The 57671-nt window shown below is 34.8% G+C and carries 46 protein-coding genes, 2 tRNA genes and 3 rRNA genes (2 of these 51 cut by a window edge); 24 read left to right on the top strand and 27 right to left on the bottom strand.

What is annotated here, in order from left to right; genetic code table 11:
- The 4 genes from priA to nadC all read right to left on the bottom strand — a co-directional run.
- On the bottom strand, positions 1–1702 hold the 5' portion of the coding sequence (priA, locus tag ACRASX_RS14265) for a replication restart helicase PriA (RefSeq protein WP_432221711.1). It extends 749 nt beyond the left edge of the window; the window shows 1702 of its 2451 coding nt (coding positions 1–1702); the start codon lies at positions 1700–1702; its stop codon lies off the left edge, out of view.
- A 250-nt stretch (positions 1703–1952) separates the two neighbouring features.
- A complete protein-coding gene (locus ACRASX_RS14270; protein ID WP_432221712.1) occupies positions 1953–2384 on the bottom strand; it encodes a DUF2147 domain-containing protein in 432 nt (143 codons plus the stop codon).
- 94 nt (positions 2385–2478) lie between these two features.
- Positions 2479–3405, bottom strand: coding sequence for a YihY/virulence factor BrkB family protein (locus ACRASX_RS14275; protein ID WP_432221713.1), 927 nt, complete (start codon positions 3403–3405; stop codon positions 2479–2481).
- Positions 3406–3427: 22 nt separating this feature from the next.
- Positions 3428–4285, bottom strand: a complete 858-nt coding sequence (nadC, locus tag ACRASX_RS14280; RefSeq protein WP_066306923.1) for a carboxylating nicotinate-nucleotide diphosphorylase — start codon at positions 4283–4285, stop codon at positions 3428–3430.
- A gap of 358 nt (positions 4286–4643) precedes the next feature.
- Here nadC and ACRASX_RS14285 point away from each other — a divergent pair, with 358 nt between their 5' ends.
- The 8 genes from ACRASX_RS14285 (at position 4644) to ACRASX_RS14320 (ending at position 15386) form a co-directional block, all read left to right on the top strand.
- On the top strand, positions 4644–5045 hold the full coding sequence (locus tag ACRASX_RS14285) for a DUF6660 family protein (protein WP_432221714.1): 402 nt from the start codon (positions 4644–4646) through the stop codon (positions 5043–5045).
- Positions 5046–5133: 88 nt separating this feature from the next.
- Entirely contained in the window at positions 5134–9453 is a 4320-nt protein-coding gene (locus tag ACRASX_RS14290) for a CusA/CzcA family heavy metal efflux RND transporter (protein WP_432221715.1), read from the top strand.
- A 4-nt stretch (positions 9454–9457) separates the two neighbouring features.
- Positions 9458–10663: an efflux RND transporter periplasmic adaptor subunit gene (locus ACRASX_RS14295; protein WP_432221716.1), complete on the top strand. Its 1206-nt coding sequence runs from the start codon at positions 9458–9460 to the stop codon at positions 10661–10663.
- Between the two features lie 10 nt (positions 10664–10673).
- Positions 10674–11291, top strand: a complete 618-nt coding sequence (locus tag ACRASX_RS14300; RefSeq protein ID WP_066306927.1) for a class I SAM-dependent methyltransferase — start codon at positions 10674–10676, stop codon at positions 11289–11291.
- Complete coding sequence (locus tag ACRASX_RS14305) at positions 11288–13261, top strand: heavy metal translocating P-type ATPase (RefSeq protein ID WP_082706561.1); 1974 nt, start codon at positions 11288–11290, stop codon at positions 13259–13261. The genes ACRASX_RS14300 and ACRASX_RS14305 overlap by 4 nt, the downstream gene beginning before the upstream one ends.
- A 46-nt stretch (positions 13262–13307) precedes the next feature.
- Positions 13308–13700: an OsmC family protein gene (locus ACRASX_RS14310; protein ID WP_066306928.1), complete on the top strand. Its 393-nt coding sequence runs from the start codon at positions 13308–13310 to the stop codon at positions 13698–13700.
- A gap of 1 nt (position 13701) precedes the next feature.
- Entirely contained in the window at positions 13702–13986 is a 285-nt protein-coding gene (locus ACRASX_RS14315) for a GNAT family N-acetyltransferase (protein WP_066306932.1), read from the top strand.
- A 689-nt stretch (positions 13987–14675) separates the two neighbouring features.
- Positions 14676–15386 (top strand): ISAon1 family transposase, encoded by a 711-nt coding sequence (locus tag ACRASX_RS14320; RefSeq protein ID WP_066306934.1) that lies wholly within the window; start codon positions 14676–14678, stop codon positions 15384–15386.
- Positions 15387–15511: 125 nt separating this feature from the next.
- On the opposite strand, the gene rrf is transcribed toward ACRASX_RS14320, so the two are convergent.
- From rrf to ACRASX_RS14350, 6 genes are all read right to left on the bottom strand, one after another.
- Positions 15512–15621 (bottom strand): 5S ribosomal RNA (gene rrf, locus ACRASX_RS14325).
- 152 nt (positions 15622–15773) lie between these two features.
- Positions 15774–18659, bottom strand: a 23S ribosomal RNA gene (locus tag ACRASX_RS14330).
- A 157-nt stretch (positions 18660–18816) separates the two neighbouring features.
- Positions 18817–18890 (bottom strand) — tRNA-Ala (locus ACRASX_RS14335).
- 88 nt (positions 18891–18978) lie between these two features.
- Positions 18979–19052, bottom strand: a tRNA-Ile gene (locus ACRASX_RS14340).
- Positions 19053–19268: 216 nt separating this feature from the next.
- Positions 19269–20784 (bottom strand): 16S ribosomal RNA (locus ACRASX_RS14345).
- Together the 16S, 23S and 5S rRNA genes with 2 tRNA genes alongside form the textbook arrangement of a ribosomal RNA operon.
- A gap of 1023 nt (positions 20785–21807) precedes the next feature.
- Complete coding sequence (locus ACRASX_RS14350) at positions 21808–22494, bottom strand: DUF4294 domain-containing protein (RefSeq protein WP_432221717.1); 687 nt, start codon at positions 22492–22494, stop codon at positions 21808–21810.
- Between the two features lie 83 nt (positions 22495–22577).
- Here ACRASX_RS14350 and ACRASX_RS14355 point away from each other — a divergent pair, with 83 nt between their 5' ends.
- Positions 22578–23666, top strand: a complete 1089-nt coding sequence (locus ACRASX_RS14355; RefSeq protein ID WP_066306306.1) for a M42 family metallopeptidase — start codon at positions 22578–22580, stop codon at positions 23664–23666.
- A 61-nt stretch (positions 23667–23727) separates the two neighbouring features.
- Here the strand turns inward: ACRASX_RS14355 and ACRASX_RS14360 are convergent, their stop codons facing one another.
- The 4 genes from ACRASX_RS14360 to hutH all read right to left on the bottom strand — a co-directional run bounded on the left by ACRASX_RS14360 (position 23728) and on the right by hutH (position 28267).
- Entirely contained in the window at positions 23728–24582 is an 855-nt protein-coding gene (locus tag ACRASX_RS14360) for an EamA family transporter (RefSeq protein ID WP_432221718.1), read from the bottom strand.
- A gap of 111 nt (positions 24583–24693) precedes the next feature.
- Positions 24694–26028, bottom strand: a complete 1335-nt coding sequence (locus ACRASX_RS14365) for an inorganic phosphate transporter (RefSeq protein WP_432221719.1) — start codon at positions 26026–26028, stop codon at positions 24694–24696.
- 31 nt (positions 26029–26059) lie between these two features.
- Positions 26060–26704: a DUF47 domain-containing protein gene (locus tag ACRASX_RS14370; RefSeq protein WP_432221720.1), complete on the bottom strand. Its 645-nt coding sequence runs from the start codon at positions 26702–26704 to the stop codon at positions 26060–26062.
- A 48-nt stretch (positions 26705–26752) separates the two neighbouring features.
- Entirely contained in the window at positions 26753–28267 is a 1515-nt protein-coding gene (gene hutH, locus ACRASX_RS14375; RefSeq protein WP_432221722.1) for a histidine ammonia-lyase, read from the bottom strand.
- Between the two features lie 610 nt (positions 28268–28877).
- On the opposite strand from hutH, the gene thrA reads away from it, so the two are divergent.
- The 3 genes from thrA to thrC all read left to right on the top strand — a co-directional run bounded on the left by thrA (position 28878) and on the right by thrC (position 33690).
- Positions 28878–31325 (top strand): bifunctional aspartate kinase/homoserine dehydrogenase I, encoded by a 2448-nt coding sequence (gene thrA / locus ACRASX_RS14380; RefSeq protein ID WP_432221723.1) that lies wholly within the window; start codon positions 28878–28880, stop codon positions 31323–31325.
- Between the two features lie 77 nt (positions 31326–31402).
- Positions 31403–32326, top strand: a complete 924-nt coding sequence (locus ACRASX_RS14385; protein WP_432221724.1) for a homoserine kinase — start codon at positions 31403–31405, stop codon at positions 32324–32326.
- Between the two features lie 68 nt (positions 32327–32394).
- Positions 32395–33690, top strand: coding sequence for a threonine synthase (gene thrC / locus ACRASX_RS14390; protein ID WP_432221725.1), 1296 nt, complete (start codon positions 32395–32397; stop codon positions 33688–33690).
- A gap of 187 nt (positions 33691–33877) precedes the next feature.
- On the opposite strand, the gene ACRASX_RS14395 is transcribed toward thrC, so the two are convergent.
- From ACRASX_RS14395 to ACRASX_RS14410, 4 genes are all read right to left on the bottom strand, one after another.
- Positions 33878–34447: a DUF6642 family protein gene (locus tag ACRASX_RS14395; protein WP_432221726.1), complete on the bottom strand. Its 570-nt coding sequence runs from the start codon at positions 34445–34447 to the stop codon at positions 33878–33880.
- Positions 34448–34888: 441 nt separating this feature from the next.
- Complete coding sequence (locus ACRASX_RS14400) at positions 34889–35176, bottom strand: LamG-like jellyroll fold domain-containing protein (protein WP_082706545.1); 288 nt, start codon at positions 35174–35176, stop codon at positions 34889–34891.
- Between the two features lie 512 nt (positions 35177–35688).
- Positions 35689–36729, bottom strand: coding sequence for a PLP-dependent cysteine synthase family protein (locus ACRASX_RS14405; protein ID WP_066306285.1), 1041 nt, complete (start codon positions 36727–36729; stop codon positions 35689–35691).
- 69 nt (positions 36730–36798) lie between these two features.
- Positions 36799–38859: a S9 family peptidase gene (locus ACRASX_RS14410; RefSeq protein ID WP_432221727.1), complete on the bottom strand. Its 2061-nt coding sequence runs from the start codon at positions 38857–38859 to the stop codon at positions 36799–36801.
- Between the two features lie 141 nt (positions 38860–39000).
- Between ACRASX_RS14410 and ACRASX_RS14415 the strand changes: the two genes are divergently transcribed.
- Positions 39001–39321 carry a YbaB/EbfC family nucleoid-associated protein gene (locus ACRASX_RS14415; protein ID WP_066306279.1) on the top strand — a complete coding sequence of 107 codons (321 nt, stop codon included), beginning with the start codon at positions 39001–39003 and terminating at the stop codon, positions 39319–39321.
- Positions 39322–39412: 91 nt separating this feature from the next.
- Positions 39413–39553 (top strand): SsrA-binding protein, encoded by a 141-nt coding sequence (locus tag ACRASX_RS14420; protein WP_066306272.1) that lies wholly within the window; start codon positions 39413–39415, stop codon positions 39551–39553.
- A gap of 81 nt (positions 39554–39634) precedes the next feature.
- Here the strand turns inward: ACRASX_RS14420 and ACRASX_RS14425 are convergent, their stop codons facing one another.
- The 3 genes from ACRASX_RS14425 to ACRASX_RS14435 form a co-directional block, all read right to left on the bottom strand.
- Positions 39635–41125, bottom strand: a complete 1491-nt coding sequence (locus ACRASX_RS14425) for a malate:quinone oxidoreductase (RefSeq protein WP_432221728.1) — start codon at positions 41123–41125, stop codon at positions 39635–39637.
- Between the two features lie 110 nt (positions 41126–41235).
- Complete coding sequence (ruvX, locus tag ACRASX_RS14430; RefSeq protein WP_432221729.1) at positions 41236–41652, bottom strand: Holliday junction resolvase RuvX; 417 nt, start codon at positions 41650–41652, stop codon at positions 41236–41238.
- 118 nt (positions 41653–41770) lie between these two features.
- Positions 41771–42406: a PAS domain-containing protein gene (locus ACRASX_RS14435; protein ID WP_066306261.1), complete on the bottom strand. Its 636-nt coding sequence runs from the start codon at positions 42404–42406 to the stop codon at positions 41771–41773.
- A gap of 218 nt (positions 42407–42624) precedes the next feature.
- On the opposite strand from ACRASX_RS14435, the gene ACRASX_RS14440 reads away from it, so the two are divergent.
- The 3 genes from ACRASX_RS14440 to ACRASX_RS14450 all read left to right on the top strand — a co-directional run bounded on the left by ACRASX_RS14440 (position 42625) and on the right by ACRASX_RS14450 (position 46579).
- A complete protein-coding gene (locus ACRASX_RS14440) occupies positions 42625–43440 on the top strand; it encodes a 2,3,4,5-tetrahydropyridine-2,6-dicarboxylate N-succinyltransferase (protein WP_432221730.1) in 816 nt (271 codons plus the stop codon).
- A 141-nt stretch (positions 43441–43581) separates the two neighbouring features.
- Positions 43582–45456, top strand: a complete 1875-nt coding sequence (locus tag ACRASX_RS14445) for an LTA synthase family protein (RefSeq protein ID WP_066306257.1) — start codon at positions 43582–43584, stop codon at positions 45454–45456.
- Positions 45457–45505: 49 nt separating this feature from the next.
- Entirely contained in the window at positions 45506–46579 is a 1074-nt protein-coding gene (locus tag ACRASX_RS14450; RefSeq protein WP_432221731.1) for a glycosyltransferase family 9 protein, read from the top strand.
- 143 nt (positions 46580–46722) lie between these two features.
- Here ACRASX_RS14450 and ACRASX_RS14455 read toward each other — a convergent pair whose 3' ends face one another.
- Together ACRASX_RS14455 and ACRASX_RS14460 are read right to left on the bottom strand one after the other, a co-directional pair.
- Positions 46723–47496, bottom strand: coding sequence for a Kdo domain containing protein (locus tag ACRASX_RS14455; RefSeq protein WP_432221732.1), 774 nt, complete (start codon positions 47494–47496; stop codon positions 46723–46725).
- A gap of 12 nt (positions 47497–47508) precedes the next feature.
- On the bottom strand, positions 47509–48291 hold the full coding sequence (locus tag ACRASX_RS14460; protein ID WP_432221733.1) for a DUF5672 family protein: 783 nt from the start codon (positions 48289–48291) through the stop codon (positions 47509–47511).
- A gap of 155 nt (positions 48292–48446) precedes the next feature.
- On the opposite strand from ACRASX_RS14460, the gene ACRASX_RS14465 reads away from it, so the two are divergent.
- On the top strand, positions 48447–49505 hold the full coding sequence (locus ACRASX_RS14465) for a glycosyltransferase family 4 protein (RefSeq protein WP_432221734.1): 1059 nt from the start codon (positions 48447–48449) through the stop codon (positions 49503–49505).
- Between the two features lie 461 nt (positions 49506–49966).
- Positions 49967–50527, top strand: a complete 561-nt coding sequence (locus tag ACRASX_RS14470) for an L-threonylcarbamoyladenylate synthase (RefSeq protein ID WP_432221735.1) — start codon at positions 49967–49969, stop codon at positions 50525–50527.
- Between the two features lie 50 nt (positions 50528–50577).
- Here ACRASX_RS14470 and ACRASX_RS14475 read toward each other — a convergent pair whose 3' ends face one another.
- Positions 50578–51702, bottom strand: coding sequence for a cysteine desulfurase family protein (locus ACRASX_RS14475; protein WP_432221736.1), 1125 nt, complete (start codon positions 51700–51702; stop codon positions 50578–50580).
- Between the two features lie 179 nt (positions 51703–51881).
- Between ACRASX_RS14475 and ACRASX_RS14480 the strand changes: the two genes are divergently transcribed.
- A complete protein-coding gene (locus ACRASX_RS14480) occupies positions 51882–52844 on the top strand; it encodes a hypothetical protein (protein ID WP_432221737.1) in 963 nt (320 codons plus the stop codon).
- A gap of 144 nt (positions 52845–52988) precedes the next feature.
- On the opposite strand, the gene ACRASX_RS14485 is transcribed toward ACRASX_RS14480, so the two are convergent.
- Both ACRASX_RS14485 and ACRASX_RS14490 read right to left on the bottom strand, forming a co-directional pair.
- Entirely contained in the window at positions 52989–53546 is a 558-nt protein-coding gene (locus tag ACRASX_RS14485; protein ID WP_432221738.1) for a Smr/MutS family protein, read from the bottom strand.
- Positions 53536–53721 carry a hypothetical protein gene (locus ACRASX_RS14490; protein ID WP_432221739.1) on the bottom strand — a complete coding sequence of 62 codons (186 nt, stop codon included), beginning with the start codon at positions 53719–53721 and terminating at the stop codon, positions 53536–53538. Before ACRASX_RS14490 ends, ACRASX_RS14485 begins: the two co-directional genes overlap by 11 nt.
- 104 nt (positions 53722–53825) lie before the next feature.
- Between ACRASX_RS14490 and ACRASX_RS14495 the strand changes: the two genes are divergently transcribed.
- The 3 genes from ACRASX_RS14495 (at position 53826) to cysM (ending at position 55948) form a co-directional block, all read left to right on the top strand.
- Complete coding sequence (locus ACRASX_RS14495) at positions 53826–54116, top strand: DUF2752 domain-containing protein (protein ID WP_082706543.1); 291 nt, start codon at positions 53826–53828, stop codon at positions 54114–54116.
- A 150-nt stretch (positions 54117–54266) separates the two neighbouring features.
- Positions 54267–55058: a serine O-acetyltransferase gene (locus ACRASX_RS14500; protein ID WP_066306329.1), complete on the top strand. Its 792-nt coding sequence runs from the start codon at positions 54267–54269 to the stop codon at positions 55056–55058.
- Between the two features lie 2 nt (positions 55059–55060).
- A complete protein-coding gene (cysM, locus tag ACRASX_RS14505) occupies positions 55061–55948 on the top strand; it encodes a cysteine synthase CysM (protein ID WP_432221740.1) in 888 nt (295 codons plus the stop codon).
- Positions 55949–56168: 220 nt separating this feature from the next.
- Here cysM and ACRASX_RS14510 read toward each other — a convergent pair whose 3' ends face one another.
- Positions 56169–57212, bottom strand: a complete 1044-nt coding sequence (locus tag ACRASX_RS14510; protein ID WP_432221741.1) for a sensor histidine kinase — start codon at positions 57210–57212, stop codon at positions 56169–56171.
- Between the two features lie 157 nt (positions 57213–57369).
- Here ACRASX_RS14510 and rlmD point away from each other — a divergent pair, with 157 nt between their 5' ends.
- On the top strand, positions 57370–57671 hold the 5' portion of the coding sequence (rlmD, locus tag ACRASX_RS14515; RefSeq protein ID WP_432221742.1) for a 23S rRNA (uracil(1939)-C(5))-methyltransferase RlmD. 1111 nt of this gene lie beyond the right edge of the window; only the first 302 of its 1413 coding nucleotides appear in the window; it begins with the start codon at positions 57370–57372; its stop codon lies beyond the right edge, outside the window.

A 57671-nucleotide genomic window follows, 5' to 3' on the forward strand; every position in this document is an offset into this window, starting at 1 on the left:
TAGAACAACTGTGACAATGCGTGGGCTTTGCCATGCTGTAACCACAATAATGGCAGCGCAGCTGATTTTTATGTTTGTGAAAAGTCAAGCTCACGTCGCATTGCGGACATTCAGGAACGTGACCACACGTTATACATTCGATTATCGGTGAAAATCCACGACGATTTTGAAATAAAATTACTTGTTCGCCCAAAGACAATGCGTCGGTAATTTGCTCAATCAGAACATCGCTAAAATGTGCTGTCATTTTTTTTCGAAAATACTTATCTTTTAAATCGACCAAAGTGATTTCTGGCATTCGAACATTATTGTACCGTTCTGCTAAAGTCACCAATCCAAATTTATCCGATTGTGTGTTGTAGTACGTTTCTAGACTTGGAGTTGCTGATCCTAAAAGCACTTTGGCTTCATGCAAATTAGCCAAAACTATAGCTGCATCTCGCGCGTGATAACGTGGTGCTGGATCTGCTTGCTTGAACGTTTGCTCGTGTTCTTCATCTACAATTATCAATCCCAAACTAAAAAAAGGCAAAAACAAAGCCGATCGTGCACCTATTATAATTTGCGCTTTCTCTGCATTATTTAAGGTTTGTTTCCAAACTTCAACACGTTCGTTATTATTGTATTTGGAATGAAAAACGGCTACTTTATCTCCAAAATGAGCTTGCAATCGAGAGACCAATTGAGTAGTTAGTGCAATTTCGGGTAATAAATACAGTACTTGCTTTCCTGTCGCTAAATAGTCTTCAATTAACTTAATGTAAATTTCTGTTTTTCCGCTAGAAGTCACTCCATGCAATAAACAAACTGCTTTTTCTACAAAACTATTTTTAATTGATGTAAATGCGATTTGCTGTGGTTCACTTAGTAGCAATTCTTTTTCATTAATCGCTCCAGAAAAATTAACGCGATCGTGCTGAATGTAATACTCTTCAAAAATCTGTTTTTCAATCAATGCTTTTACAACTGCTGATGAAGATTGCGACGTTTCTACTAATTTTTTAACTGTAATTGGTTTTTTCTCTGATGCACTCAGCTGAAAATAAGCCAAGACGATTTCCTTCTGCTTCGCTGCATTTTTAAGCACATCAAGTAAAGTAGTTAAGCCATCATTAGATTCGAACTGCGAATGCAACTTTACATAGCGAACCAATTTTGGCTTATATGATTCTTGAATTTCTTGTTGCAAAACCACAATATTACTATCAATAAGTTTTTGAAGAATTGGGAAAACATTCTTTTTATTGACGATTGCAATAACATCACTCACCTTAAGAACGCTTTGTTGCTGCAATGCTTCGTAAATCAAATATTCGTCATCATTTAAATCAGAAATAGTAATGCTAGTATTGGGCTGAGTGGTAATTACAGTCTCGCTTTCCAAAAGCAATGCACTCGGGAAAGCGCCTCTGTAAACATCTCCAATTCCACACATATAATACGAAGCGATCCAAAGCCAATGTTTCAATTGTACTTCAGTTGCAATAGGTTTTTCATCCAAAATTTGGTGAATTTCTTTGGCTTCATATAATGTAGGTTGGTTTTGATGCGTTTCAAGAACCAATGCGGTGTACATTTTACTTTTACCGAAGGGCACAGCCACCCGCATTCCTTTCTGAATAAAATGATATTCAGCTTCAGAAACACGATATGTAAAAGTTTTAGCTAAAGAAAGCGGCAAAATGACTTCGACAAAAAACATAGTGTAGAAATATTATTGTAGTTCAGTAAATAAGTAAGCTAAATTAGTACAATTTAGTTAGTAAACGATACCAGTAATTTAGATAGGTAACTTGTAAAATATACTTTATTATAAACCTTATCCAGTAAATCATTAGACTAGATTAAGCAATATTTACAATTATAAAAACTATAAAAACATAAAAGTCATCGGTGAGATGACTTATGTTTAATTTTGATACTTCTTCTAAAAATAAAATTTACGTCTTAATTTAATTTTTAACTCTTACCCAATACTGAGTACGACCCATTAAAGCAAAACCTACGTAACCACGAACTTTCAATTTATCTGGAGATTCAAGCGTAATGTAACATTTGTATTCTTTTCCAGTAGTTGGGTCTAAAATTGTTCCTGAACTGTATTCGTTTCCATCTTTTTTCAAGTTATTAATAATAACCATCCCTAAAATTGGTTTGTTTTTATTTGCACCTTTACATTGGGTACACGCCTCTTTTTGGCGATCTTCTCGCATTATTTCGACCACTTTACCATATACTTTTCCCGATTTTTCGTACACTTCAACAATCGATTTTGCAACACCTGTTTCATCGTCAATGGTCTTCCATTTTCCTAAAACTGATTGACTTTGCATACTTGTTACAGCAATAAAAAACAATCCTAAAGTTAACATCCAGTTTTTCATAATTAGTCTCTTTTTTAAGTTTAAAATCTATAGTGCAATCATCATACCTAAAATATATTTAGGTAAAAATGAAGCTTTAAAATCTTAAATAAAATTAAATAGTGGTTTTTTTTTGTTTCAAATTTCTGATGGTTGCATTGAGTTCAAAACCCAAAAGCAAGATCATACAGTTAATCCAAATATAAAACATTAGAATTAATAATGTCCCGATTGAGCCGTAAAGTTCATTGTATTTTGAGAATTTTATAACCCAAATTCCGAAAAAGTATGAAGATATAACAATTAAAATGGTGGTAAAAACAGAACCAATGCTGAAAAAAGGCACTTTATTGTATTGTTTTGTCCCATAACGCAATAATATAGAGGTTGTTAGCAAAATCATTAGAACAACAAAAGCATATCGGCCAAATATAATGAGTGGAATCGTGTCACTTAAAATATCCTGAACTATTGTTTTCTGGATAATAACCTCAAATACTACAATTGTCGCTACAGTTACTAGCAATAATAATGACAAGGTTAAGGAGATTGCTAACGCAACTAAGTACTGATTAAAAAAACCCCGTTTATCGAATACATGCTTTGAAGATTGGAAACCACCTAAAGTGCCGCTGACTCCGTTGGCCATTAAAAAAATAGATAGTAAAAAACCTGTAGATAGCAATCCAGAATGACTATTATTTAAAATATCGTTGATGATTTTTTCGACTGCATCAAAGGTATTTGGAGGTACGCCTTGTTGCACAAAACGCAAAAAATCTTCCTGAAAACCTTCAATCGGTATGTACGGAATTAAGTTTAAAATAAATAATGCGAAAGGAAAAAGTGCCATGAAAAAGCTAAAAGCAACCGCACTTGCGTGATAAGAAAATGCCCCCTCGAGAATCCCTTTAGTATACATCTGGATTAAATCGTAGAGCGATAATCCGTTAAGCCAAGGCAACTTTACTTTCTTTAAAAATCGAACCAACGTACCAAGCAATGGTACTTTTTCGAGACGATTTTCAATTGTTTCAGACATATATTGTTGTTTACGAAACCTTTTAAACTGCTTTTAAACTCAAGTCCATATTATAGACGGAATGCGTCAGAGCACCTGAAGAAATATAATCAACGCCACACAAGGCATATTCTCTAATAGTTTTTTCATTGATATTACCAGATGATTCTGTTTGACATCGGTTACCAATCAAGGCAACAGCAGTTTTGGTATCCTCGTAATTAAAGTTATCAATTAAAATACGGTGCACTCCGTCACTTTGTAATATTTCTCTAATTTCGTCTAGAGTTCGTGCTTCAACGATTATCTTTAAATCTAAATTATTATCTTTTAAGTAGTCTACAGTCTTAGCAATTGCTAATGTAATTCCTCCCGCAAAATCAATATGATTGTCTTTCAACATAATCATATCATAAAGTGCAAAACGATGATTTTCTCCACCTCCTATTTTTACAGCCCATTTTTCACAAACTCTAAAATTTGGAGTAGTTTTGCGAGTATCTAAAATTTTTGCTTTCGTTCCCTTAACTAATTCTGAATACTGATTTGTTTTTGTTGCTATTGCAGACATTCTTTGCATTGAATTTAAAACAACACGTTCTGCTTTTAATATCGATTGTGAACTTCCTTCGACTTCAAAAACAATATCTCCGTAATTAACTGTGGTACCATCTGTAATAAAAGTGATAATTTTTAAATTGGAATCAACATATTTAAAAATCATTTTCGCAAATTCAACTCCAGCAATAATACCTTGATCTTTAACCAATAAATGTGCTTTTCCCTTTGCCGAAACAGGAATGCAAGCCAATGAACTATAATCTCCTGGGCCGACATCTTCTCGTATTGCATTAAAAACAAGGTTATCTAATTCAGATTGAAATTGTGCGTCGCTAATCATTTTATTGAGTTATTTAGTACTGCTAAAGTAGCACATATTTAAGCTAATTGAAAATTTTCTAACTGTGATTGATATAATATAAGGATAATTTATAAGTTTTTTCGTTAAATAAAAACTATAAATTACTAGTTTACAATAATAAAAGTGTAAATTAGTAAAGGATATTCTGATAAATTAAATTGCAAATAAGTATATAAACAGATTTAATAAATACTACACTAAGTTAAACGTGCTCCAAATAATTTGAAGCACGTTTTTTATTGAAATAAAACTTTAAGAAGTTAGAAATACAGAAAAAACAGTAAACCTTTTTTTTATAAAAAATAGTTCTCATCAGAATTTTAAAAGGATTTGAAGAATGAAAATTTGCAGTATAAGAAAAGGCTGTTGCTTTTTATTCAAAAAAAAATTAGTTACTTTTACATTTGTGAAAATTAAAACAATCATATTATCAATCTATTTAATCTTACTATCGTGTTTGCCTTGCGCTGATACTAAAGTAAATGAGTTTCATATTGATAGTATTTCTACTAGTATTGCAAACAATTCACATTCGCACACAAATGAAAAACATACGGATTTATGTCCGCCTTTTTGCTCTTGCAATTGTTGCGCGGCTCAAGTTTTGAGCTTTAATCCTGCTGTAGTTTTTATTTTTATAAAAGAAAATCAGCTTATTCTTTCTCCTGTTCCAACTTACAGTTCGACATTCCAGTCTAATTTCTTTGGAAGTATTTGGCAACCGCCGCAAATAGTATAATGAATCTCTTTTAATAGAGAACGAAAAATGGTAAATACACCAAAGTATGGCAAAATAATGCCTAATTTTTTCATTCAGTACTACTAAAATGTTAGACAAAATCATTCAGTTTAGTATAAAGAACAAGTTCATTATACTACTTTTTACCCTAATTTTAATTGGTTGGGGAGCATATTCATTAAAACATTTACCACTCGACGCCTTACCTGATGTAACCAATAATCAGGTACAAATTATTACAACTGCTCCTACTTTGGCCAGTCAAGAAGTAGAGCAACTCATTACCTATCCTTTAGAACAAGCTTTTAAAACAATTCCGAAAGTAGTTGAATTGCGCAGTATTTCTCGTTTCGGTCTGTCTGTAGTTACAGTAGTTTTTGAAGATGATGCCGATACATACTGGGCAAGAGAACAGGTTTTTCAACGTCTAAAAGAAGCCGAAGAAAATATTCCTGATTACGTGGATTCGCCCTCATTAGCTCCTATTACGACCGGACTTGGAGAAATATACCAATACGATGTTTATGCAAAAGAGGGATACGAAGATAAATATGATGCCACCAGTTTACGCACCATTCAGGATTGGATTATTGTCCCGCAATTACAAGGGGTTAAAGGCATAGCGGAGGTAAGTACTTGGGGCGGAAGCGTCAAACAATATGAAATTGCGGTCGACCCAAATCGCCTAAATAGCGCTAACGTTACAATTACCGAAATTTTTGATGCGCTACAAAAAAACAACCAAAACACCGGTGGAGCTTACATCGAAAAAGATGAATATGCATTTTTAATTCGTGGAGTCGGTATGGCAACAAACCTCACGGATATTGGCAATATTGTGGTCAAAAATCGCAATGGAACTCCAATATTAATTCGAAATATCGCTACGGTTCAATACGGAACTGCAATTCGATTTGGAGCAACAACAAAAGATGGTAAAGGCGAAATCGTGGGTGGTTTAGCGCTTATGCTAAAAGGCGAAAATTCTAAAGCTGTTGTAGAACGAGTGAAATCCAAAATGGCTGAAATTAACAAAATGCTTCCAGAAGGAGTTACAGCCGAAGCTTTTATTGACCGAAGTAAACTAGTCGATAATGCAATTGGCACCATTTCTAAAAACTTAATTGAAGGAGCTTTAATTGTTATTTTTGTACTGATTTTATTTTTAGGAAATCTTCGAGCTGGACTAATAGTTGCCTCTGTGATTCCGTTGGCCATGTTGTTTGCAGTTATACTAATGAATGCTTTTGGCGTAAGCGGAAATTTAATGAGTTTGGGTGCTATTGATTTTGGAATCATCGTGGATGGAGCTGTAATTATAGTAGAAGCTTCGATGCATCATTTGTATCATAAAAAGCGCAAGCGAGTTCTTAATCAAGAGGAAATGGATGTTGAAATTTATCAATCGGCATCTAAAATTAGAAACAGTGCTGCCTTTGGAGAAATCATTATTTTAATAGTGTATTTGCCAATTTTAACGCTAGTAGGAACCGAAGGAAAAATGTTCCGTCCAATGGCGATGACCGTTGCCTTTGCTGTTATAGGTGCTTTTATATTATCGCTGACGTACGTGCCAATGATGAGTGCTTTATTTCTATCTAAAAATACGGAGCAAAAACCTAATTTTAGTGATCGAATGATGACTTGGTTAGAAAATATATACGAACCCATTTTAAAAAGCGCCTTGCAAATTAAAAAAATTGTACTGGGAATTGCAGTAGCACTTTTTGCTTTTGCTCTAATTCTTTTTAGTCGAATGGGTGGAGAATTCATTCCGACAATTGAAGAAGGTGACTTAGCTATAAATGCTACTATTATGACGGGGAGTTCCCTTTCGCAAATGATCAAAACAACGACGAAGTACGAACAAATGTTAAAAGCAAAATTTCCTGAAATAGAAACTATTGTCTCCAAGATTGGTAGCGGAGAAATTCCGACCGATCCAATGCCTATAGAAAGCGCCGATTTAATTATTGTTTTGAAAGATAAAAAAGACTGGGTAACTGCTGATAATTGGCAGGATTTATCGTATTTGATGAAGGAAGAAATGGAGAAAATTCCAGGTGCAAACATCGAAGTTTCCCAACCGATACAAATGCGCTTCAATGAATTGATGACAGGAAGTCGAAGTGATATTGCGATAAAAATATTTGGAGAAAATTTAGAAACGCTAGATCTTAAAGCCAAAGAATTAATTCAAAAAATTAAATCTGTAGAAGGTATTGGCGATCTAAAAGCTGATAAAATAACCGGATTGCCACAAATTACCATTAAATACGATTACGATAAAATAGCTTTATATGGCTTGAATATAGCTGATTTAAATCAAATTATTCGGTCCTCTTTCGCTGGTGAAAAAGCAGGTAAAATTTATGAAGAGAACAAACGTTTCGATTTAGTCGTGCGCATGACCAATGAAAACAGAAATGATATTTCTGATGTGAGCAATTTATTTATTCCGTTGCCAAACGGACAACAAGTTCCCTTATCGCAGGTCGCTACTGTAGATTATGAAAATGGACCAGTACAAGTAAGCCGAGAAAATGGTGAACGACGTATTACAATTGGTCTAAATGTTCGCGGTCGAGATGTAAAAAGTGTAGTCGAAGAAATTCAGCAAAAACTAGACAAAGACTTTAAACTTCCTGCAGGCTATTATGTAAGTTATGGAGGCCAGTTTGAAAATTTAGTGGAGGCCAATAAACGACTTTCAATTGCAGTGCCATTAGCTTTAGCTTTTATTTTAGTTTTACTTTATTTTACGTTTAAAAGCGGAAAGCAAGCGATTCTTATTTTTACTGCGATTCCACTTTCCGCTATTGGAGGTGTTTTTGCCTTGTATTTAAGAGGAATGCCATTTAGTATCTCCGCAGGAATTGGTTTTATAGCCTTATTTGGTATCGCCGTTTTAAACGGAATTGTACTCATCTCCTACTTCAATCAATTGAAAGAAGAAGGAATTACATCACCGTTAGAACGAGTTTTAATAGGAACCAAAACCAGATTACGTCCAGTCTTAATGACTGCTGCAGTAGCATCACTCGGGTTCTTACCGATGGCACTTTCTACCAGTGGCGGCGCAGAAGTACAAAAACCTTTGGCAACCGTAGTTATTGGTGGCTTGATGACCGCTACTCTCTTAACTTTAATCATACTACCTATTCTTTATTTATTTTCAGAAAAAAAAATAAAAATGAAAATTAATCCTACTCTAAAAACAACATTAATCGTTTGTTTTATACTGTTTAACACGTCTGCTTTTGCTCAAGATGCCATTGTTGTTAGTTTGAGCGAAGCAGTAACTTTGGCAAAATCCAATAACAGCAGTCTTAAAATTGCTACTAAAGAAGTTGAAAAACAAACGCTGCTAAAAAAGACTGCTTTTCAAGCAGATCCTTTACAGATTGAATATCAAGGCGGACAAATAAATGGTGAACTTTACGATAACAATTTCTCAGTGCAACAATATTTCCCTATTGGAAAAAGCACTAGTACCAATCGCAAACTACAGCAAGCACTAGTGAAGCTAGCTGAAAACCGAAAAGCGTTAACTTCTTATGAAATAGAAAAAGCAGTAACCTTGGCTTACTATCAATACTTGTATGGCGTGGCATTGGAACAGCTGAATTCTGAATTAGAAATTATTTACAGTGCATTTTTAAAAAATGCAGAGTTGCGTTATAAAACAGGAGAAAGTGGGCAAATTGAAGTCATTAGCGCAAAAGCAAAGTGTATGGAAATTTCGACAGAGAAAGTACAAATTCAATATGATTTGGCTATTTATCAAAAGCAGCTCCAATATTTCATCCAAACGGAACAAACTGTTATTCCTGATAAAAAAACTCCTTTGGAATTTCAGGGAAATATGGGTCTGGAAGAAGCTCCTATTCAAAAACTATTAGAGAATTATTACCAGCAGCAAGTGACTGTTTATGAAAAAGAAGTAGAAAGTTTGCAAGCACAACGCGCACCAAAATTAGGTTTAGGTTATTTTGCACAAAGTCTGGATCAGCGTTATTACTACCAAGGTTTTACAGCAGGATTACAAATCCCACTTTTGGGACAAAATTTTTCGACTAAAGCAAAAGCAGCACAAATACAAGTCGAGCAAACTAAAATGGAATATAATAATTCGAAATGGCAACTAAAATTATACATGGAGGAATTGAAAAGTGAATTTGAAAAGCAACAAAGTGGCTTAGTTTATTATCAAAATGAAGGATTAAAATATGCGGAGTCAATTATAAAAACAGCGCAAGTAAGTTACTTCAGTGGCGATATGAATTACTGGATGTACATTGGTTATTTGAATCAAGCGATTGATATAAAAAAACAATATACGACCTCTTTACAAGCCTACAATCAAAGCGCTATTACTTTACAATTTCCATCAATTCAAAAAAACTAATAGAATGAAAAATATATTTCCAATAGTATCAATAAAACTTTCAACAGTTGTTATAGTTCTTCTTTTGACTTTATGTCAGATTTCGTGTAAACAAAAGGAGGAAGAAAATCATGCAGAAGATAATCACGAAGACGAAAAACCAAAGACTGAAGTTTCGCTAACTGAAGATCAATACAAAACGGTAGGAATTGCAACTGCTCTGGTCGAAGAAAGGAACTTAAAATCGATTATAAAGGCGACAGGAACAACTACAGTTCCTCCTCAAAACTCAGCAAATGTAGCAACTTTAATGAGCGGAGTAGTTAAAGATATTTACGTTCTAGAAGGCACTTTCGTAAAAAAAGGAACCGTTTTGGCTACCCTAAAAAATTTAGAAATTACCGAAATTCAGCAAGAGTATCAGTCAGCTTTGGCAAGTATCGAATATTTGCAATTAGAGTTCGATCGCCAAAAGATTTTAACTGATCAAAATATTACAGCACGCAAAGTTTTTCAAGAGGTAAAATCAAAACTGAAAATGGAAGAAGTGAGAGCGCAAGCCGCAAAAACTAAATTAGAAACCTTGCACGTCAGTCCAAACTCTAAAAGTGGTACCATTCCAATTATAAGTCCTATAAACGGTTATGTTGGCGAAATTAGTATCCGAAAAGGTGGATTTGCAGCAACCGGAATTACGTTGTTCGAAGTTGTTGATAACAGCCAAATGCACTTGGATTTGGATGTATATGAAAAAGATTTGTATAGCATTTCTATTGGTCAAGAAGTCGATTTTATACTGACGAATCAATCTAATAAATCAATAAAAGGAAAGATTTTCGGAATTAATAAATCGTTTTCCAACAGTAGTAAAACGGTTGCAGTACACGCTAAAATTGATCCGAAGGATTCTAAAGATCTCATTTCCGGAATGTACGTTTCCGCAAATATCGATATCGACCGAGCCAAAGTAAAAGCTTTGCCTAAAGAAGCTGTTATTCGCAATGGGGACAATTACTATGTTTTTATGAAAGAAATTGAAAACCATACCATTACAAAAGACGAACACAATGAAGTTCATTTTAAATTGATAGAGGTAATTGTTGGCACTACTGATATGGGGTATACCGAAATTAAATTTGTAACTTCAATTCCTGAAGATGCAGAAATTGTAACTAAAGGCGCTTTCTATCTGCAATCAGCTTTGATTGGCGGTGGCGAGCATTCACATTAAAAAATAAATAATGGATATTAAACAACATTGGGATAACGTGTTTACAACAAAAACTCCTTCAGAAGTAAGTTGGACACAAGAAGCTCCCAGCACAGCTATTGCCTATTTGGAAAATTTGCAATTACCTAAAAATGCTGCTATTATAGAAATTGGAGGCGGAGAAAGTAATTTTTGTGAAATTTTACTAGATAAAGGATACGAAAATATTTGGATATTAGACATTTCTGAAGTTGCACTTCAAAAAGTAAAAAACCGTTTGGGCGAAAGAGCAAATCGTATTCACTGGGTTACCTCAGACATCATTGAATTTAAAACCAATATAAAATTTGACTTTTGGTACGATAGAGCTGTTTTTCACTTTTTAACTTCTTCAGAAGAGATAAATACGTATGTCAATTTAGTAGCAGATTCTATGGCTGATAAAGGGAATTTTTTACTAGGAACTTTTTCAGAAAATGGCCCGCTTAAGTGCAGCGGTTTAGCCATTACTCAGTATTCTGAAACTAAAATGAAATCATTATTTATAGAAAACTTTGAACCAGTACACTGTTTTAAAGAGCAGCATCAAACTCCATTCGAAACGATCCAAGAATTTCAATTTTGCGGATTTAAAAAATTAAATAAATGAACGGATACAAATCAAATAATCGCAAAGTAATAAAGTCTTGTTGCGCTACAGATGAGCATGAAAGTCACGGAAGTGATGATCACGACGAACACAATCACGATTTAGGTGATCAAACAAGAATGCGACTGTTTTTACCAGCTATTATATCTTTTTTACTATTATTGATTGCAATCTTAATCGATAATTTTTTTCCACAAGATTGGTTCTATGGATGGATTCGAATAGTATGGTATGTAGCGGCATATCTACCTGTTGGATTTCCTGTCATTAAGGAAGCTTGGGAAAGCATTTTAAAAGGTGACGTTTTTTCTGAATTTCTATTAATGGTTATTGCGACCTTAGGCGCTTTTGCGATAGGAGAATATCCTGAAGGTGTTGCCGTAATGTTATTTTACGCCGTAGGTGAAATTTTTCAAACACTAGCGGTAACTCGTGCGAAAACAAATATAAAAATACTACTTGACCAACGTCCTGATGAAGTAACTGTTTTGGAAGACAATAAACTCAAAGTCGTTAAAGCAGTCGCCGTAACTATCGGTTCTATTGTACAATTAAAAGCAGGAGAAAAACTAGGCTTGGATGGTGAATTATTGTCTGAAACAGGATCTTTTAATACCGCTGCTTTGACTGGAGAAAGCACACCTGATACCAAAACGAAAGGCGATTACGTTCTTGCGGGTATGATTAATCTAAATAAGGTCGTTCAAGTAAAGGTAACAGCTTTGTATTCAGACAGTAAATTATCGAAGATTTTAGAAATGGTACAAGATGCTACAACTAAAAAAGCACCAACAGAATTGTTCATTCGCAAATTTGCTAAAATATACACTCCAATTGTAACACTTTTGGCGGTGTTGATTTGTGTGCTTCCATACTTTTTTGTCGAAAACTATATTTTTAGAGATTGGTTGTATCGAGCTTTAGTTTTCTTAGTGATTTCTTGTCCGTGCGCATTGGTAATCTCAATTCCATTGGGTTATTTTGGAGGTATTGGTGCTGCTAGTAAGAACGGCATTCTTTTTAAAGGTTCAACTTTTTTAGATACGATGGCAAGTATTCAAGCAGTAGTAATGGACAAAACAGGAACACTAACGAAAGGTGTTTTTAAAGTGCAAAAAGTAATAGCAGAGAATGTTTCAGAAAAAGAATTAGTACAATATGTAGCTGCGTTAGAAACATACTCTACTCATCCTGTAGGAACAGCGATTATTGAATATGCAAATGGTGCGGAGAGAGACAGTACTGTGAGAGATGTTGAAGAAATTGCAGGACATGGTTTAAAAGGAAATGTGGATGGAAAAATTATTCTAGCAGGAAACAGCAGGTTAATGCAGAAGTTTAATATTGCTTATGATGAATCTATTAATAAAAATCCTTTTACAATTATAATTATTGCCATAGAAAACCAATATGCAGGATATTTTCTAATTGCCGATGAAATCAAAGAAGATGCAAAATCAACCATCAAGCATTTACAAAACTTAAACATTAAAACGGTTATGCTTTCCGGTGACAAGCAATCGGTGGTTACTGCTGTAGCAAAGGAATTAAATATTTCTGAAGCTTACGGTGACCTATTGCCCGAAAATAAGGTCGAAAAAGTTACTGAACTAAAAAACCAAAACTTAAAAATTGCTTTTGTCGGCGATGGAGTAAATGATGCTCCTGTAATCGCATTGGCTGATGCTGGAATAGCAATGGGTGGATTGGGAAGTGACGCGACCATAGAAACAGCTGATATCGTAATCCAGAACGACCAACCTTATAAAATTTTTACCGCAATCCAGATTGGAAAAAAGACAAAGCAAATAGTGTGGCAAAATATTGGTTTGGCATTCGTTGTTAAAGCAATTGTACTGATTTTAGGAGCGGGAGGCTTAGCTACAATGTGGGAAGCCGTATTTGCCGATGTAGGTGTCGCTTTATTAGCTATTTTAAATGCAGTTCGTATTCAACGTATGAAATTTTAAGTTAAGAGAAATAAACAATTAATAAAAATAATTTAAGCAGACAATTATGGAAATTATAACAGCTCATAATGATAACTCAAAGTATAAAACAACGATTCGCTCCACAAGCGGAAACATAGTAATAGCTGACGAACCTACAGAATTAGGTGGTGCTAATCTAGGATTTTCTCCAGTAGAACTATTAGCAGCTGCACTAATTTCCTGTACAGCAATTACTTTAAGAATGTATGCTGATCGAAAAGAATGGAACTTAATTGATATAATAGTAGAGGCAACTAGTGAAGTGAGAGAAGATGGCAGTACTTTGTTTAAATTGAATATTAAACTTTTTGGAGAAATTGACTCCAAACAGAAAGAGCGTTTACTAGATATAGCTAAGAAATGCCCGATTCATAAAACACTCTTACATACAATGGAAATAGACACTAAACTTGAATAACATGGAATTCATACAAAACAACAATGGGCGAAGGGGAAACTTCGTTGCCATCGAACAAGGCAAACAAGCAGGAATAATAACATACATATGGAAAGGAGACGATGAGATCATTATCGAGCATACTGAAGTTAACGACGAATTTAAAGGTAAAGGAATAGCAAAAAAGCTGGTTATGGCTGCAGTTAATTATCCACGTACAAATAACATTTTTATCATTCAAGTTTGTCCGTTTGTTAAAGCAATGTTTGATAAAACAGAAGCAATTCGTGATGTTTTAGCGTCCTAGTTTTACATAGAATGACTTTGGATCAATACATAATGTTGTGGGGAAATCTTAAAATCTAGATATTTGTGATTCCAAATTATACCAAATATAAAATTCCTATAGCGAACTAATCAAGTTATTATTACCTGAAATCATTGTTGAATATTTTGAATTGACTTCTTATAAAAGGGAAGAAGAGATACTTCATCTGTATTTGAAAGAGATCAATTCAATTCCTAAAGAATACAGAGATTTTAAGTTAAGTTCTAAATGATTCTACGAAGAGATAACTGTTTAAGATTTTCCCATTCGTGGACATCAAGTATATCTTGATATTAAAGAGATCAATAGATTTCAGTCCAAATAATTGTAACGCTATCGCCTGTTTCTAAGATGTTTCTGGAAGAAATCTGCAATATCAGTACAAAGATTATTTAAGTGATTTTAAAGCTTGGGAACAAAAGTCGCATACAAAACAATGGTTTGTTTTTCCTAAAAACATTGGAAAACGCTTGTCAATAGATGAAATGTCTCCCTCTAATGCCGAACTCTATGCTATTTTAACCAACAAAGCTGGTAAAGGTAGAAAGGGAACCTTTGTATTTATAATTGCGGGAACTAAAGCAGAAACAGTAATTACTATACTAGAAAAAATAACATCAAAGTTACGAAATTGAGTTGCCGAAATAACACTCGATCTGGCGGCTAATATGGGGCTTATTGCTAAGAAATGCTTTTCGAATGCAGTAAGAGTTACCGACCGATTCCATGTTCAAAAACTAGCGCTCGAAGCTTTGCAACAAATCAGGACTAAATATAGGTGCCAAGCAATTGACATGGAGAATGATGCTATTGAAAAAGCTAAATCCACAAAAACGAAATTCGAATCTAAGATATTATCGAACGGTGATACTAGTAAGCAACTATTATCTAGAAGTAGGTATATTTTATATAACAACAAATCAAAATGGTCTAACAACCAAACCGAAAGAGCTAAATTATTATTCGTATTATATCCTAACATTGAAAAAGGATATCAGCTTGCTCAAGACTTAAGGAATGTTTTTGAAAATACTACCGATAAAATTTATGGTTTATCCAAATTAGCAAAATGGCGTGAAAAGGTAGCTCAAGCTGAATTTAAATCATTTAATACCAGATCTAGATCAATACAGAGTCACTATCAAACAATCGTAAACTATTTTGACAACAGAAGCAGAAATGCTTCATCAGAATCTTTCAATGCCAAAATAAAAGCTGTTAGATCTCAATTTAGAGGAGTGAGGAATGTTGAATTTTTCTTGTTTAGATTATCTAGCATTTTGCTTAATCCCCAACTTTTGCGTTTGATGGTACATAATGCCTTAAATTGGGTCAATAGATATTGTTGTGATCCAATATTTATGCCTAATTTTTGCTAATCCCCAGGTTTTCGTTATGAACCAAAAAAACTAAGTAGCAACGTATTAAGAAAACACAAATTGTTTAAACAAAACTAAATTTAAAACGAAAAAACCCTAATTCGTTAGAATTAGGGTTTTAAAAAGAAAGGCGACGACATACTCTCCCACATAACTGCAGTACCATCTGCGCAGGCGGGCTTAACTACTCTGTTCGGGAAGGGAAGAGGTGAGCCCCGCCGCAATAACCACCTTAAGGAGTTATAATTGCTTTGGGCAATAACTTAATTATTAATTATCAATTATAAATTGTTAATTATCAATTAAACAATATCTTAACATACTGAGATAAAGAAACGTAAATAGTATTAGAAAGGTTCCTCCCCCGACTTGCATCGGGGGAAAAGTGTACATAAGCTTACGGATTATTAGTACTACTCGACTATGACATTACTGCCTTTACATCTATAGCCTATCAACGTGGTCATCTCCCACGATCCTTAAAAGAAATCTCATCTTGTGGTGGGTTTCGCGCTTATATGCTTTCAGCGCTTATCCCTTCCAAACGTAGCTACTCTGCGATGCTCCTGGCGGAACAACAGATACACTAGAGGTTTGTCCAATTCGGTCCTCTCGTACTAGAATCAGATCCACTCAAATTTCTTGCGCCCACAGTAGATAGAGACCGAACTGTCTCACGACGTTCTGAACCCAGCTCGCGTGCCACTTTAATGGGCGAACAGCCCAACCCTTGGGACCTTCTCCAGCCCCAGGATGTGACGAGCCGACATCGAGGTGCCAAACCCCCCCGTCGATATGAGCTCTTGGGGGAGATCAGCCTGTTATCCCCGGCGTACCTTTTATCCTTTGAGCGATGGCCCTTCCATGCGGAACCACCGGATCACTATGCTCTACTTTCGTACCTGATCGACCTGTATGTCTCTCAGTCAAGCTCCCTTATGCCATTGCACTCTACGCACGGTTACCAAGCGTACTGAGGGAACCTTTAGAAGCCTCCGTTACTCTTTTGGAGGCGACCACCCCAGTCAAACTACCCACCAAGCAATGTCCCCCGTATTACGGGGTTAGGCCTCAGACAAACAAAGGGTTGTATTTCAACAATGACTCCACAACGCCTAGCGACGCCACTTCACAGTCTCCAACCTATCCTACACATCATTTGTCCAAGGTCAATACTAAGCTATAGTAAAGGTGCACAGGGTCTTTTCGTCCCACTGCGGGTAAACGGCATCTTCACCGTTACTACAATTTCACCGAGCTCATGGCTGAGACAGTGTCCAGATCGTTACACCATTCGTGCAGGTCGGAACTTACCCGACAAGGAATTTCGCTACCTTAGGACCGTTATAGTTACGGCCGCCGTTTACTGGGGCTTCATTTCAATGCTTCTTCTTGCGAATAACATCTCCACTTAACCTTCCAGCACCGGGCAGGTGTCAGGCCCTATACTTCATCTTACGATTTTGCAGAGCCCTGTGTTTTTGATAAACAGTCGCCTGGACCTCTTCACTGCGGCCAGCATTGCTGCTGGCGACCTTTCTCCCGAAGTTACAGGTCTATTTTGCCTAATTCCTTAGCCATGAATCTCTCGAGCACCTTAGGATTCTCTCCTCGACTACCTGTGTCGGTTTGCGGTACGGGTACTAATTACCTGAAGTTTAGAGGTTTTTCTTGGAAGCCCTTAGGCGCACTATCTATTTGTCCGAAGACTCCTAGTACTATCGTATTTCCCCAAGCCGCGTGGATTTGCCTGCGCAGCTTATAGGTAGGTACTTCAACGAACTATTCCGTCAGTTCGCGGCGCTTTCATCACTCCGTCACCCCATCACAGTAATCAGTAGTACGGGAATATTAACCCGTTGGCCATCGACTGTCCCTTTCGGGTTCGCCTTAGGTCCCGACTAACCCACAGCTGATTAGCATAGCTGTGGAAACCTTAGTCTTTCGGTGTGCGGGTTTCTCGCCCGCATTATCGTTACTTATGCCTACATTTTCTTTTCTAACCAGTCCAGCATGCCTAACGACACACCTTCAACCCTGTTAGAATGCTCCCCTACCACTTACAATAAATTGTAAATCCATAGCTTCGGTAATATACTTATGCCCGATTATTATCCATGCTCGTCCGCTCGACTAGTGAGCTGTTACGCACTCTTTAAATGAATGGCTGCTTCCAAGCCAACATCCTAGCTGTCTGGGCAGACGAACCTCGTTCTTTCAACTTAGTATATATTTGGGGACCTTAGCTGATGGTCTGGGTTCTTTCCCTCTCGGACTTGGACCTTAGCACCCAAGCCCTCACTGTTATGAAACATTATATAGCATTCGGAGTTTGTCAGGAATTGGTAGGCGGTGAAGCCCCCGCATCCAATCAGTAGCTCTACCTCTATATAACTTTACGCATAACGCTGCACCTAAATGCATTTCGGGGAGTACGAGCTATTTCCGAGTTTGATTGGCCTTTCACCCCTACCCACAGATCATCCCAAGACTTTTCAACGTCAACGGGTTCGGTCCTCCACTGTGTGTTACCACAGCTTCAACCTGTCCATGGGTAGATCACACGGTTTCGCGTCTAACACTACTGACTAAAGCGCCCTATTCAGACTCGCTTTCGCTACGGATCCGTGGCTTAACCACTTAACCTTGCCAGCAACGTTAACTCGTAGGCTCATTATGCAAAAGGCACGCCGTCACCCCACGAAAGGGCTCCGACCGCTTGTAAGCGTATGGTTTCAGGATCTATTTCACTCCGTTATTCACGGTTCTTTTCACCTTTCCCTCACGGTACTGGTTCACTATCGGTCTCTCAGGAGTATTTAGCCTTAGCGGATGGTCCCGCCAAATTCAGACAGGATTTCTCGTGTCCCGCCCTACTCAGGATACCACTATCCTTTACATTCATTACCTATACGGGACTATCACCCTCTATGGTTCTACTTTCCAGTAGATTCTAATTCTTCATGCAAGAAATATCGTGGTCCTACAACCCCAATATTGCCGTAACAACATTGGTTTGGGCTAATCCGCGTTCGCTCGCCACTACTTACGGAATCACTTTTGTTTTCTTCTCCTCCGCCTACTTAGATGTTTCAGTTCAGCGGGTTTGCCCACCTATCGGTGTACTATGTCTTCAACATAGTGGGTTGCCCCATTCAGGTATCTACGGATCAATTCGTGTGTGCCAATCCCCGTAGCTTTTCGCAGCTTATCACGCCTTTCATCGCCTCTGAGAGCCAAGGCATCCCCCATACGCCCTTATTTTGCTTATTGTACTACTCTTTAAGTCTAAAGAAATAAGTACTAAGTATTAAGTTTACACTAAATACATAAAACTTACTCATTCATAACTAAAAAGTGTTCTTTCTACTTATTTTTTTACTATTTTCTTATCTCAATATGTCAATGAACTTTTTTCCTTACGGAACTGTGGAGAATAACGGAGTCGAACCGTTGACCTCCTGCGTGCAAGGCAGGCGCTCTAGCCAGCTGAGCTAATCCCCCAATTTAATTATGAATTGTGAATTATGAATTATGAATACCATTCATAACTCCTCAACTCTAGAATTTCTTCTTCTTTTTAAGTAATTAGTTGTCTCGGACAGACTCGAACTGTCGACCCCTACATTATCAGTGTAGTACTCTAACCAGCTGAGCTACGAGACAATATGATCTTTTGATTTAAGTGATTTGACTCCCTTTGCTCTAGATCCTAAAATCCAGGGCTGAAAACCAGCATTAAACAATCATAAATCTGTACCTTTTACTTAATTGTATTATTTGAACTAACAGCAGAGTAATAAAATAAATCCTTCTTGAAACCAATAAAAATCTTCGTCTTTTTCCCAAGAGTGCAATAAATTGCTAACACTTAGGCTCTAGAAAGGAGGTGTTCCAGCCGCACCTTCCGGTACGGCTACCTTGTTACGACTTAGCCCTAGTTACCAGTTTTACCCTAGGCAGCTCCTTGCGGTCACCGACTTCAGGCACCCCCAGCTTCCATGGCTTGACGGGCGGTGTGTACAAGGCCCGGGAACGTATTCACCGGATCATGGCTGATATCCGATTACTAGCGATTCCAGCTTCACGGAGTCGAGTTGCAGACTCCGATCCGAACTGTGACCGGTTTTATAGATTCGCTCCTGGTCACCCAGTGGCTGCTCTCTGTACCGGCCATTGTAGCACGTGTGTAGCCCAAGGCGTAAGGGCCGTGATGATTTGACGTCATCCCCACCTTCCTCACAGTTTGCACTGGCAGTCTTGTTAGAGTTCCCGACATGACTCGCTGGCAACTAACAACAGGGGTTGCGCTCGTTATAGGACTTAACCTGACACCTCACGGCACGAGCTGACGACAACCATGCAGCACCTTGTAAATTGTCTTGCGAAAGATCTGTTTCCAAACCGGTCAATCTACATTTAAGCCTTGGTAAGGTTCCTCGCGTATCATCGAATTAAACCACATGCTCCACCGCTTGTGCGGGCCCCCGTCAATTCCTTTGAGTTTCAAACTTGCGTTCGTACTCCCCAGGTGGGATACTTATCACTTTCGCTTAGCCACTGAGATTGCTCCCAACAGCTAGTATCCATCGTTTACGGCGTGGACTACCAGGGTATCTAATCCTGTTCGCTACCCACGCTTTCGTCCATCAGCGTCAATATATTAGTAGTAACCTGCCTTCGCAATTGGTATTCCATGTAATCTCTAAGCATTTCACCGCTACACTACATATTCTAGTTACTTCCTAATAATTCAAGTCTAGCAGTATCAATGGCCGTTCCACCGTTGAGCGATGGGCTTTCACCACTGACTTACTAAACCGCCTACGGACCCTTTAAACCCAATGATTCCGGATAACGCTTGGATCCTCCGTATTACCGCGGCTGCTGGCACGGAGTTAGCCGATCCTTATTCTTACAGTACCGTCAAGACTCTACACGTAGAGTTGTTTCTTCCTGTATAAAAGCAGTTTACAATCCATAGGACCGTCATCCTGCACGCGGCATGGCTGGATCAGGCTTGCGCCCATTGTCCAATATTCCTCACTGCTGCCTCCCGTAGGAGTCTGGTCCGTGTCTCAGTACCAGTGTGGGGGATCTCCCTCTCAGGACCCCTACCCATCGTAGCCTTGGTATGCCGTTACCATACCAACTAGCTAATGGGACGCATGCTCATCTTTTACCGATAAATCTTTAATTACATCTTGATGCCAAGTCGTAATACTATAAGGTATTAATCCAAATTTCTCTGGGCTATCCCTTTGTAAAAGGTAGATTGCATACGCGTTACGCACCCGTGCGCCGGTCTCTAAGTAGCAAGCTACCTATACCCCTCGACTTGCATGTGTTAAGCCTGCCGCTAGCGTTCATCCTGAGCCAGGATCAAACTCTTCATCGTATATTGTGCGAGATAGATAAATCTATCTCTATTTATTTTTGACTCCGAATTATCTAGTGGTTATTCTCAAAATCTTTCGATTCTATTACTCTTATTCTTTGTTTTGAAATCTCTCTCAAAACGGCTGTCAATTCAATATGTCTAGGAACGTATTCTTCTGTATTTTAAAACCTCAATTCTCACTTGTTTAAGTGTCTCTCAAGGCGGCTGCAAAAGTACAAACTCTTTTCTAATCTCACAAGAAAAAAATGAAATTTATTTTGAGCCTTTTTACAAACTCTAAAACCATTCTTCCTTGTCAGTATCTCAAATAACTTGCGCCTTTAGCGGGGTGCAAATGTAAAACGTTTTTTCTTAGTACACAAACTTTATTTTGATATTATTTTTGAAGAAAATCTCCGCTGTAATATCTCAATTCGTAGTCAGTAAAAAGTAGAACGTGTCGTTGTTGCGGGTGCAAAAATAGTCACTTTATTTACATAAACAACCCTTTTTATTGCATTATTTCAATCTTTTTTTTAATAAATTCTTAACTCTTTGGAAACCTTAAACTTGTGAACACTTTACACTCTGGTGTTTTTAGCCCTTTACATCGCTTGCGATCGTTTCCTTAGGATTTACATGGGTTATTTGCTTCTGGACGCCTTACTCCCCTTGATATTAGTAGCTTTTTGAGACATTAAATTCAATAACAGCTATTACCTTTTTTAAAACTTCACTGTTTTTATTGGGTTTTGAGAGGTTTCTTTGTCACTTTATAATAATACTAGGACTTCGAATTCGATTCAGTTAATCTTACTGCTGTATTTACTCCTTATATATAGGTCGCAGAAACTTGCTTGGTCTGAAACACAAAATTTAAACAGAATAGCTAAATCCTAGCCCTGGCAGCAGCGGCATCCTTCTATTGCTTTCTTTAAGCAATAGAAGATACAGCGAATGACAGGAAATAGCTCCCGAAACTAAAAAATATTCCTAAACCTATATATAAAGGAACGTGTTGAATGTATCAAAACTTAAATTTCAGTCTTTTTGGATGGTTCTTTGTGCTGCGAGCTCTTGCCAGTGTTTACTTAGATCTTCATAATTCACTGGTTTCGCTTCTTTTTGCTTGACTAACCTACCCGATTCGAATGCTCGATCTAGAATGGTTTCGATCAAATAATCTTCATTAACCTCATACGGCCTGTACTCTTCTTTTAAACTGATGTCAAATACGTTGGCTGTGCCGTTCGCCCAAAAGGCTTTCCAACCGCTTTTTAGGTTTTTAACCAACTCGTAAGTTGTATTACCCGTTTGTCTGTGGATCAATTTTACTAAAATCTGACCTTGTTTGCGCGATAGTTTTTTAAGCTTGGCTTCAAATCCATTAGTAAGATAGTGTTCGACAATTTTGAAATACTTTTTTTTCTCTTTATTTGTTGACAAACGTTCCATGCCTTTGTTAAGCGCGGTCAATCTTTCTGCAGCAAGTTTGGCGTACGGGTAAGTTTTGTACACTCGATTTTGAAGAATCAAAAACTGTTTGTGCGTTTCAGCATCTAACTTTTCTTTGGTAATGATAATTTCGGGTAATTCGATAGTATCATTAAGTATCGAATCTTTTTCGGTTAACACATAACCCATCTGTGAATTTGCATTTGGAGTTCCTTGCGCGTGACCAATTATCGAAATAAAAAGCAAACAAAATAAATGATAGGTAAACTTCATTGAGTTATTAATTAAAATGTAAAATTATGCATTATCTATGCAACTGTGATACCAAATTTATAATTTAGCAAAAAAATATTTTTATGAGTACAAAATCAATTTTAAATAATGATTCAATGGCTTTTTTAGAAAGCTACCTTAATAATGCTTCACCAACGGGTTACGAAAGTAGCGGACAAAAAATTTGGATGGATTATCTGAAACCGTATGTGGATACTTTTATAACGGATACTTATGGAACTGCGGTTGGAATTATAAATCCAGATGCACCTTACCGAGTTGTTATTGAAGGACACTCAGATGAGATTTCTTGGTATGTGAACTATATTAATGAAGAAGGTTTAATTTATGTGATTAGAAATGGTGGTTCTGACCATCAAATTGCACCTTCAAAACGTGTCAACATTCATACTAAAAAAGGAATTGTAAAAGGTGTTTTTGGATGGCCTGCCATTCATACAAGAAATAGAGCAAAAGAAGAGCCTGCAAAAGTGGACAACTTGTTTATTGATATAGGTTGTTCTACCAAAGAGGAAGTTGAAAATTTGGGCGTTCATGTAGGTTGTGTAATTACATATCCTGATGAATTTATGATTTTGAACGAAAATAAATTTGTTTGTCGTGCAATTGACAATCGAATGGGTGGCTTTATGATTGCTGAAGTAGCACGTTTATTACACGAGAATAAAATCAAGTTACCTTTTGGTTTATACATCACCAATTCTGTACAAGAAGAAGTAGGTTTGCGCGGTGCCGAAATGATCACGAAAACAATCAAACCGAATGTTGCTATTGTAACCGATGTTTGCCATGATTCTACCACACCAATGATTGATAAAAAAATTGAGGGAGAAACAAAAATTGGCGCTGGACCTGTGATAACTTATGCTCCTGCTGTACAAAATAATTTGAGAGAATTAATTTTAGATACGGCTGTTGCGAATAATATTCCGTTTCAACGTTTGGCTTCTTCAAGAGTTACAGGAACTGACACTGATGCTTTTGCTTACAGCAATGGTGGAGTTGCTTCTGCTCTAATTTCTCTTCCGCTTCGCTATATGCATACCACTGTAGAAATGGTGCACAGAGAAGATGTAGAAAATGTAATTAAATTGATTTATGAATCTTTATTGAAAATTGAAAACAATGCTACGTTTTCCTATTTTGAGTAAGGTTTAGAATTGAAACTATATTTAAAATGCGAATTTGAAAGTTTCAAATTCGCATTTTTTTTTATTTGAACTGAGCGAACACAATTAGTACAATTGAAATGAGGGCCAATAGTAATCCAACGTAATTCAGTTTAGATAACTTTTCTTTAAAGGCAATTACGCCAGCCAAACTTCCTAAAATAATCACACCCATATTCATTCCTGCAAAAACAGTAGATGGATTTTCTGAAAAAGCATGATGCGCTTTTAAATAAAATAAGATGTTTCCGAAGTTAAACAATCCTACCAAAAATCCGAAAAGTAAATTTTTAAAATTAAAAACTTCTTTTTTAATCAGTTGCTGATACAAAACCACAATTGCCATAATTAAGAAAGCAATCGCAAAAACCATAAACAAAGATGTGGTATACGGAACAACAGTATAAATGGCTATCTTTTTAAACAGTATATCTATTACTCCAAATCCTAGAAAAACAAGAAGTGGATATTTCCAACTGGATTGGCTCGACTCTTTTGTTTTAGAAAGAATACAGAATAGTGCTGAAAATCCGAAAAGAATTCCGATTATTTTGGACGTCGTAAATTCTTCTTTAAATATAAACCAAGCTGCCAAAATGGGAATGAAAAGCGATAACCGTTGTGCAGCATCGGTTTTTACAATTCCGATATTTTTAATAGACGCAATCAAAAACATAAAAACTACTGGCAATAAAACACCCAAACTTCCGTAAACCACAAAAGGAGCATTCTCATCAATAGCACTTAATCTCGGTTCGAAAGCAAACAAGCAAAACAACATTGCAAAAAAGTAATTGAACAGTACTATTTGAAAATTATTGTTTTCGTATTTACGGCTTGTTTTAAAAATAATCCCGACCGAAACACTGCAAATTATACTCAATATTAAATACAACATAACTTTTATTTTAAATGAAATATAAAACTTAAAGATGAATTGATTATCAACTTCAATCAAAAAAGCCACTCAAATAAATGAATGGCTTTGTTCTGATTTGACTGTTATATATTAGATAAAAATCCTTAAAACATAATAAAATAAAGCAGCCAATAAAGCAGAGATTGGGATCGTTAAAATCCAGGCCCAAACCAAACTTACCGTTACTCCCCAGCGGACTGCTGAAACTCGTTTTGTTAATCCAACACCAATAATAGAACCCGTAATAGTATGTGTTGTACTTACTGGAATTCTTAAATGTTCTGTGAAATATAAAGTTAAAGCTCCTGCAGTTTCGGCCGCAACACCTTCAAAAGAAGTTACTTTAGTAATTTTAGAGCCCATAGTTTTTACAATTTTCCATCCTCCACTTAAGGTCCCCGCTGCAATAGCAGAATAACATGCTAATGGAATCCATTCTGGCATAACGCCTGCTACATCTCCATCTGGCAAAGATACTTGCAGCCAAGTTGGCATCGATTCTATACTTAATCCTTCGCTATTAGCATATACAATTACAGCCGCTGCAATAATTCCCATTACTTTTTGCGAATCATTACCACCGTGTCCTAAACTAAAGGCTGCTGAAGACAACAATTGCATTCTTTTTAGCATTACTTCTGACTGGTGGTGCGTTAAGCTACTGAAAACCAAACAAAACAAACTTACTGCTAGAATAATAAATCCAACCAAAAGCCACTTTATATTGTGTGGATCAAAAGCTACATTCCAGAAATGAGATTCAAATCTCGATTCTCCAACGTCGTTAATTAGCATTTTACTAATAAACCAAACTGTTCCAATCATTAAAGCTACTGTAAACAACTTAGGATAAATACTTTTTCTAGCTGAATTTAACAACCAGATAGAAATTAAATATGACGCTAAAGCCCCTAAAAATGGTGCTAAAAAGATAAACGCGATAATAATAAATACACCGGTTGGCATTACTCCTGGTTTACCTGGATCGTACCAATTGACAATATTATACCAATGTCTTGTTATTGTTTCTCCACCTTCGATTACGGTATAATCGTCAAAACCATGTAAAAATATAGCGTGCGCAATTGCTGCACCAGCGAAACCACCAATTAAGGTATGAGACGAACTAGAAGGAATTCCTAACCACCAGGTTAATAAATTCCAACAAATTGCTGCAACAACACCTGCCAAAATTACGGCTAAGTTTATGTCAATGGTATGTGCTGTTTTTGCCACGGTGTCTGCTACTCCAAAACCAAAAACCCAGTAGGCTAAAAAGTTAAAAAAAGCAGCCCAAACTACGGCTTGAAATGGAGTAAGTACTTTGGTAGCAACAACTGTCGCTATCGCATTTGCTGCATCATGAAAACCATTGATGTAGTCAAAAACTAGTGCTAATACTATGATTATAAGTAGTAAAGTCATACGTTATTACTTCAGGAGAATAAAATTAAATTTAAGAATGCTTCACTGCAATCGACTCTAAAACACTAGCAACACTTTTGCATTTGTCAGTTGCCGATTCTAAAACAGATAAAACTTCTTTGTACTTAATAATGTTTTTAACGTCTGTTTCGTTTTCAAAAATCTCAAAAACCGCTTTGTTATAAACGTTGTCTGATTTATTCTCTAATTTGCTGATTCTTGCACACGCTGACTTAATTTTATCCGCATTTTTAAAATCACGCAATTCTTTTACCGCAGTTTGTATATTTTGACATGCTTCTAAATTAATCTCTGTCATTTTACGGATTGATTTAGTGATCTTGTCCACCTGATACAAGCGCATAATACTAGATGCACCGTGCAATCTATCTGCAACGTTGTCAATTGACGTTACCAAAGAGTGAATGTCTTCTCTATCAAAAGGAGTGATAAAATTTCTACTTAATTCCAAATTGGTTTGACGGGTAATATCTTCGCCTTTTTGCTCGAATCCATCAATTTTCTTAAAAAGAATTTCTCTTTCTTTTAAAGGAAGGTTTACCGCCTCGTGCAAGTTAGAAGCTAATTCTACTAAATTACTTGAAGCGTCTTCAAAAAGCGGAAAGAATTTTTTATCCTTAGGTACTAAAAATTGGAAAATACTATTTATTGACATTTTATTATTTTTAAGGATACAAAATTACGTCAATTATTTTTTGTAATGTTAAGCTAATGTTAACAAATCACTTTCGATCTGTAGACTATCCAAAAATAAAATCGTTTTCTCAATATCGTAATGCAAAATTCGGTCTTCGGTCACTAAAGGAACTTCTACACGATAACTACTTAAGAACATTTCAATAAAATCGCTCGATTTTAATGGACTCCTATAATGTACTGCCTGGCTTGCATTCATTAATTCGATTGCTAAAATACGTTCTAAATTATCTAGAATTCGCAAGGCCTTCGTTGCACCGTTAGCGCCCATACTCACATGATCTTCTTGTCCGTTACTCGAAACAATACTATCAACGCTTGCTGGAGTAGCCAACTGCTTGTTTTGACTTGCAATACTTGCAGCAGTATATTGTGGAATCATAAATCCCGAATTTAGACCAGGATTATCTACTAAAAAAGCAGGAAGATTACGCAATCCCGAAATTAATTGATAGGTTCTTCGCTCAGAAATACTTCCTAATTCTGCCAAGGCAATTCCGATAAAATCTAAAGCCAAAGCCAAAGGTTGTCCGTGAAAATTTCCACCAGAAATAATTTCGTCACTATCTACAAAAACATTTGGATTGTCTGTTACCGAATTAACTTCTGTTTTAAAGACTTTTTGCACGTATTCGATCGCGTCCTTTGAAGCTCCATGCACTTGAGGCATACATCTAAAGGAGTAAGGATCCTGAACGTGAGATTTATTCTGAGCAATTATCTCACTTCCATCTAAGAATTCTTTGATGCGATTTGCCGTTTGAATTTGTCCTTTATGCGGTCTAATAAAATGAATCAGCTCATTAAAAGGCTCTATTCTGCCATCAAACCCTTCCAAAGATATTGCACCGATTAAATCGGCTAAATACGATAATTTGTATGCTTTTAAGATAATATGAGTTCCATAAGCACTCATGAACTGGGTACCATTCAACAAAGCTAATCCTTCTTTAGATTTTAAGATAACAGGATCCCATTTGAATTTTTCCAAAACTTCAGCCGATGAAACTTTCTTTCCTTCGTAGCAAACTTCACCTAATCCTAATAAAGGCAAAGATAAATGCGCCAAGGGAGCCAAATCGCCAGAAGCACCTAAAGAACCTTGCGTATATATTATTGGTAGAACATCATTGTTGAAAAAATCTACTAAGCGCTGAACAGTTTCCAACTGTATGCCTGAGTAACCGTAACTTAAAGATTGAATTTTAAGAAGCAACATTAATTTCACAATATGCGATGGCACTTCGTCGCCAGTACCACAAGCATGAGATTTAACTAGATTTTCTTGCAGTTTAGATAGATTTTCATTTGAAATTTTTACATTACAAAGCGATCCAAAACCAGTATTTATGCCATAAATGGGACCAGAATGTGACGCCATCTTTTTATCTAAATAATCTCTGCATTTCAAAATGTTAACTTTTGCTTCATCTGAAAGCTCGATTTTCTTCTGTTCCATTACAATTTCTTGAATGATTTCAAAAGTAAGCAGCTCGTTTGTTATGTAATGGATATTGTTCATTAGTTTTTTATTTTCGAGGCCAAAATTCAACAAATCCACATTGAAAAGCAATGAATTTTACGATTATTTCAAAATTCAACTAAAAATGACAGTTCGACTTTAGGATAGAAAATTTCGGTAGCTTTTTTTAAATTACTTACAATTGGATACAAAAAACAATCAAATTTTATTTTTTTAAGAAACAAATAAAGAAAAACATACAATTACACTGTTTTAAACGAGATAAAAAATTGAAATTTAGGAAAATATTAAATATTAAATATACGAATATGATACTTTAACTCTACATAATTTAACAAAAGCTCAGTATTAATTTCCTGACAAAGAAAAAATTATAAAATTCACAAAAAAGCTTGTCTTACTTTTTGTTCCCTACAAAAAGAGCTACTTTTGAAATATCAAAATGAAAAATAATAGCACCACATATCATTCTACACTTGCAATTCCGTCTGGAGTTGTAACTGCTATTATTACAACATCTACTACTACAACTACTACCCTTTAGGGGTATACATTTTTACATATAATCCTGTTGTTGCTCTTTTTTCGAAAAAGAAGAAAGTCATTGGATACGTATAAACATTCGCATTTATAAAATAAAAAACACACAATGAAAGTATTAAAATTTGGTGGATCATCAGTTGCCAATGCCCAAAATATAAAATTAGTTCTTGATATTATTAACAATAAATCAGAAAAAGAAAAATTAGTCGTTGTTGTTTCTGCCTTAAGCAAAGTAACGGATATGCTACAATTGGCAGCGGCAAAAGCGGCGGCAAATGACGAAAGCTTTAAAGAAATTATTGCCGAAATTGAAAAGAAACACCTTGATACTCTAAAAGAATTTATTCCGGTAAGTGAGCAAAGCAGCTTGTTGAGTCATATAAAACGAATAATTAATCACTTAGAAACCTTACTAGATGGTTGTTTTCTACTGGGAGAATTATCACCCAGAACGGCTGATACAATTTTAAGTTTTGGCGAACTACTCTCTTCATTTGTAATTTCTGAAGCTTTAAAGAAAACGAACCCTAATAGCGGTTACAAAGACAGCCGTGAATTAATAAAAACCAACAATCATTTTGGAAAAGCAGCCGTAAACTTTGAGATAACGAACCAATTAATCAATGACTATTTTAGTGTTAATTCGAATCAAGTCGTTGTAATTCCGGGGTTTATCGGGTCAACTGATGACGGCATTGTAACTACCTTAGGACGCGGCGGTTCAGATTACAGTGCTGCTATTTTAGCCAATGCTCTCGATGCAAAAGAATTACAAATCTGGACTGACGTCAACGGAATGTTTACAGCGAACCCTAAAATTGTAAAACAAGCGCAATCCATTGCAACGATCTCATATCAAGAAGCGATGGAATTATCGCATTTTGGTGCAAAAGTTTTGTATCCACCCACAATTCAACCGGTTTTACGAAAAAACATTCCAATAATCATTAAAAACACCTTCGATCCAGAGGCCGAAGGAACTTACATTTCAAACAGTAATATTCCGCATGACAATCCTGTAAAAGGAATTAGCTATATTGATAAAATTACTTTAATTACTTTAGAAGGTCCCGGAATGATTGGGGTTTCTGGTTCATCTAAACGATTATTTGAAGTTTTATCGTCAGAGCAAATCAACGTTATTTTTATTACACAAGCTTCATCTGAGCATTCAATATGTATTGGTGTTCTAAGCTCTGATGCTGAAAATGCCGAAATTGCGATCAATAAAGCTTTTGAAGTTGAAATTTTACAGCATAAAGTAGATCCGTGTATCGTCGAAAACAACTTGTGCATCATTGCTTTGGTTGGTGAAAACATGAAAAATCATCAAGGTTTGAGCGGAAGAATGTTTAGTACTCTAGGAAAAAATAACGTAAATATTCGTGCCATTGCGCAAGGTGCTTCCGAGAGAAATATCTCGGCAGTAATTAACGAACGTGATGTTAAGAAAGCGTTGAATACTTTACACGAAAATTTCTTTGAGGAAAATACAGTTCAATTGAACTTATTCGTGATGGGAGTTGGAAACGTCGGTGAAAAATTCATCGAACAAATTCACAGTCAACGAAAGTTTTTAAAGGAAAATTTAAAAATAAATGTGCGTGTCATCGCATTGTCAAATTCAAGAAAAATGATTTTTGATGAAGATGGAATTTCATTGAAAGAATGGCAGGCTAAACTGGATAACGGAGAAACTGCTGATAAAGATCTTTTTACTGAAAAGGCAAAAGAGTTGAATTTACGCAATAGTATATTTGTAGATATTACTGCAAATGAAAGTGTATCTGAGACCTATGCAGAATTTTTAAAACAAAGTATCGCTGTAGTAACTTGTAATAAAATTGCTTGTTCTTCGGCATATGACAATTACAAAAAACTAAAAACATTATCACGCCAATACAACGCCCCATTTTTGTTTGAAACTAATGTTGGCGCTGGTTTACCAATTATTGATACCGTAAAAAACCTTATTGCCTCTGGTGATAAAGTGAATAAAATACAGGCTGTTTTATCAGGAAGTTTGAACTTTATCTTTAATAATTTTGATGAAAACAATTCTTTTCATGATGTTGTTAAAGAAGCAGGCGTTCAAGGTTTTACAGAACCAGATCCTAAAATTGATTTGAGCGGAATTGATGTTGCTCGTAAAATATTGATTTTAATTCGCGAAAGCGGCTACGAAATGGATATTGATGCCATCGAAAACAAATCGTTTATGCCTGCAGCTTGTTTGGCAACCACAAATAATGAGGATTTCTTTGCTTCTTTAACTAAAAATGCAGCACACTTTGAAGCGATTTATAAAGAAGCTTTAAGCAAAGATTCTCGATTGAAATATGTGGCAACATTCGAAAACGGAAAAGCAAGTGTTGGTTTAGAATTTATTCCGAAAGACCATCCATTTTACAATTTGGAAGGAAAAGACAATATTGTTCTATTTTACACAGATCGTTATGTTGACCAACCTTTATTGATAAAAGGCGCAGGTGCTGGTGCAGCTGTTACGGCTTCAGGGATTTTTGCAGATGTAATAAGAATTGGAAATAACTAGAAAGACAATAATAAAGCAGCAGCGGTAAAAGTAAAGCCGCCAAAAACTAAAATTTGCCAATCTGAACCTATATTATAATGAATGAAATAAAAGTTTTTTGTCCAGCTACTATTGCGAACCTTTCTTGTGGATTTGATGTCCTAGGATTGTGTTTGGATAATGTGGGCGACGAGATGATTATTCGAAAATCAACCCAAAAAGGTATTAGAATTACTAAAATAGAAGGAGCCGATTTGCCACTTGAAACAGAAAAAAATGTAGCTGGTGTTGCCTTATTAGCGATGTTAGAAGAAGTTAACGCTGATTTTGGTTTTGAAATAGAAATATACAAACACATCAAAGCAGGTAGCGGAATTGGTAGCAGCGCTGCGAGTTCGGCCGGTGCTGTCTTTGGTGCCAATGAATTATTAGGCAGACCGTTTACCCGAAAAGAATTGGTAAAATTTGCGATGCAAGGTGAAAAACTTGCTTCAGGAAACGCACATGCAGACAATGTCGCTCCTGCCCTATTGGGTGGTTTTACGTTAGTTCGTTCTTCGTCGCCGTTGGATATTATTAAAATTGAAAGTCCGTCGCTATTGTACGCTACTGTTATTCATCCGCAAATTGAACTAAAAACTTCTGACGCACGTTCTGTATTAAAACAAACTGTTTCCTTAAAAAGTGCGATTACCCAGTGGGGAAATGTTGGGGGTTTGATTGCTGGTTTATACACCAAAGATTACGAACTAATAGGTCGCTCGCTGCACGATGAAATTGTAGAACCTTTGCGAAGCGTTTTAATTCCCGGTTTTCACCTAATTAAGCAAACTGCTTACGAGCATGGTGCGTTGGGTTCTGGAATTTCAGGTTCTGGACCTTCTATTTTTGCATTAAGCAAAGGAAAAGAAAAAGCAGATAAAATTGCAGCAGCCATGTGCGCTGTTTATGACAAAATGAGTTTGCCTTATGAAATTCATGTTTGCAAGGTGAACGACGAAGGAATGAGAATTATAGAATAAGTATTAAGTTATGAGTAGTAAGTAGTACTATTATTAGACACTTACACTCTTTATTAATTTTTTAAGAAATGAAATATTACAGTTTAAACCACAATGCACCAAAAGTTTGTTTTAAAGAAGCAGTTATTCAAGGATTAGCTTCTGACAAAGGTTTGTATTTCCCTGAAGAAATCGCTCCATTAGAAAAGAGTTTTTTTGAGAATATTGAGAATCTAAGCAATGAAAAAATTGCGTATGAAGTCATCAAACAATTTGTTGGAGATGCTATTCCAAATACCATTTTACAAGATATTGTAGATGAGACTTTATGTTTTGATTTTCCTATAGTGGAAGTTGAAAAAGGAATCTACTCTTTAGAATTGTTTCACGGACCTACGATGGCTTTTAAAGATGTAGGAGCACGTTTTATGTCGCGCTGTTTGGGTTATTTCAACAAGGACAAAAAAGACAATAAAAATACCGTTCTAGTTGCTACTTCAGGAGATACTGGCGGTGCAGTGGCTAACGGATTTCTGGGTGTTAAAGGCGTTGATGTGGTCATTTTATATCCTTCAGGAAAAGTAAGTGACATTCAAGAAAAGCAATTGACAACTTTAGGTCAAAATATCAAAGCTTTAGAAGTTGACGGAGTTTTTGACGATTGTCAAGACATGGTCAAAAAAGCATTTTTAGATGACGCTTTAGCTCATAAAGGTTTAACCTCTGCCAATTCAATTAATATTGCGCGCTGGTTGCCACAAATGTTTTACTTTTTCTTTGCTTACAAAACATTGAAAAGTCAAAACAAAAAATTAATATTCTCTTGTCCTAGCGGTAACTTTGGCAATATTTGCGCTGGAATTATGGCTAAGAAATTAGGCTTACCAATCGAACATTTTGTTGCAGCGACCAATGTAAACGATACTGTTCCCCGATTTTTAAAAAATGGAAACTACGATCCAAAACCTTCAAAAGCAACAATTTCTAATGCGATGGATGTAGGTAATCCAAGTAATTTTATTAGAATTCAAGAATTGTATAATAATGATCTAAAGGCTTTTGAAAAAGACTTTTCTTCTTTTAGTTATACTGATGCCGAAACATTAGTAGCAATGAAACAAATTTACAATTCAGGAGGTTATATTGCTGAGCCACATGGCGCAGTTGGTTATTTAGGATTAAAAAGAGAAGTAGAAAATTACGACAACGCAATCGGAATTTTTCTAGAAACGGCACATCCTATTAAATTTTTAGATGTAGTTGAACCCGCATTGGGTGTTAAACTTCCCATTCCTACCCAAATAGAAAGTGTGATGGGTAAGGATAAAGTAAGTACAAAAATTGCAACTTATGAAGAATTGAGAAACTTTTTAAATGCAAACTAAAGTTTTACTATTTAAATAAAAAAAAGACGATGTTTTAAGAAACATCGCCTTTTTTTAACTAACCAAAACCAAAATAATAAATAACCAGTTTATTACACTACAAAGATACTGTAGTAGTACAAGCGATTGTGCCAACATACAGTTATTACTTTGTTTATTAATTGTTAAAAAAAAATAATAATTACAATCACGGGGTATGGTAAAGTCTGAAATCTAACAATTTGCAAGCCTCATAATGCTTTTGATGCAACTCTTCTACAATATCGATCAAATCTTCTTCTTCTTGACAAAGTCTAAAAAATGCAAAGTCCAATTGCATGCTGGTCATTTTTGGTGGTAATGAAATGCCGTAACCCGAAATTGCTCTTGCCCCAGTTACATCCAAAAAATATTGCGCCTCTTCCGAAGCTAAATCTAGCGCTTTAATATTCGAAAAGTGAACAATTTTGCCTTTCAACTTTCCTTCAAAAAGTTCGGCTATTTCTTGTAAACTATAAAAGTAGTCATGTAAGCAAATCATATTATCTTGACCTGGCACCACAAGATAGATTATTTCGTAGTCCTTAAAATTATGATCATCGTAAAGTAGTGCGCCCAAACTTTCTTCTAGTCCTTCAATGGTATCACATGCTTTATAAATACTAGAAACGCCATGAGCAAAAGCCAATTTTTCTAAACCATTTACAACTTCTGTAGTTGTGTTAATTTCTACATCGGTTACTGCTTCAAGGCAAAAAATAAAAGTTTCATTTTCCATCAATAAAAGTGTTTTTCTCAACATTTAAAAAAACGAAGTTACACTTTTATAAAAAATACGACAATCAGAATTTACTTTAATTAGAAGTAACCGTTTTTGGAGAAATTCTTGATATTTCTAGTAAATAAGTTCCGTCAGGTAAATCATTAATATTAACTACTGCATTGATACTCCCTAAAACTTTTTGTTACTGTGAGAAAATCTCAATTGCTTTCTGATTAGTACCAATTAATTCAGTTCCTATCGTAGGACTACTTTTCTTTGTAACTACAGCAGTTTTTACAGGAACTTTATCCGTTCTTTTTAATTTAGCCAAATCTCGTTGTAGCAGGATAATCGATGATTTTTCCTTAAAATAAATTGGAGAAACGTGCTCACTAGTTAGCGCTACATAAAAAATCTTAAGATCATCTTTATCTGCATTTATACCAACGGTCGAATTTATTTTCCTAAACTAAAAAAAGTGCGTCTAGTAAACCGTTCTGTGGTTTTTTTAGACGCAATTAACTCGCCGTTGCGATATATATTTGAATTCGTATCATCAAAAGTAGCAACATAATTATACCATAAATCTGCCGCTAAAGAAGTACTAGCTCTGATATCATTTGATGGCCTCCAACCTTCTAAACTTAGATTTGAATTTGAATTAAAAGCAGCTTGGTGTATTAATCCGAAATACTGAGCATTATAGGTCGTTCCATAAACCCGAATATAATTTGCTTCCGCGATGTCATTAAATTTTACCTATAGCAACTTTTCGAGCAGCATTATTTTGCGGTAGATCATTAATCAGTACTTCTACATCTGTAGTAGCCAAATGCAAAGGGCTGTTAGCGATTCCAAATCGATCACTTACATAAGTCGGCTATCCATAAAAGTAATTGTGGTAGCTGTATTTATAATAGTAGCATTAAAAATAAATTCTTGAATTGCCGTTTGAGCATTTATGACAACGCTGTTAGCCATCAGTAGTGTTCGCAAAGTCTTTTCATAATAAATAGGATTTAGGAAGGGAAAGCAAGGAAGGCATCTCAGTCAAGCGAAAGTATATTTTTAAAATGATGCTTGAAAAGGAGACCGTCCATCGACAAAAGAAGTCGAATAACCAGCAATACATAGAAATACGTAACAGCCATTTTAACTGTTCATTGTGCTACAAAATCTTTAAGAGCAAGTGAGAAAAAAAATCGCATAAAAAAACTCCAAACTTGCATTTGGAGTTTTTATGTTATTGAACAAAATTATTTTACAAATTCTATTTTTTGTGCTTCCTCTTCGTTTATACTATCAAAGAAACCTTGATCATTCATCCAATCATCACTAAATACTTTACTCATGTAGCGTGATCCGTGATCAGGGAAAATAGCGATAACATTGCTGTTTTTATCAAATTCGCCTTCTTCTGCATATTGTCTAATCGCTTGCAAAACGGCTCCTGAAGTATATCCTACAAAAAGACCTTCTTTTCTTGTAATTTCTCTCGCAGCGTGCGCGCTTTCTTCATCAGTAACCTTAATAAACTTATCAATAAGATCAAAATCTGTTGCTGATGGAATTAAATTTTTACCCAATCCTTCAATACGATACGGATATATTTCCTTTGTATCAAATTCTTTGGTTTCATGATACTTCTTTAAAACGGAACCAAAAGCGTCCACTCCTAAAATTTTAATAGCTGGATTTTGCTCTTTTAAAAACTTGGCAGTTCCTGAAATTGTTCCTCCTGTACCGCTGCACGCTACCAAATGGGTAATTTTACCATTGGTTTGGTTCCAGATTTCTGGACCCGTAGTGTTGTAATGTGCATCGATATTTAATTGATTAAAGTATTGATTGATGTAAACCGAACCCTTTGTCTCTTCATGCAATCGTTTGGCAACACTGTAATAAGATCTTTCATCGTCTGCAGATACATGCGCGGGACAAACATAAACTTTGGCTCCCAAACTGCGCAACATATCAATTTTATCTTTCGATGATTTTGAACTTACAGCCAAAATGCAACTGTACCCCTTTATAATACTAACCATTGCTAAACTAAAACCGGTGTTACCACTGGTTGTTTCAATAATGGTATCGCCTGGAGTCAAAATTCCTTTCTTCTCGGCTTCTTCAATAATATATAAGGCAATTCTATCTTTTGAGGAATGTCCCGGATTAAAAGCTTCTACCTTCGCGTAGAAATTTCCTTCTAACTTTTCGGTGACTTTGTTTAGCTTAATAAGCGGTGTATTGCCTATTAACTCTAGAACATTATTGTAAGCGTTTATTTCTTCTTTCATAAAAAAATAGTTAATCGAGTTGTACTAACTAAAACTCGATAGGGTGCAAATTTAACAAAAAAAATCTAATTAGATTTTAATTTTCTCTAAATCTAATAAAAAACTAAACTCTTTGGCTAACTCTTTTAGTGCCTCGAAGCGTCCTGAAGCACCGCCATGACCCGCATCCATGTTAGTATCTAAAAATAATAATTTTTCTGTAGTTTTATTTTGTCGCAGTCTTGCAACCCATTTGGCAGGTTCCCAATATTGCACCTGTGAGTCGTGTAAACCAGTAGAAACGTACATATTAGGATAATCCTGCTTTTTAACGTTATCGTATGGTGAATACGAAAGCATGTACTCAAAATACTCTTTTTTGTTCGGATTCCCCCATTCGTCATACTCTCCTGTTGTCAACGGAATCGTATCATCGAGCATAGTCGTCATCACGTCTACAAATGGAACTTGTGCAATCATCCCGTTGTATAATTCTGGCGCCCAATTGGCCACAACTCCCATTAATAATCCACCAGCAGAACCACCTTCGGCATACAGATGTTCGGGTGAAGTGTACTGTTGATTTATTACATATTTAGAACATGTGATGTAATCAGAAAACGTGTTTTTCTTTTTTAATAATTTACCGTCTTCATACCAGTCTCTTCCTAAATCTTCGCCTCCGCGAACGTGAGCAATTGCATACACAAAACCTCTGTCTAACAGAGACAAACGGGTAGACGAAAAATAAGCATCCATAGTAACACCATAAGAACCGTAGGCGTACAGTAGCAAAGGATTGCTACTATCTTTCTTCAATCCTTTGCGATAAATCATCGAAATCGGCACTTTCACTCCATCTTCAGCTGTTGCCCAAACTCGCTCCTCTACATAATTTTCTTTATCAAATTTTCCTCCTAAAACTTGTTGCTCTTTTAGTACTGTTTTGACTTTCGTCTTCATATTAAAGTCAATTATCGAAGCAGGAGTTGCCAACGACTGATAACTGTATCGTAAAATATCTGTATCGAAGTCAAGGTTGGTCGTACTGTAGGCGCTGTATGTTTCGCTATCAAAAGGCAAATAGTAATCGGTTGAACCGTCCCAAGATTGAATACGAATGCGATTTAATCCGTTCGAACGTTCTTCTAAAACTAAAAAGTTTTTAAAAATTTCAATTTCTTCCAACAAAACATCTTCTCGGTGCATGATCACCTCTTTCCAATGCTTTTTTTCTGTAGCATTTTCGGGAGTTTTCATCAATTTAAAATTGGTTGCTTTGTCTTTATTGGTTAAAATATAAAAATGATCCTCATAATGAGAAATACTATATTCTAGGCCTCTAATTCTTTTTTGAAAAATTTTAAATTCAGCATCAGGAGTATCCGCATTTACGATTCTAAATTCATTCGTTAATGTGCTGCCCGAAGCAATGACGATGTACTTCCTAGATTTTTCTTTTCCGATAGAAACATCAAACGTATCATCTGTTTCTTCAAATACTAAGATATCATCAACTACATCAGTATTTAATTTGTGTTTAAAAACCTTATCAGAACGCAGCGTTACTGTGTCCTGCTTGGTGTAAAAAATTGTCGAATTATCATTGGCCCAAAGAGAGCTTCCTGTTACATTCTCTATTTTGTCAGGTAAAATTCGGTCTGTTTCGAGATCTTTTATCTGAACTGTGTAGATGCGACGACCAACAGTGTCCATTGCAAAACTTATAAATTTGTTGTTTTCGCTAACACTAAGTCCGCCTAATTTAAAATAAGCATGACCTTCTGCCATTTTATTACAATCGAATAATATTTCTTCAGCAGCAGTTAAACTTCCTTTCTTACGAGCGTAAATCGGATAGCCTTTTCCTGTTTCAAAACGTGTAATATAAAAATATCCATTATAGAAATAAGGCACCGATGAATCATCTTCTTTTATTCTTGCTTTCATTTCTTCGAAAAGTGAATGCTGAAAGTCTTTGGTATGCGCAGTCATTGTATTATAATAGTCATTCTCCTGATTTAAGTACGCTATCACCTCAGGATTTTCACGATCATTTAACCAAAAATAATTGTCAACTCTGGTCGTTCCAAATTTTTTTAGGTTTGTAGGATTTAGTTTAGCAATTGGAAATTGTAAATCTTTTGTCATTATTTGTGCTTTCGTTTGTATAAAAGAAGCTGCAAAAATAAGGCAAAGCAATTTTAAAAGAGCGCTGTTTTTCATCTAATTTAACATTGATTATTGAACTAATTTACTAATTTCGTACTAGATAATTTAAAATTATACAAAATGGATTTAATGGGAATGATGGGTAAACTTAAAGAAACCCAACAAAAAATTGAAGATACAAAAAAGCGTCTGGACACTGTTTTGGTTGATGAAGAGAGTGCAGATGGCTTGTTAAAGGTTACATTAACAGCTAATACTAAAATAAAATCAATTTCTATTGCTGATTCTTTGTTAGAAGATAAAGAGCAATTAGAAGATTATTTGATTGTTACTTTGAACAAAGCGATTGAAAAAGCAAGTAGCATTAATCAGACAGAATTAGACGCCGTTACCAAAATGGATATGCCAATGATTCCTGGAATGGATGAATTGTTTAAATAAAAAACTGCTTATTTAAAGCGAACACATCAATAGACGATTATATTTATAGTCGTCTTTTTTTATATATTTGAAGAAAATAAAATAAAAATCTATGTTTAAACTACTTGCTCAAATTAATAAGTTCTTACTGCCTAGTTTTACAAAACAAAGATTAGATTTAGCAAAAGCAACCAAATGGCAAATGGCCGTTATTGGTTACCGCTATTTTGTAACTACCAGAGCATTAAGCTAATAATTTGAAATATATGAATAAAAAATGGAGCTAATTTAACTCCATTTTTGTATATCTAATAATTTTATTTAACTCAGAATGTTATAATCCTAAAACCTTTGCCGTACGATCTCTAACCGTATGTAGCAATTCTGGTTTGTCATTTAAAGTTTGACCAAATGAAGGAATCATTTCTTTAAATTTAGATTGCCATTCGATAGTTTTTGCTTGCTCATGAAAACACTTATCAATCAAGCTCAGCATAATCGACACTGCAGTCGAAGCACCTGGCGAAGCACCTAACAATACTGCCATTGTTCCGTCGTGAGTAGTGATTACTTCTGTTCCAAATTCTAAAACACCTCCTTTTTTCTCATCGTTTTTAATCACTTGTACACGTTGTCCTGCTCGTTCTAATACCCAATCTTCTGCTTTGGCAGTAGGTAAATATTCGCGCAAAGCATCAATACGATCATCTTGTGACTGACGCACTTGTTGAATTAGATATTTAGTTAAAGGAATATTTTTAATTCCCGCTGAAAGCATAGGTATAATATTGTCAAACTGAATAGAAAGTGGTAAATCTGTGTACGAACCATTTTTTAAAAATCGAGTCGAAAATCCAGCAAAAGGTCCAAATAATAATTGTTTTTCACCATCAATTACACGGGTATCAACGTGCGGAACTGACATTGGTGGTGCACCAACACTAGCTTTTCCGTATACCTTTGCTGCGTGCTGCGCAATAACTTCTGGGTTTGTACATTTTAACCATTGGCCACTAACGGGAAAACCTCCGTAGCCTTTTCCTTCAGGAACATCTGCTTTTTCTAGCAATGGCAAAGAGCCACCTCCTGCTCCAATAAATAAAAACTTAGTATCTATTTTGCTTTTTTTACCAGTAGCGAGATCTTTTACTTTCACTCTCCAGGTTTTGTCTTCTAACTGCTTTAACTTTTTTACTTCATGATGAAAATGCATTGTTACTCCGTCTAATTTCGACAAATAGTCAAACATACTTCTTGTTAAGGCACCAAAATTAACATCTGTACCAATTGGCATAGATGTCGCTGCAACTGGCTCTACAGTAGCTCTTCCTTTCATGACCAAAGGCATCCATTTTGCCAGGACCTCAAAATCTTTACTAAAAACCATTTCTTGAAATAAAGGATGCTTTGTTAACGCTTCAAAACGTGTTTTTAAAAATGCTACGTTTTCTTGTCCCCATACAAAACTCACGTGCGGAATGCCTTTTATAAAATTTTCTGGTGCAGGCAATTTACTCTGCTCGACTAAGTACGACCAAAACTGACGAGAGATTTCAAAAGATTCGGCTATAGCAACTGCTTTTTTAGTTTCAACACTTCCGTCTTCTTTCTGAGGAGTGTAATTAAGCTCACAAAATGCTGAATGTCCTGTTCCTGCATTATTCCAAGCATCAGAGCTTTCGGCAGCAGCAACATCAAGTCTTTCGTAAATTTCAATTTTTAAATCAGGTTGTAACTCTTTTAACATAACTCCAAGAGTTGCGCTCATAATACCTGCGCCTATTAGCACAACCTCTGTATTTGAACGCATTATAGTGTCGGTCATCGCGATTTTATTTAAGAAAGCGCAAAGATACTTTATAAAATTTCAAAAAAAAAGTATATTTTTTATCTTAAAAGTTATAGAATCCAATGGACTACTATTTGATTATGATTTTATAATCGTCTAGAAGCGAGATAATCTTGTAACATAATTGTTGAAGAAATTTCATCGATCAATGCTTTATTCTGGCGCTGTTTCTTACTTAATCCACTATCAATCATTGTTTGGAACGCCATTTTTGAAGTAAACCGCTCGTCCATACGTACCACTTTCATGTCTGGAAAAATATTTGAAAAGTGAGTCACAAAACCTTTTATAATGTTAGCACTTTCTGAAGGTTGACCGTTCATTTGCTTAGGCTCGCCAATTACCACCACTTCTACTTTTTCTTTAGAGAAATAGTCTTTTAGGAAATCAATCAGAGTATGAGTTGGAATTGTAGTGAGTCCAGAAGCAATGATTTGCATTTCGTCTGTTACTGCAATTCCAGTGCGTTTTTGTCCGTAATCTATTGCTAGAACTCTTGGCATAATTTGATAATTTTGAGCAAAGATAACAAAAACAAAGAGGAGAAATTTTCAAAAAAAACATCCGTTTCGAATCAATCAAAACGGATGCTTTACACTACATCAATTTATTTAAAAAAAACTATCTATTAAAAAATCGGCCAAAAAAACCTTTTTCTTCTTCTTCTTTATCTTCCACAACATTTTCAGTAAATGCTTGTTGCTTTTGCTGTGCTCTTTCGTGTTCGAAAATAAGATCTTTAATGTATTCTACATAAGTTCGGTTCTTTTCTTCTAGGAAACCAATCAAATATTTTTCGCTATATTTCACTCCACTTGCTGCCTCAATTTGTAATAACTTTTTGTACAAAGGTTCAATGCTCATCGAAATGACTTCCTGTGCAACAGACTTTCTTCTTCCAAATATATTAGCAATTTCTCCATTTTCATCTTTGGTAACTTCAAAATCGGTAACAACCCAATAGTAACGACCCGATTTAGCTAAATTTTTAACAATGGCATGAAAATTATTCCCTTGTTTCAAATTTTCCCACAACACTTTAAAAATAACTTTAGGCATGTCTGGATGTCTAATGATATTATGAGGCTGCCCCATAAGCTCATAATCTTCATAGCCACAAACGTCTACAAAAACTTCATTCGCATATTCTATAATTCCGAACGAATTAGTTTTACTCATAATAGTCTGTGTCTTATCCCAAGAAACTTCCTTGTCAATAATTGTTGGTGTGAACTGCGATTGATTGTCTAAACTCATTTCGAAATAATTAAAATGTTATATGATTTAAAGCGTACAAAAGTACAAGGATGAAATAGCTTTAATACTGATAAATATCAGTAAAACAGTAAAAACGAAGAAATTGGATCGATTTGATTGAAGATGGTATATCACAAAAACAATTAAAATGTTACTATCGAGTGGCTGTATTTGTTTTAAAAAGAAATCGAATTATCTTTGTTGAAAATCTAAAAAACATGAATTCTTTACAAACTATTATAGAACAAGCTTGGGAAAACAGAGCTTTGTTACAAGAAACTGCTACCACTGATGCAATTAGAGACGTTATTGCACTTTTGGATGCAGGAAAACTACGTGTAGCTGAACCAATTGGTGACAAGTGGCAAGTTAACGAGTGGGTGAAAAAAGCAGTAGTATTGTATTTTCCTATTCAGAAAATGGAAACTTGGGAAGCTGGAATCTTTGAATACCATGATAAAATGGAATTGAAAAAAGACTATGCCGCAAAAGGGGTACGAGTGGTTCCTGGAGCATCAGCACGTTACGGTTCTTACATTTCTAGCGGAGTTATTATGATGCCAAGTTATGTAAATATTGGTGCTTATGTAGACGCTGGAACAATGGTAGATACTTGGGCAACTGTGGGTAGTTGTGCGCAAATTGGTAAAGATGTTCACTTAAGTGGCGGTGTTGGTATTGGAGGGGTTTTAGAGCCTTTGCAAGCTGCACCAGTTATTATTGAGGATGGTGCCTTTGTTGGTTCTCGTTGCATTGTTGTGGAAGGAGTACATATTGGAAAAGAAGCGGTTTTAGGTGCAAATGTGTGTTTAACTGCGTCAACAAAAATTATTGACGTAACGGGAGAAACTCCTGTCGAAATGAAAGGTTTTGTTCCTGCTCGTTCGGTAGTAATTCCTGGAAGTTATACCAAAAAATTTGCGGCTGGCGAATACCAAGTTCCTTGTGCTTTAATTATTGGAACTCGTAAGCCATCGACGGACTTAAAAACATCGTTAAATAATGCATTGCGTGAGTACGACGTAGCGGTTTAATTGAATTTTAAATATATCATTCTGATCCAGATTCTATTATTAAAATAGAATCTGGATTTTTTTATACTTTTTTTTGTAGGATTCGTCAAATGAATTAAGTTTGCACCAATTAAAAACCCAAATTTAATTCAATTTTCACCGATGAATAATTATAAGAATAACAGTATTATTCTGCTTCAAAGATTACTTTTGGTTATTATAATTTATCAAATCACTCGATTTTTATTTTATATTTTCAATACTTCTTCGTTTACTACTTTTGATTTTCAGACCGTAAAAGGCGGACTTATATTTGATTTAGCAGCTATAGGGTACTTGAATCTTATATTTATTGTTGCCCATTTAGTTCCAGGAAATTTTAAATATTCAGTAAACTATCAAAAAGGCCTTAAAATTTCCTTTTATGCGCTTAACCTTTTGTTTATTGCCACCAACTTTATCGATATTATATATTATCGCTTTACAGGAAGACGCAGTACTTTTAGTATGATTACCGCCAAAGGAATGGAACGTGAAGCCTTCGGATTAATTCCGTCCTTTTTAAAAGAATTTTGGTATGTTGGCGTTTTATTTCTTGTATTTTCTTATCTATTTTGGAAATTACTTCCAAATTTTAGGGCTTTAAAAACTATTGAGCCTTTAACCAAAACTATTATCACAAGACAATTAAGCTTTTTAATACTTGTCGTAGCTTTTGGACTAATCGTAGCTCGCGGCGGATTTAGAAAAAAACCAATTAAAATTGTAGATGCAGTTGTTTATGCCGAAATTGGAACCTCAGGCTTAGTATTAAATACTCCTTTTTGTATCTTAAAAACAATTACAAAGAAAGAAGATATTGAAAAGTGTAATTTTTTTAATGAAAAAGAATTGGTTTCCATCTACGATCCGTTAATACTCTTAAATTCGAAAGAAAACACCGTAAAAAAGAACGTGGTTGTAATTATTTTAGAAAGTTTTGGAGATGAAAATGTGGGTCGAGGTTACACCCCATTTTTAGATTCATTAATTACAAAATCGTATTATTTTAAAAATGGCTACGCTAACGGAAGAGTTTCAATAGATGCCGTTCCTTCGATATTATCTAGCATTCCAAGTTTAATGAATAGCTCTTTTATATCGTCTAGCTACGCTTTAAACAAAGTAAACGGTTTACCAAAAATATTAAAAAACGAAGGCTACTACACCTCCTTTTTCCACGGTGCTTTTAACGGAAGTCAAAATTTTGACCAATATGCCAAAGTAGCTGGCTTTGATGCATACTATGGAAAAGATGAATATACAGGACCTAAAGCATTTGATGGCAAATGGGGAATTTATGATGAAGAATTTATGCAGTATTTCTGCCAGAAATTAACTGAATTTAAAACGCCTTTCTTCAGTTCAATATTCACAATTTCATCTCATAATCCGTATAAAATACCAGAAAAATATAATGGTAAATTTCCAAAGGGAACTACTACAATACAAGAAAGCATTGGATATACCGACTATGCATTACGTCAGTTTTTTAAAACGGCGCAAACACAGAAATGGTACAAGAACACTCTTTTTGTACTCTCCTCGGATCATACTTCGGCCGAAGGTGACCAGCCCGTTGACCAAACAAGTGTTGGGAAATTTAGTATTCCTATCTTGTTTTTTGACCCTTCTAATCCTGAATTTGTAGGCGTAAACGAACGTAATTTTCAGCAAATTGACATCATGCCAAGCATTGTCGATTACTTGAATATAAAGACTAAAATGATTAGTTTTGGAAAATCATTTCGTTCTAACAAAAATTATGCTGTCTATTATCTCAATAACACGTATCATTACATTGAAGGTGATTATTATATGGCTTTTGATGGTAGTAAACCAGTAGGCCTTTACAACATTAAAAAAGATAAATTGCTACAAAAAAATATACTCAGTTCAGAGCATAAAATAAGAACTCAAATGGATCGTTTTATAAAAGCATACATTCAATCGTTTAATAACCGAATTATTGGAAATGAATTAGCCGCAAAAATCTAATTTGCAAAACGTTTAATAACTAATTAACGAAAGTTTTTTTAAAGGAAATATGAAGATACTAGTTATTCAACAAAAGATGATTGGTGATGTTTTAATCAGCAGTATTATATGTAATAATTTGCGCAAAGCGTATCCCAATTCGCAAATCGATTATTTAGTTTATGCCTCCACTACGCCAGTATTACAAGGCAATTTGAATATTGACAATATTATTATATTTGAAGAAAAACATCGTAAAAGTAAAAAAGAACTTTTAAAACTCGGATTACAAATACGAGCAGAAAAGTACGATCTTTTAATTGATGCGTACTCCAAACTTGAAAGTTGGATATTGGTTTATTTAAGCAATGCCAAGCAACGCATCTCCTATGAAAAACTAGGTCGAAATTTTTTATATACCAATAACATTCCATTTGAACTAGCTCCAAAAACAAACTTAGGACTAGCAATAGAGCGAAGACTTTCGCTATTAAATCCTCTCGAATTATCCATTACAATAGATCCTATTCCGAAGCTATTTGTTTCAGAAGATGAAAATAAAGAAGCACTTCTTCTTTTTAAAAAACATCATGTAAAAAACGGTCGAAAAACAGTCATGATTAGCTTGCTTGGAAGCGAAAAATTAAAAACTTATCCGTTAGACTACATGGCAAAAGTTATTGATTGTATTGCCGATCATACTGATGTTAACATCCTTTTTAATTACTTTCCGAAACAAATCGAAGAGGCGAAAGCAATTTTAAACAGCTGCAAAGCACGTACTAAAGAAAAAGTTTATTTTGATTTATTGGGCGCTGATTTAAGAAAATTCATAGCAATCATGAATCAATGTGATCTTATTATCGGTAATGATGGCGGAGCAATAAATATGGCCAAAGCATTGCAAAAACCTTCATTTATTATTTTTTCGCCTTGGATTGAAAAAAAGATATGGGCCACTTTTGAAGATGGTTTACACCACGTTTCTGTTCATTTAAACGATTATGAACCCGAAATTTTGGCTAATAAAGCAGAGAAAGAATTAAAAAAAGAGGCTCTTTCATTGTACAAACATTTTAAGCCAAGCTCTTTTGAAAATAAATTAAAAACATTTTTAAGCAATAATCTTCTTTCTACTAAATAAGCCAACTAGCGACGATTAAGCCTTTCAATAAAATTAGTAGTGGATTTGTAAACATTTAGAAAGACAAAAAGATCATTTTATGATATACAAATAGGCAAAGTTTTGCTGCTCCAATTAGAGCATTAAAATATGCAGAACAAAAATTAAGATTTCCAGAATTTTAATTTCTTTTTCAAGCGTTTTTTCTTAGCGAAACGTTCTTGAAAATCTTCGGTTTCAAACCACATTTTTTCAAAAATCTCTATCTCAGATTTTTCTTTATATAACTTTGAATATTCATTGCTCATTACCGCAATCATCTCTTTTTTAGGAGTCAAACGACTGAAATTTTTCATTCTTTGTTCAAAAGTCATATTGTCATGAAAATTCATTCGGTTTAAATCAACAAGAAAAAAGTCATATCTATTATTCTGTTGCTTTTTAATCAATGTATTACCTGGAGAATGATCTAAAAACTCTATCCCTTTTTCATGAAGTTCGAAAGTAAATTTGGTAAACTGACGCAATATGTTATCTCCATCAGGATAGTTCGGAAGTTGTACCAATTCGCGGTACGTCAGTTCGGTTACTAAGTGCTCGCTCGCATAATAACTGTCCTGCAAACCTAGCCAATTAAAGTTTTCTAAATAGGCAATTGGCTTTGGAGTTCCAATACCTCTTTCTAATAAAATGGTAGCATATTCAAACGAGCGTTTAGCTTTTGATTTTCGAAAATTTTTATAAGCAATCTTATTAATTAAATTTGGAATCTTGAACGATTTAATGTTGATTGTTAGTTCTTCTAAATCAAATAATTTTATTTTGTTTCGGTCCCCATTTCCAAATAAACGGCCTACAGAAGTATTAAACTCTTCTATAAATAAGAAAACTTTGTTTGTTTCCTTAAATCCTTCAGAAAATTTTATCTTTTTAATCATTTAAATTCTCTTTTAGTACTTATCTAATATTGGTTTCCAAAAATCAATTACTTTAGGCTTATTAATACCATGACATCCAAAAGGCATTTCTCTATTAATTATAGAAAAAGCAATTTCAGGTTTTCTGTCAATCGCAAAATACAGTGCTTCTTTGTAATCTGGAATTCGAAAATTAGAATCCAATAAGGGAGCTTTTAAAGACCAAAATACATCTTCTATTCCACAAATTTCATTCTTTCCTGCGTTTAGCAACTCGCTAATTAATTCTGAATTGGCTAAAGCAATATTATAGTGCGATTTTACTTTTCGCAAAGAAAAGCCACCATTCCCTACTTTATAGAAAGTTTGTTCTCGATTATTTTTCTTTTTAGATCTAAAATTTCTGGCAATTTTAGTAAAAACTTTCATTCCAAAAGAGTTTATTGGAGTGGCAATCCAAGGTGCTCCGATATAATCATATCCTTTTTGACACCACTTTTTTAAGTCGTCTCTAAAAACAAACGCATCAAGTTGATAGATCAAAATATAATCATAATTTAAAAAAGACTCATAAAAGGTGCTAGTCATTAATAATTTATTGTAGCCTTCAATACTTTCAAAATGCTTTTTAGGATAACTTACAACTTCAATTTCGGGATATTTACTCGTTATGTACGAATTATCAAGTCCTTCGGGTTGAATCAAAATAATGCCATATTCTCCGAGTAATTTTACGCATTGCAAAAATGATTTTTCTTCCAATTCGCCAAAATGGTCTTTGTAAATCGGTATCAGTATTTTTACTGTTTCTTTCATATTTGTTTATTCAATTGATTTAAAAAATTGATCGTTTAAAATTAAGTAATCAATCCACTTTCTTAATCTGAAACAAAGATAGAATTATTAGATTTGCAAACAATAAAATCATTCTTTTACACTGTTTTAAAAGTGTTCTTTTTTAATCTTGACTTATGACTAAAATTAATATTATTTTACCTGCACTTCCTAAGAAACCTGTTGGAGGTTTTAAGGTATTGTTTGAATATGCAAATAAAATGGCAGAAGACAATTATGATGTGCAAATTTATTACCCCAAAAGACTTAAACCCGAAAAAATAAAAAAAGGAATATTTTATAAGTACATATTTATTCTTTCTAAATATTTGAATTATAAAAAGCGTTACGCTATAAAATGGTTTGAATTGAATACAAAAATAAAAGAAAATTTCATTTATACTTTACATGAGAAAAACATTCGTGACTCAGATGTAACTATAGCCACTTCATGGGAAACGGCAGAATGGATCGGGAATTATTCTCAAAATAAAGGGAAAAAACTTTACTTAATACAGGATTTTGAAACTTGGTCGGGCAGTAGAGAAAGAATAGTACAAACTTGGAAATTACCATTACAAAAAATTGTAATTGCAGAATGGCTAAAAGAAATGGTTCATGAAATTGGGGAAGAATGTACAATTATTCGAAACGGCTTGGACTTTACTACTTTTGGTATAGATGATAACATAGAAAGACGAAATCCTTTAAGATTAACTATGTTATATCATAAACTAGAGTGGAAAGGGTCTAGTGTTGGAATTGAAGCATTAGAAAAAGTCAAAAAAATAATTCCAAATTTGGAAGTTGATCTTTTTAGCACTTCAAAAAGAAACAGCTTTGTACCCGAATGGATGAATTTCCATGAAAAACCAAAGAATTTAAAAAAGCTCTACAATCAATCCAGCATATTCATATCTCCCAGTTTGTCAGAAGGTTGGGGATTACCAAGAGCAGAAGCAATGCAATGCGGTTGTGCCACAATAATTACCGATGTTAATGGTCACAGAGATTATGGTACTAAAAATGAACACTTTTTAATGGTAAAACCAAATGACTCTGATGACTTAGCGAAGGCAATAATAGAATTAATAAATAATAATGAACTTAGATATAAGATAGCTAAATCAGGTAATGAATTAGTTAAAAATTTTACTTGGGAAAATTCATATCAACAAATGAAAATTCTATTCTAAATTTTAAGATTATAAATTTTTATAACAAATATTTTTGTAAGATTAAAAATTGCTTCAGTTGCCTATCTCGTAATTGATAGACAAGAGGTTGTCTCGCTTTTTTTCGTTTTTTTAGCTCATTTTTAAAGCGGTTTGGGCAAATAACTTACATTTTATATCTTTTACACCGTGTTTTATTATGTATCGTAGTTCATTTTATAACTGGGTTTGAGAAAGCAAAAACACTAACAAATATTGAATTCTGGTCTATTATCTAAGCATGTGTGCTTCCTTTACTATTTATTTGTCAACTTTCATTTAAATACATTGAGTCACCTTTAATCATTCTAGGAAAGAGAAAAAAAAATAAAGAAAGTCCATTAAATTGAGTTTGGAACAAAAGAGGTAAATAATTAATATCGTTTTTATTCATACATTTGTAACTTACGTAAACGTACAAAAACAAGGATAAATTTTATAGAATGAACCAAGAAATACATAAGGCATACGAAGTTATAAAAGAAGGTGGAATCATTCTATATCCAACCGATACCGTTTGGGGAATTGGTTGTGATGCCACTAATCCTGAAGCTGTTGCAAAAATATACAAGCTAAAACAACGTGCGGAAACGCAAAGTATGATTGTTTTAATGAATGGCGAAAAGATGATGTACAATGTGTTTAAAAACATTCCTGAAGTGGCATGGCAAATTTTAGATTTATCTGAAAGACCAACCACTTTAATTCTAGACGAACCTCGTAATGTGGCAAAAAACATCATTGCCGTAGACAATTCACTAGGAATCAGAATTGTAAAAGATCCCTTTTGTTTTAAATTATTAGAAAGAATGAAAAAACCATTAGTTTCAACATCTGCTAATATTTCAGGCCAACCTACGCCAATTGCATATAAAGATATTAGTCCAGAAATAATTAAGGGCGTTGATTATGTAGTACAACTTAACCAAGATAAATTGGCTGGAAAACCATCAACAATTATCAAGTTAACAAATGATGCGCAAGTAAAAGTGATTCGGAAATAATAGCTAATTACGAATAACAAGGCGTTAAGTCTGTTGTGATGTATACTGTTTTAAACCAACTTCAGTGCTTCAATCAACCAATCAATATCTATTTTTGTATTGTAATGACTTAATGAAATTCGGAGATTGGGTAATTTTAAATCATTCTCCGAAAGCATTTCTTTCAAAACATGAGAAGGCTTTATACTACCCGACTGGCACGCACTTCCTCTCGAAACTGCGATGCCTTTCATATCCAAACTAAACAAAAGCATCGTTGTTTTATCTACTGATAAAGGCAAAATAACATTCAGAATGTTGTAAAAATCATCTTTTCTTCCGTTGATTCTAAAGCCCGAAAAATGCAGCTCAAGTTGTTCTATTAGATATAATTTTAAATCATAAATGTATTTTCTTTCCTGATCTAAATTCTCGCAGGCAATTGTCAGTGCTTTGGCCATTCCGGCAATTTGATGTACTGCTTCGGTTCCGCCACGAAGACCTTTTTCTTGCTCGCCACCAATAATTAAGGGCTGCAGACCTGAGTTTTTTCGGATAAAAGCAAATCCAATTCCTTTAGGTCCATGAAATTTATGAGCACTTGCTACCAGAAAATCAAGCGGTATTTGCTGTAAATCAATCTCTGTTTTACCAATAGATTGAACCGTATCCGAATGAAATAAAACGTCGTACTGCTTACAAATTTGAACTACTCTTTCTAAGTCTAATAAACTTCCAGTCTCATTATTTACATGCATTAAACTCACCAAAGTTTTCTTTTCCGCTGATAAAAGGGTTGATAAATGGCTCAAGTCGATACTTCCATCTGTATTAATATTCACATAATCAATTGCAATTCCGAACTCATTTTGGAGCACCAAAAGCGTATGCAAAACGGCATGATGCTCAATTTTTGATGTAATAATTCGTGCTACTTTTAAATTTTTGACGGCGGAACGCAGAATCATATTATTGGCTTCGGTACCGCCAGAAGTAAAAATAATTTCCTGAGCATTGCAGTTTAAATAGCTTGCAATTTTCTTGCGTGAAAGTTCCAAAACGGTCTTCGCATTGCGACCAAAACTGTGCGTTGACGACGGATTTCCGTAATCATTTGCCATAATTCTTGTCATTTCTTCAATCACTTCAGCACGCATAGCTGTCGTAGAAGCGTTGTCTAGGTACACTTTTTTCATAGCTGCAAAGTTATAAAATATCAATTGGTCAAAAGCTAGATTGTATTGGCAATTTTTTCACTATTTTTGACCCCAATTTAATTACAATAAAATACCAATAAGCAAAACTGATAAACTCCATAAGATCAATAGATATGGACTGTAATCAGTGCTTACTTTTAAAAATAAATTTTACTTCTATGAAAAAGATTGTCAGTTTAGTACTTTTTGCTCTAATTCTAACCGGTTGTGACGACGGCGATTTAAAAGTTGATACGATCAATTTTGATAAAGCGGCGGTAGAAAGCTGTACCAATGGCATTATCTATAAACTAAATGAAAACGAATCAATCTTGCTTGATATTCCAGAAAGTGCAATTATTGACGAACCTTCTGATAGCGGTAAACCAGCACTTTACCAAATAGACAATAGCGCGTTTCGGGTTATTTATAGAGCCTATAATGGTACTGTTTCAAAAAACACAATTTGCGATATAATTCCGCCAGCAGCACCTACAGTTACCGAACAGTGGACTGCCACAGGAGGCATAATGGAAATTTTAACTACTGCTATTAAAACAGTTAATGCAACCGATAACAGCAGCCGAATAACAGGTTACAATCACAATATATCTTTTAAAAACATTACGTTCTTAAAGCCTACTGGACCACAAGTGTATGCAGAGTTTCCATTTGGAGATTATAAAACAACCTTTGAACCTTTGCCTTTTACTTTTAACGAGAAGGCCGAACAATGTAGCGTATCTAAACAAGTTTATAATTGGAAAAACAATGCATCGATCGTTCTTGATGGTATTGATCCAACGTTGCTTACAAACGAAGCTACACCTCCAGGATCGCCACGTACAGGAATTATTGGAAGCAGTAGTAACAAACTAGTTTATACAGTTTACAATGACTTTTTATCAGATGAATACTTTTGTCAAACTCCTGCTTCATCGACACCAACTGTTAGAGAAACATGGAATGGCGTAAAAGGTGTTGCTGGCGTAAGCGGCACCATCGAAGTAAAGACGGAAAGTTTTGGACCGGATACTTTTAAACATACTATAACACTTAAAAATGCTACTTTACAAAAAGGAAATAATACCTTTAGATTAGGTGATAATTTTGTAGTTGGAGAACTAATATTAGCAAAATAATTGCTTTAAATCCGAATTAAAAAGCCTCTTATTTAAGTAAAATAAGAGGCTTTTTTCATGTTATATTTACCGGCTTTTTCATCCATTTAAGTTGAATAATTCGATGGTAAATTGATTTGTAGATTTTAAAAAATAGCTTTCTATTTAGCTGTTTTTAGTATTTTGACGGATGTAAACTTCGGTTGCACCTAGACCATATTTTTGATAATTTCCATCCTTAAAATCTATTTCGTCGTAGCGACCTAACAAGAAATCAAGCTCTGCTTTTAAGATTCCTTCTCCGACACCATGAATAAAAACAATCTTCGGAATTCGGTTTCTAATCGCAAATTCAATATGTCTTTTTGCCGTTTCAGATTGTAAAGTTAGAATGTCATAATTCGACATTCCACGTTTATTAGGCACCAGCTTTTCAATATGCAAATCAAATTCTGGAGCGGGAATTTCACCTTTGCTTTTCGGTTCCTTCACAAAAATTCTACGTTTAGGCTCTTCTTTTTCCGCGGAAAGCGAATCTATACTAACACTTTTAATAGAAGAAAGTAAGTTATTGGAATCATGCGACTTAATCAATTCATTGACAAAAAATGTCATCATAAATCCGTCTGATGTTTCGATCGAAACTTCATTACTTTTTACCGACACTACTACTCCATGTATAGCCTCGTCTAACACTTCTACTTTATCTCCTTTAGTGAACATCCTCTTCTTTTTTATCTTGATTTTTACTCGGTGTTTTTGCACTCAATTGCATCATTCCAAACATAAAAATAGCAATTGCTCCTACCATGATATACACGTTTTTCTCATCAGCTACTTGTTGATAAAGAGCAACTAAAATGGCCAGTATCATAATTGGTATTCTAAACTTTTTCATTTTTCAAATTTTCAGTGCTCAAAAATACGAAACTTTAAAATAGCAAAATTTCATATCTTCAGTATCCCATTTATTTTTCGTAAAATTGTATAAAATTAAATCAATTGAATTTCGAAAAATACATGTTTCCTTGTTTGAGTAAAACCCTCTTAGGTGTCGACTGTTTGGGCTGCGGATTTCAGCGTGCTCTACTCCTACTTTTTCAAGGTGAATTTAAAGCTGCATTTTTAATGTATCCCGCCATTTTTTCGTCGCTACTTTTTTTAATCTTTTTAGGTTTATATTTTTTAGACCAAGCAAGAAATTACAAAAAAGCACTTTGGATTTTGGGAATTATAAATGCTTTTTTGATGATTGGTGGCTATGCTTTCAAACACTGGTTTTATATAATTTAAATAAAAATCACTTCATTTAACAAGTTCAAGTCACGCTACATTTTCACAAAAAACACACGCAGCATTAAATTTCTTTAAATGCTTTTATATCCTATTCCCAAAAAACGTCTTACTTTTAACCTTTCAAAAAACAATTCAATTTTTAGAATCGTGATCAAAAATCTCATCATAGAAAATCTAAAAGCTTTAAAAAAGAATTCGTCTATCAACTACGGAATCAAAACAAAAACAGAAGCTTTTACCGAGAAGTTATTTTATACTTTATTTGACAAAAACGCACCGCTCGAAAAAAGCATCGCTGAACTCGAAGTTCAATTCAAAGACATTGCAAACCTAGCTTGTCAAAAGCCAGATAATTTATGCGATTCAATGTGGGATAAGTTTTTAGAAATTCTTCCAACTGTCTTGGAGCAATTACAACAGGACGCCGCTTACATTTTAGAAAATGACCCCGCTTCAAATAGTATTGACGAAGTTTACTTAGGCTATCCAGGTTTTTACGCAATTGCCATTTATCGATTAAGCCATGAGTTGTACCATTTAGACTTGCTACTTTTTTCTCGATTAATGAGCGAATATGCGCACCGTATTACCGGTACAGACATTCACGCAGGTGCAACAATAGCTTCTCCTTTTTTTATTGATCACGCCACAGGAATTGTAATTGGTGAAACGGCCATAATTGAAAAAAATGTAAAAATATACCAAGGAGTCACTTTGGGAGCGCTGAGTGTGAGTAAAGAAATGAAAGACGCCAAAAGACATCCTACTGTCGAAAAAAACGTATGTATTTATGCCAACGCAACAATTCTAGGGGGTGACACTATTATTGGAGAAGGAAGTATTGTAGGCGGAAATGCTTGGGTCACCAAATCTATTCCAGCCAAATCGATGGTTTTAAACACGACAACAACTGAAGTACGAATTAAAGAAATCAAGTAATTATGCAAGCTCAAAAACTAGTTGACCTTATTGGCAATACTCCTTTACTGGAAAGCGTCAATTTGGTTAAAAATAAAAACATTAAACTTTTATTAAAATTAGAAGGAAACAACCCTGGTGGAAGCGTAAAAGACCGCGCCGCTTACAATATGGTTCAAGCGGCTTTGGACAGAGGCGACATTAAACCTGGAGATAAGTTAATTGAAGCTACCAGTGGAAATACGGGAATTGCATTAGCAATGATTGCGCAGGTGCTTAATATTGACATCGAATTGGTTTTACCTGAAGATTCAACCAAAGAACGCGTGCAAACGATGCGTGCTTATGGTGCAAAAGTAATTTTAACCCCTGCTCAAGGCGGAATTATTGCAGCAAGAGATTACGCTGATAAAAAAGTAGCAAAAGGTGGTTATATCATGCTAAATCAATTTGCAAATGCTGACAACTGGAAAGCGCATTATAAAAGTACTGGTCCTGAAATTTGGAACGATACCAACGGAACCGTAACTCATTTTGTCTCGGCTATGGGAACAACAGGAACTATAATTGGTACGTCGACTTATTTAAAAGAAAAAAATGCTAACATTATAATAGTTGGCGCCCAACCAAGCGATGGTTCTCAAATTCCTGGAATCAGAAAATGGCCTAAAGAATACTTACCGAAAATTTTTGATGCCTCTAAAGTTGATACCGTTGTTGATGTCAGCGAAGAAGAGGCCAGAGCAATGACCAAAAGATTAGCGCTTGAAGAAGGTGTCTTTGCTGGAATGAGTAGTGGAGGTTCTGTTGCTGTAGCATTAAAAATTGCCGAAAAATTAGAATCAGGCGTTATTGTTGCCATTATTTGTGACAGAGGCGATCGCTATTTGTCTTCAGATTTATTTGATTAGCGCACGAAAGGTCTCAAATCTTTAAATTTGCAGAATTACAGAGTTTTGAAATTGATCTATTTTAAAAAATCAAAGAGCTAAAAATAAAAATCTCGTTCTATTTCGCTACAAATGGAAATAAAACGAGGTTTTGCATTGCTACTATGTATCAATAGTTTGAAGAAATAAACTTTGAATTTTAGAAGTTTTGCAACCTTCCAACTCTACAAAAGGGCCTTCATTAAAAAACAATCGTAAAAACGGCTCCTCTATTTTTTCCTTCGCTAGTAGCGAATAGTTTGCCGCCGTGTCTTTCGATAATTTTTTTGCATAAATACAAACCTAAACCTGTTGAAGTTTCATTAGCAGTACCCAACTTACTCATTTTAGTGAATTTTTTAAAGATCTCTTCTTTATGATTTTTATCAAAACCCAATCCAGTATCTGAAATTGTAAAGTATAGTTTTTCATCTTCTTTAAATACCTTTACTTTCACAATTCCATCTTGGTATGAAAACTTAATGGCGTTTACGATCAAGTTTACTAAAACTTGAGTCATAAAACTTTCATCAATATTTAACAACTCCTTCTCTACTTTAATATCTGTTTCTAATTTTATGTTTTTCTGTAAGAGCCTTTGACTCACTTGCTCAACAGCAATAGCAACTATATCATTAATATACAATAATTTGGACTCTTGCGTAATTCGCGTTACTTCGTCTTGCTCTTTTAGTAACTTGATGAAATTTTCGATGTATCGAAATTGCAAATCAGTTGATTGGCAAATTAACTCAGCCAAATTTTTCACCGAATCGGAATTACTTTCTTGAATAATCAATTTAGCAAGTCCCTGTGGATTTCCTGCAAAATTTTTTAAATCGTGAGAAAGCATAAAAACTAAATCTTGTTTTTCTTTGATAAAACTTTCTGTTTCGTAAATCGATTCTTGAATATTTAGCATTAACGTCCCTGCTTCATCCGTGTATTGAATGGGTAAATTAGATAAAACTCTATTTTCTCTATAATTGTCTAAAGCTCGAGAAGCAACCGATATTGGTTTAATTAATTTATTAAGAAGCAACAAGGTTATTCCTGTGGCCAGTAAAGTCATCACTAAAGAAAACAATAAAATTGAGCTGGGTGCAATCGCAGTATTTACATATAAAACAAAAAACAATATGCCAATTAAGGGAATATGAATTCCAACGAAGGCTACAAATAAAAACTTAAAGGCATAACTTTTTTTAAGAAAACTTATTTGTGATAATTTCTGGTAAAACCTCATTGTAGGGCTAATATTAATGAATTAAAGCATATTTTTGGGACAATTTGCTTCAAACAAAGTTAACTTTTAAACAGTCTTAGTATGTTAAAAAAAATATTTTTGCAAAATATTTTTTCTTTTAATTTTAAAAGAGTTTACAAAGGCTTATTTTTGCGGCATGGCAAGAAAAATTACAGACAAAGTTGTCTTTCATCAAATACAAGTCCTTGATGCTGGTGCAAAAGGCGTTTCGGTAGCAAAAGCTCCCGACGGAAAAGTTATTTTTATACCAAATGTTGTTCCTGGTGATGTTGTGGACATTCAAACCTTAAAGAAACGCAAGTCGTATTACGAAGGAAAAGCAGTGAAATTTCACGAATTTTCAGAGCATCGTATCGAACCAATTTGCGATCATTTTGGTGTTTGTGGTGGTTGTAAGTGGCAAAATATGAACTACGAACAACAGCTTTTTTACAAACA

Origin of the sequence: Flavobacterium sp. TMP13 (genome assembly GCF_050847115.1) — a bacterium.
Classification (GTDB): Bacteria; Bacteroidota; Bacteroidia; order Flavobacteriales; family Flavobacteriaceae; genus Flavobacterium.

Coding starts and splice junctions, on each gene's coding strand:
- ACRASX_RS14270 (WP_432221712.1), bottom strand. CDS start 2,384: ATGAAAAACTGGATGTTAACTTTAGGATTGTTTTTTATTGCTGTAACA.
- ACRASX_RS14275 (WP_432221713.1), bottom strand. CDS start 3,405: ATGTCTGAAACAATTGAAAATCGTCTCGAAAAAGTACCATTGCTTGGT.
- nadC (WP_066306923.1), bottom strand. CDS start 4,285: ATGATTAGCGACGCACAATTTCAATCTGAATTAGATAACCTTGTTTTT.
- ACRASX_RS14285 (WP_432221714.1), top strand. CDS start 4,644: ATGAAAATTTGCAGTATAAGAAAAGGCTGTTGCTTTTTATTCAAAAAA.
- ACRASX_RS14290 (WP_432221715.1), top strand. CDS start 5,134: ATGTTAGACAAAATCATTCAGTTTAGTATAAAGAACAAGTTCATTATA.
- ACRASX_RS14295 (WP_432221716.1), top strand. CDS start 9,458: ATGAAAAATATATTTCCAATAGTATCAATAAAACTTTCAACAGTTGTT.
- ACRASX_RS14300 (WP_066306927.1), top strand. CDS start 10,674: ATGGATATTAAACAACATTGGGATAACGTGTTTACAACAAAAACTCCT.
- ACRASX_RS14305 (WP_082706561.1), top strand. CDS start 11,288: ATGAACGGATACAAATCAAATAATCGCAAAGTAATAAAGTCTTGTTGC.
- ACRASX_RS14310 (WP_066306928.1), top strand. CDS start 13,308: ATGGAAATTATAACAGCTCATAATGATAACTCAAAGTATAAAACAACG.
- ACRASX_RS14315 (WP_066306932.1), top strand. CDS start 13,702: ATGGAATTCATACAAAACAACAATGGGCGAAGGGGAAACTTCGTTGCC.
- ACRASX_RS14320 (WP_066306934.1), top strand. CDS start 14,676: ATGGGGCTTATTGCTAAGAAATGCTTTTCGAATGCAGTAAGAGTTACC.
- ACRASX_RS14350 (WP_432221717.1), bottom strand. CDS start 22,494: ATGAAGTTTACCTATCATTTATTTTGTTTGCTTTTTATTTCGATAATT.
- ACRASX_RS14355 (WP_066306306.1), top strand. CDS start 22,578: ATGAGTACAAAATCAATTTTAAATAATGATTCAATGGCTTTTTTAGAA.
- ACRASX_RS14360 (WP_432221718.1), bottom strand. CDS start 24,582: ATGTTGTATTTAATATTGAGTATAATTTGCAGTGTTTCGGTCGGGATT.
- ACRASX_RS14365 (WP_432221719.1), bottom strand. CDS start 26,028: ATGACTTTACTACTTATAATCATAGTATTAGCACTAGTTTTTGACTAC.
- ACRASX_RS14370 (WP_432221720.1), bottom strand. CDS start 26,704: ATGTCAATAAATAGTATTTTCCAATTTTTAGTACCTAAGGATAAAAAA.
- hutH (WP_432221722.1), bottom strand. CDS start 28,267: ATGAACAATATCCATTACATAACAAACGAGCTGCTTACTTTTGAAATC.
- thrA (WP_432221723.1), top strand. CDS start 28,878: ATGAAAGTATTAAAATTTGGTGGATCATCAGTTGCCAATGCCCAAAAT.
- ACRASX_RS14385 (WP_432221724.1), top strand. CDS start 31,403: ATGAATGAAATAAAAGTTTTTTGTCCAGCTACTATTGCGAACCTTTCT.
- thrC (WP_432221725.1), top strand. CDS start 32,395: ATGAAATATTACAGTTTAAACCACAATGCACCAAAAGTTTGTTTTAAA.
- ACRASX_RS14395 (WP_432221726.1), bottom strand. CDS start 34,447: ATGGAAAATGAAACTTTTATTTTTTGCCTTGAAGCAGTAACCGATGTA.
- ACRASX_RS14405 (WP_066306285.1), bottom strand. CDS start 36,729: ATGAAAGAAGAAATAAACGCTTACAATAATGTTCTAGAGTTAATAGGC.
- ACRASX_RS14410 (WP_432221727.1), bottom strand. CDS start 38,859: ATGACAAAAGATTTACAATTTCCAATTGCTAAACTAAATCCTACAAAC.
- ACRASX_RS14415 (WP_066306279.1), top strand. CDS start 39,001: ATGGATTTAATGGGAATGATGGGTAAACTTAAAGAAACCCAACAAAAA.
- ACRASX_RS14420 (WP_066306272.1), top strand. CDS start 39,413: ATGTTTAAACTACTTGCTCAAATTAATAAGTTCTTACTGCCTAGTTTT.
- ACRASX_RS14425 (WP_432221728.1), bottom strand. CDS start 41,125: ATGACCGACACTATAATGCGTTCAAATACAGAGGTTGTGCTAATAGGC.
- ruvX (WP_432221729.1), bottom strand. CDS start 41,652: ATGCCAAGAGTTCTAGCAATAGATTACGGACAAAAACGCACTGGAATT.
- ACRASX_RS14435 (WP_066306261.1), bottom strand. CDS start 42,406: ATGAGTTTAGACAATCAATCGCAGTTCACACCAACAATTATTGACAAG.
- ACRASX_RS14440 (WP_432221730.1), top strand. CDS start 42,625: ATGAATTCTTTACAAACTATTATAGAACAAGCTTGGGAAAACAGAGCT.
- ACRASX_RS14445 (WP_066306257.1), top strand. CDS start 43,582: ATGAATAATTATAAGAATAACAGTATTATTCTGCTTCAAAGATTACTT.
- ACRASX_RS14450 (WP_432221731.1), top strand. CDS start 45,506: ATGAAGATACTAGTTATTCAACAAAAGATGATTGGTGATGTTTTAATC.
- ACRASX_RS14455 (WP_432221732.1), bottom strand. CDS start 47,496: ATGATTAAAAAGATAAAATTTTCTGAAGGATTTAAGGAAACAAACAAA.
- ACRASX_RS14460 (WP_432221733.1), bottom strand. CDS start 48,291: ATGAAAGAAACAGTAAAAATACTGATACCGATTTACAAAGACCATTTT.
- ACRASX_RS14465 (WP_432221734.1), top strand. CDS start 48,447: ATGACTAAAATTAATATTATTTTACCTGCACTTCCTAAGAAACCTGTT.
- ACRASX_RS14470 (WP_432221735.1), top strand. CDS start 49,967: ATGAACCAAGAAATACATAAGGCATACGAAGTTATAAAAGAAGGTGGA.
- ACRASX_RS14475 (WP_432221736.1), bottom strand. CDS start 51,702: ATGAAAAAAGTGTACCTAGACAACGCTTCTACGACAGCTATGCGTGCT.
- ACRASX_RS14480 (WP_432221737.1), top strand. CDS start 51,882: ATGAAAAAGATTGTCAGTTTAGTACTTTTTGCTCTAATTCTAACCGGT.
- ACRASX_RS14485 (WP_432221738.1), bottom strand. CDS start 53,546: ATGTTCACTAAAGGAGATAAAGTAGAAGTGTTAGACGAGGCTATACAT.
- ACRASX_RS14490 (WP_432221739.1), bottom strand. CDS start 53,721: ATGAAAAAGTTTAGAATACCAATTATGATACTGGCCATTTTAGTTGCT.
- cysM (WP_432221740.1), top strand. CDS start 55,061: ATGCAAGCTCAAAAACTAGTTGACCTTATTGGCAATACTCCTTTACTG.
- ACRASX_RS14510 (WP_432221741.1), bottom strand. CDS start 57,212: ATGAGGTTTTACCAGAAATTATCACAAATAAGTTTTCTTAAAAAAAGT.